56 protein-coding genes, 1 tRNA gene, 1 other RNA gene and 1 pseudogene (2 of these 59 cut by a window edge) are annotated in these 56,633 nt (G+C 57.6%); 30 read left to right on the plus strand and 29 right to left on the minus strand.

Translation table 11 applies throughout. The features are described 5' to 3' along the window. The 3 genes from betI to AC2FH0_RS13790 all read right to left on the minus strand — a co-directional run. Positions 1 to 63, minus strand: the beginning of a protein-coding gene (betI, locus tag AC2FH0_RS13780) for a choline-binding transcriptional repressor BetI (protein WP_496789597.1). The gene continues 510 nt to the left of window position 1, outside the view; 63 of the gene's 573 nt are visible here — the first part of the coding sequence; its start codon is at positions 61 to 63; the stop codon falls past the left edge of the window. 87 nt (positions 64 to 150) lie between these two features. Then, complete coding sequence (locus tag AC2FH0_RS13785) at positions 151 to 1,059, minus strand: DMT family transporter (RefSeq protein WP_496789599.1); 909 nt, start codon at positions 1,057 to 1,059, stop codon at positions 151 to 153. Positions 1,060 to 1,099: 40 nt separating this feature from the next. Next, positions 1,100 to 1,699, minus strand: a complete 600-nt coding sequence (locus AC2FH0_RS13790) for a LysE/ArgO family amino acid transporter (protein WP_496789600.1) — start codon at positions 1,697 to 1,699, stop codon at positions 1,100 to 1,102. Between the two features lie 86 nt (positions 1,700 to 1,785). On the opposite strand from AC2FH0_RS13790, the gene AC2FH0_RS13795 reads away from it, so the two are divergent. Further along, on the plus strand, positions 1,786 to 2,670 hold the full coding sequence (locus AC2FH0_RS13795) for a LysR family transcriptional regulator ArgP (protein ID WP_496789602.1): 885 nt from the start codon (positions 1,786 to 1,788) through the stop codon (positions 2,668 to 2,670). 14 nt (positions 2,671 to 2,684) lie between these two features. Here the strand turns inward: AC2FH0_RS13795 and AC2FH0_RS13800 are convergent, their stop codons facing one another. Continuing rightward, positions 2,685 to 3,956, minus strand: coding sequence for a permease (locus AC2FH0_RS13800; RefSeq protein WP_496789603.1), 1,272 nt, complete (start codon positions 3,954 to 3,956; stop codon positions 2,685 to 2,687). 136 nt (positions 3,957 to 4,092) lie between these two features. Beyond that, positions 4,093 to 4,833, minus strand: a complete 741-nt coding sequence (locus AC2FH0_RS13805) for a YebC/PmpR family DNA-binding transcriptional regulator (protein ID WP_496693835.1) — start codon at positions 4,831 to 4,833, stop codon at positions 4,093 to 4,095. 110 nt (positions 4,834 to 4,943) lie between these two features. Between AC2FH0_RS13805 and AC2FH0_RS13810 the strand changes: the two genes are divergently transcribed. The 4 genes from AC2FH0_RS13810 (at position 4,944) to AC2FH0_RS13825 (ending at position 10,071) form a co-directional block, all read left to right on the plus strand. Beyond that, the gene (locus AC2FH0_RS13810) at positions 4,944 to 6,716 is read left to right on the plus strand and encodes an SLC13 family permease (protein WP_496789605.1); all 1,773 of its coding nucleotides are present in this window, start codon (positions 4,944 to 4,946) and stop codon (positions 6,714 to 6,716) included. Between the two features lie 17 nt (positions 6,717 to 6,733). Then, positions 6,734 to 7,468 carry a glutamine amidotransferase gene (locus AC2FH0_RS13815; RefSeq protein ID WP_496712799.1) on the plus strand — a complete coding sequence of 245 codons (735 nt, stop codon included), beginning with the start codon at positions 6,734 to 6,736 and terminating at the stop codon, positions 7,466 to 7,468. Positions 7,469 to 7,540: 72 nt separating this feature from the next. Further along, positions 7,541 to 8,398, plus strand: a complete 858-nt coding sequence (locus AC2FH0_RS13820) for a bile acid:sodium symporter family protein (protein WP_496789606.1) — start codon at positions 7,541 to 7,543, stop codon at positions 8,396 to 8,398. A gap of 11 nt (positions 8,399 to 8,409) precedes the next feature. Beyond that, complete coding sequence (locus AC2FH0_RS13825) at positions 8,410 to 10,071, plus strand: FAD-binding dehydrogenase (RefSeq protein WP_496789608.1); 1,662 nt, start codon at positions 8,410 to 8,412, stop codon at positions 10,069 to 10,071. On the opposite strand, the gene AC2FH0_RS13830 is transcribed toward AC2FH0_RS13825, so the two are convergent. The 3 genes from AC2FH0_RS13830 to AC2FH0_RS13840 form a co-directional block, all read right to left on the minus strand. After that, positions 10,072 to 10,818, minus strand: coding sequence for a YbaY family lipoprotein (locus tag AC2FH0_RS13830; RefSeq protein WP_496789609.1), 747 nt, complete (start codon positions 10,816 to 10,818; stop codon positions 10,072 to 10,074). Between the two features lie 96 nt (positions 10,819 to 10,914). Continuing rightward, positions 10,915 to 12,693: an SLC13 family permease gene (locus AC2FH0_RS13835; protein WP_496689672.1), complete on the minus strand. Its 1,779-nt coding sequence runs from the start codon at positions 12,691 to 12,693 to the stop codon at positions 10,915 to 10,917. Positions 12,694 to 12,783: 90 nt separating this feature from the next. Beyond that, on the minus strand, positions 12,784 to 13,599 hold the full coding sequence (locus AC2FH0_RS13840; protein ID WP_496708745.1) for a TIGR00282 family metallophosphoesterase: 816 nt from the start codon (positions 13,597 to 13,599) through the stop codon (positions 12,784 to 12,786). An 87-nt stretch (positions 13,600 to 13,686) separates the two neighbouring features. On the opposite strand from AC2FH0_RS13840, the gene AC2FH0_RS13845 reads away from it, so the two are divergent. Next, entirely contained in the window at positions 13,687 to 13,920 is a 234-nt protein-coding gene (locus AC2FH0_RS13845; protein WP_496689671.1) for a putative hemolysin, read from the plus strand. Positions 13,921 to 13,928: 8 nt separating this feature from the next. On the opposite strand, the gene AC2FH0_RS13850 is transcribed toward AC2FH0_RS13845, so the two are convergent. After that, a complete protein-coding gene (locus AC2FH0_RS13850; RefSeq protein WP_496708744.1) occupies positions 13,929 to 14,486 on the minus strand; it encodes a 5-formyltetrahydrofolate cyclo-ligase in 558 nt (185 codons plus the stop codon). Then, positions 14,483 to 15,877, minus strand: a complete 1,395-nt coding sequence (gene mgtE, locus AC2FH0_RS13855; RefSeq protein WP_496789610.1) for a magnesium transporter — start codon at positions 15,875 to 15,877, stop codon at positions 14,483 to 14,485. The genes AC2FH0_RS13850 and mgtE overlap by 4 nt, the downstream gene beginning before the upstream one ends. Positions 15,878 to 16,017: 140 nt before the next feature. Between mgtE and guaD the strand changes: the two genes are divergently transcribed. After that, on the plus strand, positions 16,018 to 17,307 hold the full coding sequence (guaD, locus tag AC2FH0_RS13860; RefSeq protein ID WP_496789674.1) for a guanine deaminase: 1,290 nt from the start codon (positions 16,018 to 16,020) through the stop codon (positions 17,305 to 17,307). Here the strand turns inward: guaD and AC2FH0_RS13865 are convergent. The 3 genes from AC2FH0_RS13865 to AC2FH0_RS13875 all read right to left on the minus strand — a co-directional run bounded on the left by AC2FH0_RS13865 (position 17,304) and on the right by AC2FH0_RS13875 (position 19,960). Continuing rightward, a complete protein-coding gene (locus AC2FH0_RS13865; RefSeq protein WP_496789612.1) occupies positions 17,304 to 18,638 on the minus strand; it encodes an 8-oxoguanine deaminase in 1,335 nt (444 codons plus the stop codon). The genes guaD and AC2FH0_RS13865 overlap by 4 nt on opposite strands. Positions 18,639 to 18,752: 114 nt before the next feature. After that, positions 18,753 to 19,544 (minus strand): histidinol-phosphatase, encoded by a 792-nt coding sequence (gene hisN, locus AC2FH0_RS13870; protein WP_142636751.1) that lies wholly within the window; start codon positions 19,542 to 19,544, stop codon positions 18,753 to 18,755. A gap of 44 nt (positions 19,545 to 19,588) precedes the next feature. After that, positions 19,589 to 19,960: a helix-turn-helix domain-containing protein gene (locus AC2FH0_RS13875; RefSeq protein ID WP_142636749.1), complete on the minus strand. Its 372-nt coding sequence runs from the start codon at positions 19,958 to 19,960 to the stop codon at positions 19,589 to 19,591. 339 nt (positions 19,961 to 20,299) lie between these two features. Between AC2FH0_RS13875 and AC2FH0_RS13880 the strand changes: the two genes are divergently transcribed. After that, positions 20,300 to 21,256 carry an NADPH:quinone oxidoreductase family protein gene (locus AC2FH0_RS13880; protein WP_496708742.1) on the plus strand — a complete coding sequence of 319 codons (957 nt, stop codon included), beginning with the start codon at positions 20,300 to 20,302 and terminating at the stop codon, positions 21,254 to 21,256. 7 nt (positions 21,257 to 21,263) lie between these two features. Here AC2FH0_RS13880 and AC2FH0_RS13885 read toward each other — a convergent pair whose 3' ends face one another. Continuing rightward, the gene (locus AC2FH0_RS13885) at positions 21,264 to 22,145 is read right to left on the minus strand and encodes a LysR family transcriptional regulator (RefSeq protein WP_142636745.1); all 882 of its coding nucleotides are present in this window, start codon (positions 22,143 to 22,145) and stop codon (positions 21,264 to 21,266) included. 125 nt (positions 22,146 to 22,270) lie between these two features. On the opposite strand from AC2FH0_RS13885, the gene AC2FH0_RS13890 reads away from it, so the two are divergent. Together AC2FH0_RS13890 and AC2FH0_RS13895 are read left to right on the plus strand one after the other, a co-directional pair. Beyond that, entirely contained in the window at positions 22,271 to 22,480 is a 210-nt protein-coding gene (locus AC2FH0_RS13890; RefSeq protein ID WP_496789613.1) for a DUF1127 domain-containing protein, read from the plus strand. A 181-nt stretch (positions 22,481 to 22,661) separates the two neighbouring features. Further along, positions 22,662 to 23,438, plus strand: coding sequence for a Bax inhibitor-1/YccA family protein (locus AC2FH0_RS13895; RefSeq protein WP_496690953.1), 777 nt, complete (start codon positions 22,662 to 22,664; stop codon positions 23,436 to 23,438). A gap of 157 nt (positions 23,439 to 23,595) precedes the next feature. Here the strand turns inward: AC2FH0_RS13895 and AC2FH0_RS13900 are convergent, their stop codons facing one another. The 7 genes from AC2FH0_RS13900 to gatC all read right to left on the minus strand — a co-directional run bounded on the left by AC2FH0_RS13900 (position 23,596) and on the right by gatC (position 28,473). Continuing rightward, entirely contained in the window at positions 23,596 to 24,102 is a 507-nt protein-coding gene (locus tag AC2FH0_RS13900; RefSeq protein ID WP_185956682.1) for a hypothetical protein, read from the minus strand. Positions 24,103 to 24,330: 228 nt separating this feature from the next. Continuing rightward, positions 24,331 to 24,498 (minus strand): 50S ribosomal protein L33, encoded by a 168-nt coding sequence (rpmG, locus tag AC2FH0_RS13905; protein ID WP_007799108.1) that lies wholly within the window; start codon positions 24,496 to 24,498, stop codon positions 24,331 to 24,333. Between the two features lie 281 nt (positions 24,499 to 24,779). Beyond that, an RNA gene (gene rnpB, locus AC2FH0_RS13910) (RNase P RNA component class A) lies at positions 24,780 to 25,171 on the minus strand. Between the two features lie 124 nt (positions 25,172 to 25,295). Further along, positions 25,296 to 25,979, minus strand: coding sequence for an N-acetylmuramoyl-L-alanine amidase (locus AC2FH0_RS13915; RefSeq protein WP_496751926.1), 684 nt, complete (start codon positions 25,977 to 25,979; stop codon positions 25,296 to 25,298). Then, entirely contained in the window at positions 25,963 to 26,655 is a 693-nt protein-coding gene (locus tag AC2FH0_RS13920; RefSeq protein ID WP_496789614.1) for a hypothetical protein, read from the minus strand. Before AC2FH0_RS13920 ends, AC2FH0_RS13915 begins: the two co-directional genes overlap by 17 nt. Before the next feature lie 39 nt (positions 26,656 to 26,694). Next, the gene (gene gatA, locus AC2FH0_RS13925; RefSeq protein ID WP_271949391.1) at positions 26,695 to 28,182 is read right to left on the minus strand and encodes an Asp-tRNA(Asn)/Glu-tRNA(Gln) amidotransferase subunit GatA; all 1,488 of its coding nucleotides are present in this window, start codon (positions 28,180 to 28,182) and stop codon (positions 26,695 to 26,697) included. Positions 28,183 to 28,185: 3 nt separating this feature from the next. Continuing rightward, entirely contained in the window at positions 28,186 to 28,473 is a 288-nt protein-coding gene (gatC, locus tag AC2FH0_RS13930) for an Asp-tRNA(Asn)/Glu-tRNA(Gln) amidotransferase subunit GatC (RefSeq protein WP_170562049.1), read from the minus strand. A gap of 227 nt (positions 28,474 to 28,700) precedes the next feature. On the opposite strand from gatC, the gene AC2FH0_RS13935 reads away from it, so the two are divergent. Together AC2FH0_RS13935 and AC2FH0_RS13940 are read left to right on the plus strand one after the other, a co-directional pair. Next, on the plus strand, positions 28,701 to 28,859 hold the full coding sequence (locus AC2FH0_RS13935; RefSeq protein WP_185956681.1) for a hypothetical protein: 159 nt from the start codon (positions 28,701 to 28,703) through the stop codon (positions 28,857 to 28,859). 135 nt (positions 28,860 to 28,994) lie between these two features. Further along, positions 28,995 to 29,558, plus strand: coding sequence for a DUF4202 domain-containing protein (locus tag AC2FH0_RS13940; protein ID WP_496789615.1), 564 nt, complete (start codon positions 28,995 to 28,997; stop codon positions 29,556 to 29,558). On the opposite strand, the gene AC2FH0_RS13945 is transcribed toward AC2FH0_RS13940, so the two are convergent. Beyond that, positions 29,549 to 30,205 (minus strand): ceramidase domain-containing protein, encoded by a 657-nt coding sequence (locus AC2FH0_RS13945; protein ID WP_281972714.1) that lies wholly within the window; start codon positions 30,203 to 30,205, stop codon positions 29,549 to 29,551. The two genes, AC2FH0_RS13940 and AC2FH0_RS13945, sit on opposite strands and share 10 nt — an antisense overlap. Before the next feature lie 58 nt (positions 30,206 to 30,263). On the opposite strand from AC2FH0_RS13945, the gene AC2FH0_RS13950 reads away from it, so the two are divergent. After that, positions 30,264 to 30,956: a metal-dependent hydrolase gene (locus tag AC2FH0_RS13950; protein WP_496789616.1), complete on the plus strand. Its 693-nt coding sequence runs from the start codon at positions 30,264 to 30,266 to the stop codon at positions 30,954 to 30,956. A 7-nt stretch (positions 30,957 to 30,963) separates the two neighbouring features. Then, positions 30,964 to 31,941 (plus strand): nuclear transport factor 2 family protein, encoded by a 978-nt coding sequence (locus AC2FH0_RS13955; RefSeq protein WP_281972712.1) that lies wholly within the window; start codon positions 30,964 to 30,966, stop codon positions 31,939 to 31,941. Positions 31,942 to 31,966: 25 nt separating this feature from the next. On the opposite strand, the gene AC2FH0_RS13960 is transcribed toward AC2FH0_RS13955, so the two are convergent. Continuing rightward, positions 31,967 to 32,422, minus strand: coding sequence for a nucleoside deaminase (locus tag AC2FH0_RS13960; protein WP_142636724.1), 456 nt, complete (start codon positions 32,420 to 32,422; stop codon positions 31,967 to 31,969). Between the two features lie 61 nt (positions 32,423 to 32,483). On the opposite strand from AC2FH0_RS13960, the pseudogene AC2FH0_RS13965 reads away from it, so the two are divergent. The 16 genes and pseudogenes from AC2FH0_RS13965 to AC2FH0_RS14040 form a co-directional block, all read left to right on the plus strand. Next, positions 32,484 to 33,290, plus strand: a pseudogene (locus AC2FH0_RS13965) (pseudouridine synthase); the annotation flags it as partial. 177 nt (positions 33,291 to 33,467) lie between these two features. Further along, a complete protein-coding gene (locus AC2FH0_RS13970) occupies positions 33,468 to 34,382 on the plus strand; it encodes a 5-bromo-4-chloroindolyl phosphate hydrolysis family protein (protein ID WP_281972709.1) in 915 nt (304 codons plus the stop codon). A 31-nt stretch (positions 34,383 to 34,413) separates the two neighbouring features. After that, positions 34,414 to 35,604 carry a toxic anion resistance protein gene (locus AC2FH0_RS13975; RefSeq protein WP_496789618.1) on the plus strand — a complete coding sequence of 397 codons (1,191 nt, stop codon included), beginning with the start codon at positions 34,414 to 34,416 and terminating at the stop codon, positions 35,602 to 35,604. Beyond that, entirely contained in the window at positions 35,573 to 36,577 is a 1,005-nt protein-coding gene (locus AC2FH0_RS13980) for a DUF2927 domain-containing protein (protein ID WP_496789619.1), read from the plus strand. The genes AC2FH0_RS13975 and AC2FH0_RS13980 overlap by 32 nt, the downstream gene beginning before the upstream one ends. Before the next feature lie 22 nt (positions 36,578 to 36,599). Beyond that, on the plus strand, positions 36,600 to 37,748 hold the full coding sequence (locus tag AC2FH0_RS13985) for an SPFH domain-containing protein (RefSeq protein ID WP_496789620.1): 1,149 nt from the start codon (positions 36,600 to 36,602) through the stop codon (positions 37,746 to 37,748). Between the two features lie 65 nt (positions 37,749 to 37,813). After that, a complete protein-coding gene (locus tag AC2FH0_RS13990) occupies positions 37,814 to 38,305 on the plus strand; it encodes a cytochrome b (RefSeq protein ID WP_496789621.1) in 492 nt (163 codons plus the stop codon). A gap of 18 nt (positions 38,306 to 38,323) precedes the next feature. Continuing rightward, a complete protein-coding gene (locus tag AC2FH0_RS13995; protein WP_496789622.1) occupies positions 38,324 to 39,433 on the plus strand; it encodes a TFIIB-type zinc finger domain-containing protein in 1,110 nt (369 codons plus the stop codon). Positions 39,434 to 39,518: 85 nt separating this feature from the next. Further along, positions 39,519 to 40,187: a nitroreductase gene (locus AC2FH0_RS14000; RefSeq protein WP_496789623.1), complete on the plus strand. Its 669-nt coding sequence runs from the start codon at positions 39,519 to 39,521 to the stop codon at positions 40,185 to 40,187. A gap of 20 nt (positions 40,188 to 40,207) precedes the next feature. After that, complete coding sequence (gene dtd, locus AC2FH0_RS14005; protein ID WP_496751910.1) at positions 40,208 to 40,645, plus strand: D-aminoacyl-tRNA deacylase; 438 nt, start codon at positions 40,208 to 40,210, stop codon at positions 40,643 to 40,645. Continuing rightward, on the plus strand, positions 40,645 to 41,748 hold the full coding sequence (locus AC2FH0_RS14010; protein ID WP_496789624.1) for a glycerate kinase type-2 family protein: 1,104 nt from the start codon (positions 40,645 to 40,647) through the stop codon (positions 41,746 to 41,748). Before dtd ends, AC2FH0_RS14010 begins: the two co-directional genes overlap by 1 nt. Before the next feature lie 51 nt (positions 41,749 to 41,799). Beyond that, complete coding sequence (locus tag AC2FH0_RS14015) at positions 41,800 to 43,791, plus strand: CocE/NonD family hydrolase (RefSeq protein ID WP_496708734.1); 1,992 nt, start codon at positions 41,800 to 41,802, stop codon at positions 43,789 to 43,791. 125 nt (positions 43,792 to 43,916) lie between these two features. Continuing rightward, positions 43,917 to 45,500: an ABC transporter substrate-binding protein gene (locus AC2FH0_RS14020; RefSeq protein WP_142636703.1), complete on the plus strand. Its 1,584-nt coding sequence runs from the start codon at positions 43,917 to 43,919 to the stop codon at positions 45,498 to 45,500. Between the two features lie 15 nt (positions 45,501 to 45,515). Continuing rightward, a complete protein-coding gene (locus AC2FH0_RS14025; protein WP_142636701.1) occupies positions 45,516 to 46,472 on the plus strand; it encodes an ABC transporter permease in 957 nt (318 codons plus the stop codon). Continuing rightward, positions 46,472 to 47,287 carry an ABC transporter permease gene (locus AC2FH0_RS14030; protein ID WP_142636698.1) on the plus strand — a complete coding sequence of 272 codons (816 nt, stop codon included), beginning with the start codon at positions 46,472 to 46,474 and terminating at the stop codon, positions 47,285 to 47,287. The genes AC2FH0_RS14025 and AC2FH0_RS14030 overlap by 1 nt, the downstream gene beginning before the upstream one ends. Next, entirely contained in the window at positions 47,284 to 48,921 is a 1,638-nt protein-coding gene (locus AC2FH0_RS14035; protein ID WP_496677699.1) for an ABC transporter ATP-binding protein, read from the plus strand. Before AC2FH0_RS14030 ends, AC2FH0_RS14035 begins: the two co-directional genes overlap by 4 nt. 143 nt (positions 48,922 to 49,064) lie before the next feature. Next, positions 49,065 to 49,901, plus strand: coding sequence for an alkaline phosphatase family protein (locus AC2FH0_RS14040; protein WP_496690969.1), 837 nt, complete (start codon positions 49,065 to 49,067; stop codon positions 49,899 to 49,901). Positions 49,902 to 49,905: 4 nt separating this feature from the next. Here AC2FH0_RS14040 and AC2FH0_RS14045 read toward each other — a convergent pair whose 3' ends face one another. From AC2FH0_RS14045 to AC2FH0_RS14070, 6 genes are all read right to left on the minus strand, one after another. Then, a complete protein-coding gene (locus tag AC2FH0_RS14045; protein WP_496789625.1) occupies positions 49,906 to 50,829 on the minus strand; it encodes an alpha/beta hydrolase in 924 nt (307 codons plus the stop codon). A gap of 13 nt (positions 50,830 to 50,842) precedes the next feature. Then, entirely contained in the window at positions 50,843 to 52,732 is a 1,890-nt protein-coding gene (locus AC2FH0_RS14050; RefSeq protein ID WP_496789627.1) for an acyl-CoA synthetase, read from the minus strand. Between the two features lie 151 nt (positions 52,733 to 52,883). Further along, on the minus strand, positions 52,884 to 54,704 hold the full coding sequence (locus AC2FH0_RS14055) for an ABC transporter transmembrane domain-containing protein (RefSeq protein WP_496789628.1): 1,821 nt from the start codon (positions 54,702 to 54,704) through the stop codon (positions 52,884 to 52,886). 127 nt (positions 54,705 to 54,831) lie between these two features. Beyond that, positions 54,832 to 54,906, minus strand: a tRNA-Gly gene (locus AC2FH0_RS14060). A gap of 138 nt (positions 54,907 to 55,044) precedes the next feature. Continuing rightward, the gene (nagA, locus tag AC2FH0_RS14065) at positions 55,045 to 56,181 is read right to left on the minus strand and encodes an N-acetylglucosamine-6-phosphate deacetylase (RefSeq protein WP_496690972.1); all 1,137 of its coding nucleotides are present in this window, start codon (positions 56,179 to 56,181) and stop codon (positions 55,045 to 55,047) included. Continuing rightward, on the minus strand, positions 56,178 to 56,633 hold the 3' end of the coding sequence (locus AC2FH0_RS14070) for an SIS domain-containing protein (RefSeq protein WP_496690973.1). 573 nt of this gene lie beyond the right edge of the window; the window shows 456 of its 1,029 coding nt (coding positions 574–1,029); its start codon lies beyond the right edge, outside the window; it ends in the stop codon at positions 56,178 to 56,180. Before AC2FH0_RS14070 ends, nagA begins: the two co-directional genes overlap by 4 nt.

Raw genomic sequence — 56,633 nt, forward strand, 5'->3', positions numbered from 1 at the left:
CTCAGCAATCGTTGCCTTTACGATCGCATCACGGCGGATTGGCTCCATTCCGAGTTTCGGCATCCGTACCCCTCAACTGCTTTTGATAGAAAAACGCTAGGAGATTTTTATTGACTCGTCAATTAATAACGTTTTTTCGGCAGAAACCGGCTAAAGTTTAGGTGCAATACTGGGGGTCGTCAGGCTGCTGCGGTTCAACACGGCCTCGCGCCAGGCAATAAAACTGACTGCCAACAGAATCAGCGTGCCCCCCGCGACCACCCACAAATCTACGCTTTCGTGGAAAACCAACGCCCCAACCAGCGTGGCCCAGATCAGCTGTAAGAATGTGACGGGCTGCGTCACTGCAACAGGGGCGGCCTGCAGGGCCAAGGTCATCAGATAGTGTCCAAGTGTGGCAAAACAGGCAACCAGAAACAGCACACCCAAATCATGGAGACTTGGAGGGGACCACACGGCAATGGCGAAAGGTATCAGCGCCATCGTCACCCATATGGACATATGTGCAACCACGACCGAGGGCGGCAGATCTCGCACCAGCATCTTGGCCAGCAGGTAGGATGCACCAAGCGTCAACGAAGTGCCCAACATGGTCACGTGACCAACCGAGATATCCCGAAACCCAGGTCGGAGAATAATTGCTACACCGATCAATGCGACAACAATGGCGGCAATCCGGCGGAAGGCTAGTTTCTCGCCTAGAAACAGCACAGCACCCAATGTGACATAGACCGGCGTCATGTAGTTCATGGCCGTGACTTCGGCCAACGGAATTCGGGTCATGGAAAAAAACCACAGCATCACGGCAATGGCGTGAACCACCCCGCGGATGCCGAACAGTGTCAGATGCCTACGTGTCAGAGGTGTCGTAACGATCAGCCGTAACGCTGGCAGTAGGAACACCAACCCAAAGACAAAGCGCAGAAATGCGGCCTGTATCGGGTCCATGGAGGTGCCCAGAGATTTGACGAGCGCAGTCATGACAACAAAGGACAGACCGGCGGAAAACATCCAGAACATTCCCGCCAATGGCCGATAGGTGTTAGGTTGAGTTGTCATGTTAACGGTTCAACACCGAAACACAGGTGGGAACAAGACCTCAGATCGCCACCAGCTTGGCCGCAATCGCCAGCATGACAAAACCGATAACAACATCCAGCACCTGCCATGCCCTTGGGCGGGCAAAGACCGGCGACAGAATCCTTGCCCCGTAGCCCAACGAGAAAAAGAAGACAAAGCTGGACAGCATCGCTCCAATAGCAAAGGCCAACCGGTCATCATATTGTGCAGATATCGACCCGATCAGAACCACCGTGTCCAGATAGACATGCGGATTCAACCAGGTGAATGCCAGCACGGTCAGCAGGACAGACCTCAGACTTGAACGTGTCCCTTCACTGACATCCATGGAAGACCCGCCATGCCAGGCCGATAGCAGACTGCGCAACCCGTACCAGGTCAGAAACACAGCCCCGCCATAGCGCATGACCGGCTCGAACCAAGGAGCAGTCTGAGAAAGCGTTCCGAACCCGGCAACCCCTGCCGCAATCAGAATGGCATCCGATACGGCGCAGGTCAGGCATAGGGCAAAAACATGTTCGCGGCGCAGCCCTTGACGCAGGACAAAGGCGTTCTGCGCACCAATGGCCAAAATCAGACTAAAGCCCAGAGCGAATCCGGAAATCAGAGATGCGGACATGAAACCTCCTGTGTTCGATTTGATTGACTAGAGCCAGTCAGTCGACTTATCAAATTAAAGAAGTTACACCTGGTTAAGCTCTGCTAATGTTGCTGGATCCCAATCACCTTGCCGCACTTTCGGCCATTCTACGCCACGGAAGCTTTGACGCCGCCGCCACAGAGCTGTCGGTGACGCCTTCGGCGATATCGCAGCGGATCAAGTCATTAGAGGATCGGATAGGCGCCGCTCTGATCACTCGTGGTGCGCCCTGCACAGCGACACCCGCCGGCCTGCGCATTGCCAGATACGCCGAGGATATCGGGCTGCTTGAGGCACAGCTGGCCCGTGAACTTGCGTTGGAGGGAACCTCTGGCCCGACCCAGGTGCGCATTGCAATTCCTGCAGACAGTTTGGCCACATGGTTCATCGCTGCGATGGCCCAAACAGATGAGTTGCTGTTCGATCTGGTAATTGATGACCAGGACCATTCGGCCGATTGGTTGCGCCGCGGTGAGGTCAGCGCGGCTGTTACCACCGGAGGGCAACCGGTCTCTGGCTGCGATGCCCATCCACTTGGGGATTTCAGGTATATTCCAACGGCCAGCCCAGGTTTTATGCAAAATTGGTTCCGGGACGGTGTAACCAAAAGCAGCCTTGCCATAGCACCGTGCCTGACCTTCAATCAAAAGGACGGTCTTCAGAAAGCCTGGTTTGCGAGAGAGTTTGGGCACCACATTTCCCCGCCATCGCATTTTCTGCCATCCTCACACGGGTTTGTGGATGCAGCGATCGCCGGCATCGGGTGGGGAATGAACCCGATTGAGCTGGTACAAAAGCCTTTGGCAGATGGCCTGTTGTGCCCCTTGATACCAGACACGCCCCTTGATGTTCCGCTGACCTGGCAGGTCGGGCGTGTCTTATCCTCGGCCCTTTCGCCGCTGACCGCCGCTGTAAAGCGCGCGGCTGTCGACGCGCTTATTCAACGATAGACAGGATTGGTCGATCAGGATGGCTCGGGCGCTTTAGGAATTGGCGTGACCACCCGGTAACAGGCAAAAGCTGCGATCAGGCTCACCAAGACAACGATCAAAACCGCCGCCGAGACCTCGTGCATATGTGCCAGACCAGCCAGCGCCGCCGACACGATGACCGCAACAATCCGCGAGATGCTTTTCACCGCAGCCGCCCCTTTGACCCGCTGATCAAACGGGGCGATATCCAGAAAATACAACTTTCGGGCACTGCTGATGCCTGTAACCGCCACGGTCACCACAAACAGGGCAACCGCATGAGTGTGCACCTGATGACCGATATGGAGGTAATGGACCGCCAGCAGCCCTGCTCCGGTCAAGGCCACCATCAGAGTCCCGGATACCATGACCGCCCGGTGGGATTTCAGGTTAACAAACTGCCACAAAGGCGCAGAGACCAGATATCCAGAGGCCGACGAAATGATCATTGCGGTAAGACCTTTGGCCGAACTGTGATGTGCCTCGGCCGCCATCAGGGCAAAGAACGGAACCGATAGACTGACAACCACAATCGGAAGGCGCATGACCATATAGCGCCGGAACCAGGTCTGGTTGAACATCGCCAGAATATCGGTGAAATATTCGGACCAATGTCTTTTGCTTTCGTCCTCAGGCGCTGTTGAAATTTTCTGATGCGGAACTTCGGACATCGCCAGGATTGAAAGGCCAGACAACAGAAAAAACACCACTGCGACTCCGATCACAACCGAATGGCGCGCAAACGGAGGGTTGCCCAGCGTGATTTGATGGACCAACAGAACAAGACCGATTGCGCCCAATCCGCCGGCGCCTAACTGCAGATATCGCATGATCATCCGTGACCTGGACTGAACGTGCACGCCCAGCAGGTCAGTAAGCAGCAATGTCTGGATCTCACCCACAAGACCGATCAAAAAAAATGCGGCGATAAAGGCTGTGGCCGTGAACACGAGACTGCCCGTCGCGGCCGCCGCCAGAGCCATGACAAGGCAGGCCCCGATCAATACTTCGGTCATCGCGATGCTGCGTTTCTTCTGTTCGCGCAGCGCAATGACCTGGGCCAGAAACACGTCGGCGATCATGCTGCCGACCATGCGGATTGAAACCAGCGCGCCGGCGATGAACATCGGAAGTTCCAGCGAAACGGCAAGAAACGGCAAGACAATGGACGGGCTGCCAAGGGTCCAGGCGACCTGCGACAGAATACTCTGCCCGGTCAAAACAGGCACATTGCGTTTGGCCAAATCAAATTGAGGTTCGGTCATCTGCTCTTTGACTCGCTGCTTCAGCTATTCGACCCAGCCTATGGGTTCGAACCTGATCGGCCAATAGCCCTATCCTCCAACCAACAAGAAACCCGGCCTGACGGCCGGGTTTCCAAATCTCAAGATGCGGGGCAGATCAAAGCTGCGCCATCACCTCATCCGAGGCTTCGAAATTGGTTGTGACACGCTGAACGTCATCATCATCTTCCAGCGCATCGACCAGCTTCATCAGCTTTTGCATATCCTCAAGCCCCAGCTCGGTCGTGGTGCTTGGCTTCCAAACCAGTTTGGTGGATTCCGTTTCACCCAGCGCGGCCTCGAGCGCGTTCGAGACGTCGTTCAGATCGGTGTCGGCGCACCAGATGATATGACCTTCGTCCGAGCTTTCAACATCTTCCGCGCCTGCCTCAATGGCCGCTTCGAACACGGTGTCGGCATCACCAACCGTATCTGGATAGACCACTTCACCCTTGCGTTCGAACATAAAGCCGACGGAACCTGTCTCGCCAAGATTGCCGCCATTCTTGGAAAAGGTCGAGCGCACAGTCGATGCGGTCCGGTTCCGGTTGTCGGTCATCGTCTCGACGATGACGGCCACGCCGTTGGGGCCATAGCCTTCATACCGGATTTCTTCATAGTCATCGCCGTCGCCTGCTTGCGATTTCTTGATCGCCCGGTCGATCACGTCTTTGGGGACCGAGTTCGACTTGGCCTCTTTCACCGCAAGACGCAGACGCGGGTTCTTGTCGGGATCGGGGTCGCCCATCTTAGCGGCAACGGTGATCTCTTTTGACAGCTTGGAAAACAGTTTGGACCGCGCGGCGTCCTGACGTCCCTTGCGGTGCTGGATATTGGCCCATTTGGAGTGGCCTGCCATGGTGCGTCCTCGTGATAGTGATTGCGTATTTGGCGCCCATATAGACGTTTGCGGGCCATGGGATCAAGAGACCGGCTTGCGACGGCTTCTTCTGCGAGTATGTTGGCGGTATGACGACAGATCAGATCATACTTTTCGCTCTCTTTGCCGCCGTATTCGGAATGCTGCTTTGGGGGCGGTTTCGCTATGATCTTGTTGCGTTTTCCGCGCTTCTGATCGGAGTGGTGTTGGGTGTCGTACCCGTCGATGACGCTTTTGCCGGTTTTGGTCACTCGGCAACCATCATCGTCGCGCTGGTTCTGGTCGTTTCGGCCGGGCTGGTCCGGTCCGGTGCGGTATTCTTGATCACGCGATCCCTGGTTGACGCGTCACGCGGCCTTGGGGCCCATATCGCCTTGATGGGCGGTATCGGGGCTGTTCTGTCCGCCTTCATGAATAACGTCGCTGCCTTGGCCCTATTGATGCCGGTCGACATTCAGACCGCACGAAAAGCCGGACGAGCCGTCGGCCTGACCCTAATGCCGCTCAGCTTTGCAACAATTCTGGGTGGGATGGCGACCCTGATTGGCACGCCACCGAACATCATCATCGCCTCAATCCGCGCAGAAACTCTGGGCGAGCCCTTTCGTATGTTCGATTTCGCCCCTGTGGGTGGCATTGCTGCGATTGCCGGGCTTGCTTTTGTCTCACTGGTGGGCTGGCGATTGATCCCGAACCGGGGACCGCAAACCGAAACCTCTGAGGCGCTGGCCGAATATATCGCAGAACTAACCGTCCCACCGGAATCGCCGTTGATCGGCAAACGGGTCAGCGAGCTTTATGAAGATGCCGAGAAATCTGACGTCGCCATCATCGGCCTGATCCGCGACGGCAAGCGCCGCTATGGCCGGTCGGCCCATGCAACACTGAATCAGGGTGACGCGCTGGTGCTTGAGGCCCGCCCCGAGGCGCTGGATGAATTCCGCGCGGCGCTGAAGCTGGATTTTTCGGACACACGTCGACAGGAGCTTCTGACCGCTGAAGGCGACGGGCTGGAAGTCGTCGAGGTTGTCGTGACCGAAAACGCCCGCATCACCGGGCGTACGGCGCAGGGGTTGGGATTGGCATGGCGGCAGAGCACCGTTTTGATGGGCATTTCGCGCCAGGGCCGCAGCATCACTGAACAGGTCCGCAAAACCGAGGTTGAGGCTGGCGACATCCTGTTGTTGCTGTGCCCGCGTGATCGCAGCGCCGATGTGACCGAATGGCTGGGATGCCTACCGCTGGCCCAACGTGGTTTGAACGTCACCGCCAATGAAAAGGCGTGGCTTGCGATTGGCCTGTTTGCCACCGCGGTGCTGGCGGCCAGTGTTGGGCTGATCTACCTGCCGGTCGCATTGGGGCTTGTTGTGGTTGCCTATGTGCTGACCAAGATCATGCCAATCGCGGATCTCTATACTCACATCGAATGGCCGGTGGTCGTTTTGCTGGGCTCGATGATCCCGCTGGGCAGCGCGCTGGAAACCTCGGGCGGCACCGAACTGATCGCCAATGCGCTGATCCAGTTAACTAACGGCCTGCCTGCATGGGCTATTCTGACCGTTCTGATGGTGGTCACCATGACCCTGTCGGACGTGTTGAACAACACCGCCACGGCAATTGTGGCGGCCCCGGTCGGCATTCAGATGGCCCGCACACTTGAGGTTTCCCCCGACCCGTTTCTGATGACGGTCGCCGTTGCAGCCTCGGCTGCGTTCCTGACGCCTATCGGGCATAAAAACAACACGCTGGTTCTGGGACCGGGTGGCTATCGGTTCGGAGACTACTGGCGCATGGGCCTGCCGCTGGAAATCCTGATCATTGCGGTTTCGATACCCGCCATCCTTGTGTTCTGGCCGTTGTGACGGGTAAGAGCCGTTCCATGAAACAATTTCTGATCCTGCAGTTACGCCCGGAAACCGATGCGTCGGATGCCGAATATGCCTCGATTCTGGACAAGACCGGCCTGAGTCCTGAACAGACCCATCGCATCCGGTTGGACTGTGAAGACCTGCCCGACGGCTTGGACGTGACCGACTATGCCGGAGTGATCGTCGGCGGTGGCCCCGGCTGTGTCAGCGACGATCCGGCGACAAAATCGCCGACGGATGCCCGCACCGAAGCCGCCATCATGGGTCTGATGTCACAGATCACCGGGCGCGATCATCCGTTCATGGGGTGCTGCTATGGGTTGGGTATTCTTACCGCGCATTTGGGTGGCGATGTCAGCAAGGACCAGTTCGGAGAGCCCGTCGGCCCCTCAACCTGCCACGTGACAGAGGACGGTGCCACCGATCCACTGATCTCGGGGCTAGGTCAGAGTTTTGATGCTTTTGTGGGCCATAAAGAGGCTGTGCAATCCCTGCCAGATGGGTGTGTGCATCTGCTGGCCTCGGACCCTTGCCCCTTCCAGATGATCCGCTGGGGCCAGAATGTCTATGCCACACAGTTCCACCCCGAGGCTGATGCCCGCGACTTTGAAGAACGTATCACCATCTACAAACACCACGGCTATTTCCCGCCCGAAGATGCGCAGCGTCTGATCGACATTTGCCACGCCGCCAATGTCACTCTGCCCGGTGAAATCCTGCGCAGGTTCGCCCAACGCTACGGCTGACCCTACGGCGCGGTTGCCTGCGGCTTTGACCCTCGCTTACGCTGGTCCGAACGGCTTTGGGAGGAGTTGTAGTTGGATCTGCTTATTAATGTCGGCCTGCCACTATCGTTGGCCATAATCATGCTGTCCTTGGGTGTCGGGCTTGAGATCGCCGATTTCCGCCGGGTTGTCAGCAGACGATACCCTTTTGCGATAGGGGCGTTCTGCCAGGTGATCTTGCTTCCCATTGCGGCATTTACGACGGTCAAACTCTTTGCACTGCCACCGGAAATAGCAGTCGGTGTTATGCTCCTCAGCTTTTGCCCCGGCGGTGTTACCAGCAATATCCTGACTAAACTGGCCAAGGGTGATGTCGCTCTTTCCGTCAGCCTGACAGCCATCATCAGCTTGTTGTCGATGGTGACGGTACCCGTATTGGCCGCATGGTCGATCAATCACTTCATGGGCGAGGACGCACCCGAGGTTTCGATCACCGGGCTGGCCATAGCGATGTTCCTGATCACCACCCTGCCCGTCGCTATCGGCGTCAGTATACGGCATTTCGCAAAAGGATTCGCAGAGCGGGTCGATGCCCCATTGTCCAAACTGGCTTCGATTCTTTTCGTCCTGATCGTTCTCGCCGCGCTGGCCGGGAACTGGGAAATGTTCGTCGAAAATTTGGGGCTGATGGGGTCGGCGCTGATCACCCTGAACATTGCGCTGCTGCTGATCGGGCTGGGACTGGCCCGCGCTGTGAACCTGTCATGGAACGAGAGCAAGACGATCTCGATCGAAGCTGGCATCCAAAACTCGACTCTTGGCATCACATTGGCAGCGCTGATTACCAGCACGGAAAACGGGCTAAGCCCTCTTGCTCTGCCATCGGCCGTCTATGGTATCTTGATGTATGTCGTCGCCCTGCCATTTATCGCCTGGCTGCGCCGCAGCTGAGAGGAAAAAACATGTCCAATAACACCGCAGATGCCATTGTCGTTGGGGCTGGGCTGGCCGGGCTTGCGGCCGCGGCCGAGCTAGGCGACCGCGGAAAAAAGGTGATCATACTGGATCAGGAACCCGGTCATTTCCTCGGCGGTCAGGCGTTCTGGAGCCTCGGTGGATTATTCATGGTCGACACGCCGGAACAGCGCAGGATGGGCATCAGGGACAACCACGAACTGGCCTTGCGTGACTGGCAGGGCAGCGCGCAGTTTGACCGCGAAGAAGACGCTTGGCCCCGCAAATGGGCCGAAGCTTATGTGGAATTCGCCGCCGGTGAAATGCGGCCCTGGCTGCACGATATGGGGCTGCGATGGTTTCCTGTGGTTGGATGGGCCGAACGTGGCGGTTCTTATGCCGATGGGCATGGCAATTCGGTACCTCGGTTCCACATCACATGGGGCACCGGCCCTGGTGTTCTGGAACATTTCATCCGTCGCGTGCGCGAACATGTCAGCACAGGCCTGATCCAGCTGAAGTTCCGCCACCAAGTCAGCCATATCATTATGCAAAACGGCTGTGCCAAAGGCGTCTCGGGAGAGGTCTTGGCTGAGGACGCAGCCGCGCATGGCGCCAAGACCAACCGGGAAGAGGTTGGGGAATTCGAGGTCTATGCTCCTTCGGTCATCGTCAGTTCGGGCGGTATTGGTGGCAATTTCGAAATGGTGCGCAAGAACTGGCCGCGCGACCGCCTGGGCGAACCACCCAAAGACATGATCGCGGGCGTGCCGTTCCACGTTGACGGCCGCATGATCCCCATCAGCGAAAAGGCCGGTGGACATGTGATCAACGGCGACCGGATGTGGCATTACACCGAGGGCGTCAAAAACTGGAACCCGATCTGGCCATCGCACGGAATTCGTATCCTGCCCGGCCCAAGCTCTATGTGGTTTGACGCGCGCGGCAATCGTCTGTTGCCCCCTTGTTTGCCGGGGTTCGACACGTTGGGCACGCTGAAAGAGATCCTGAAGACCGGTTATGAATACAGCTGGTTTGTACTGACGCAGAAAGTCATCAAAAGGGAATTTGCGCTCTCCGGGTCGGAACAGAACCCGGATTTCACCTCGGGCAGCTGGAAAGAGGTTATCCGTCAGCGCATTTTGTCAGGATCGCAAGCCACCGCGCCGGTCGAGGCCTTCAAACAGCACGGGGAAGATTTCATCGTTGCCAACACTCTGACCGAACTGGTCAGCGGCATGAACCAACTGGGTGGCGATCTGATCAATGAGGCGCATTTGCGCGCCCAGATCGAAGCGCGAGACTCACAGGTCGACAACCCGTTTTCCAAGGACGCGCAGATGGCGGCTATTCTGGCGGCCCGCAACTATCGGGGTGACAGGTTGATCCGCACCGCCAAACCACACAAGTTCCTTGATCCTGCCAATGGGCCGCTAATCGCGGTCAAACTTCACATGCTGACGCGCAAAACGCTGGGCGGTTTGCAGACCAACCTCGACAGTCAGATGATCGGTGCAAACGGTCAGGTCGTTCCCGGGCTGTTCGCCGCAGGAGAGGTCGCCGGTTTCGGCGGCGGCGGCTATCACGGATACAACGCGCTGGAAGGTACATTCCTGGGCGGCTGCATCTTTTCCGGGCGCAACGCAGGACGGTCGCGCGCTGTGGCCTGATTACTGCGTGCGTATGAATTTCAGAACCGGGTCGCCTGCACTGTCCAACAGCGCAAGGCTATCGCCCGCCACCGCATAGGACACCACGTTTTGCAGGGCGGCAAAGAACTGATCCTCCACCTGCTCCATCTCGGGCGGGCAGGCCATCAAAGTGGCCGCAATATTGTCTGGAAACGTAAGCGAATTTCCGGAAATTTCGACCTGCCCTGTGAAACGGTTGCAACCGCCTGAGCCGCTAAAGGCACCGCCTTGCGCAAACTCAAGCTGCGGGGCGCGTTCGCTGTTCAGCACGGCCCCATCCACACCAATCGCCGTCCAGCTTGTGTTTTCCAGCCCCGCCGACGTGGGGCCGCCCGTCTTGACCAACAAAAGGTCGGCTGTATCCGGCGCACCATTGGTCAGGACCGGATACCCCGTGTCGGTCGTAAACAGCAGTTGTGACCCACGATATATTGCCCCCCGCACCGCATAGGTCATCCCGTCACGGATCAGAGCATCATCATAGGTCAATTCAAACTCGGCAGGCACCCCGCTCAGCACGTAGCGCTGCGCAGCCAGCGTTACCGCTGGCGCATCCGCAAGCGATATATCCTGCAGCTCGATATATAGCGTCGCGTCTTCAGGCACGGCAATCCGTTCGCGGTAGGAGGCGGTACCGGTCACCGAACCAGCCGATACATCGCTGCCAATCAGCGCCACCATAATCGCACCCATTACGATCAACTGACCAAATTTTGGAAAAGGCATAATCCTGTCCTTTCGTCCAAGTTCTAGAGGAAAAGATTGTGTCTGGATCAGCCTTTACAAGACCGTCAGCGCAAAACCGGCGGGTTCGCGCCGGTGTCACAACGGCCAGATGATCGGAATAAGCAACGAAGCAAGCAGCCCGACCGTCAGGTTCAAGGGGATGCCAACCTTCATGAAATCGACAAACCGATATCCCCCCGGACCATAGACCATCATGTTGGTCTGATATCCGATTGGTGTCGCAAAGGATGCAGATGCCGCCAACATCACCGCAACTACCAGCGGCCTTGGGTCTACGCCGACGGCCTGCGCCAACCCGATTGCGATTGGCGTGACCACTACCGCAACGGCGTTGTTGGAGACGAGTTCGGTAAGCACCGAGGTCAAAACATAGATGGCCCAAACGATCAGGAACGGTGGCAGCGCACTAAGCCCAGGTGCGATTGCATCGACGATCAGGGAAACCGCCCCGGACTTATCAAGCGCGGCCCCGATGGCCAGCATCGAGAATATCAATGCCAGAAGTCGCCCTTCGATAAAGGAAAACGCCTCATCCGCGTCTATGCAGCGGGTGACCAGAACCAGAGCGACCGCAAGAATGGACAGCAGCAGAATTGGCGCCACACCTAAAGCAGCCAATACGACGATCCCGATAAGTGCGCCAATCGCCACCGGAGCGTGATTGCGGCGGAACGCCCGCGCCGAGGGCTGTGTCACGTCGACCATATCCATATCAGCGGCAAGCTTCTGGATATCGGCAGGCGATCCCTCCAACAGCAGAGTATCCCCGACTCGCACCACGAGGTCGTCTAGTTGACGACCGATATTCTGGTTCCGCCGATGTACCGCCAGAACGTAGACACCATAGCGGCGGCGCAGGCGCATCACGCCCAGCGTTCGCCCAACCATACGGCACCCCGGTGTGATCAGCACTTCGACCGTTTTGGTCTCGACCGCAGAAACCTGATCAACACGCTTTAACTCTTTGTTGCTTTGCAGGCTCAGCAACTCGGTCATCTCGGTCCGCAGAACAACGCGATCCCCAACTTCAAGCGTCACCCCTTTGAGGTTGCGCCGCAAAGACTCGTCCCCGCGGACCACGTCAATCAGGCGTACGCCGGGACGCTTGAACAGTTGCACTCCTGTCACTTCGCGCCCGATCAGGTTGCTGTCAGGCGGGATGACGGCCTCGGTGAAGAATTTCATCTTGGACCGGTCACTCAGAAGCGAGGCCATGCTATCGCGTTCAGGCAGCAGGCGCGGCGCAACAAAGCGCAAATAGATCATGCCGTAGATCACCACTGCGATGCCCAAGGGCGTGACTTCGAAAATCGTGAATGCAGCCAGACCCTGAGATCGCGCGACACCATCCACAAGCAGGTTGGTCGAGGTGCCGATCAGTGTCAGCGTCCCCCCCATGATGGCAGCATAGCTGAGCGGGATCAGCAGTTTCGAGGCCGGCACGTTCAACGTGCGGGCAATCTGTACAAAAACCGGGATCATCACGACGACCACGGGTGTGTTTGACACCACCGCCGAGGCCAGAACCACAAACCCCATCAGCATGGCAATCGCGATACGCGGGTTAACCTGCGCCTGTTTCTGCGCAGTTGCGGTAAAGGAATCCAATGCCCCGGTTCTGACCAGAGCCCCCATGACGATGAACATCGCCGCAATCGTCCATGGCGCAGGATTGGACAGAACTGCCAACGCACTTTGATAGGGCAGGATACCGGTCACCAGCATCAGGGCAACGCCCGCGATGGCGACAACCTCGGTCGGGTAAGCCTCGCGCAGGAACATGACAAACATGCCTGCGACAACCAATAGCGCCACGATCGCGCTGCCCGTTTCTGTCAGTTGAAGAAATTGCATTCGTGGTATTCAGTCCGAACCCTGGCCCAGCTTGCGCGCCCGTCGGGCAGTTTCCCGTATTGCGGGCAGCAGGGCAAGCCCAACGTCGCGCTATTGCGGCCCGGCTTGTTGCAAGCGACCCCCAACGCGCACCATTTGCACGGATTTTGCCTGACCATTGCGATCATCGGTTTTCACGAACACACCGCTTAGCGTTGCTTCGCCATTTGCAGGCGTAAACCGCGCCTTGGGCATGCCGGTGATGAACCGGCGCATCGGTTCCAGCTTTTCCATACCAATGACAGAATCGTAATCCCCGCACATCCCAGCATCAGTCAGATAGGCCGTTCCCCCCGGAAGGATCTGAGCATCTGCGGTCGGCACATGCGTATGCGTCCCGACCACCAGGCTGGCGCGCTTGTCGCAGTAATGCCCCATCGCCATCTTCTCGGATGTGGCTTCGCAATGCATGTCGACGATGATCGCCTGCGCCTGCCCACCGCGCGGGTGCGACTTCAGAATTGGCTCGATCGCCGAAAACGGATCATCGAAGGGCCGCTTCATAAAGACCTGCCCCAGCACCTGTACGACCAGAACCTTGCGCCCGCCAGGGGCGGTATAGAGACGATGCCCGCGCCCCGGAGCACCCTTGGCAAAGTTAACAGGGCGCACAATGCGCGGTTCGCTCTCGATGAATTGCAACATGTCCTTCTGGTCGAAAGCGTGGTCGCCCAGCGTCAGGCAATCCGCCCCTGCATCTAACAGCAGCTTGGCATGATCCCCGGTCAAACCCATTCCGTTCGAGGCGTTCTCACCATTGATCACCACGAAATCCAGCCGCCATTCGTCGCGCAGACGTGGCAGATGTTGCTGAACAGCCGCGCGTCCAGCGCGGCCCATAACGTCACCCAGAAAAAGTATCCTCATAGAAACCGTCTAAGTGTGGCAATTCGCAAGTACAAGCCGTTAAGCTGACCCAATGAACGGCAAAACTCTTTATTTAGGAGATTCTTTATGTTTCGGATCGGTCTGACCTTTGGTGTCTGTGCCACGCTTGCTGCCTGCTCGGAAGGGCAAGCAGTCAACTCAAACCCACAGCTGCCAAACCCCTCGGCCATCTATTGCATCGACAGCGGTGGGAGGTATGAAATTCGGGACGGAGAGAATGGCCAGACCGGCGTGTGCATATTGCCTGATGGCACCGAAAAAAATGCCTGGGAATATTTTCGCGCTAAAAACCAGGGCTGATACCTTCGTTAAAAGGTCAATACACGGCTTTCAGTTACTACCATATCAAGCGGCTGATCCGTCGGTTCCAGCGGCAGCCCGTCTGCTTCTTGCGCATCGAAGGCAAAACCGATGGCCAGAGTCGGGCGTTTCGCGCGCAGCCCTTCCAATGTCCGGTCATAGAACCCACCCCCATAACCCAGACGCCCTCCATTTGCATCGAATGCCACCAGTGGCACGATCAGAATTTCGGGATCGAAATAGTCATCGACCTCGGGCACTTTGGCGCCAAACGGGCCATCCTTCAGCCTGCCTTCGGGCGTCCAACGAGAGAATTTCAGCGGCTGCCCGGCCGCCTGAATAACCGGTACGCCCACCGGGCCATAAGCGGACGCCTCGGCCATGGCGGGCAGCGGGTCACTCTCGGTCCGGATGGGCATATAACCCGACAGGGGTACTCCGCGGTGCCCGGCCAGAATTTCAGACAGTCGCCCGGCGGCACCGGGCGGATTTGCATCAAACGCAGATTTGCGCCGGGCAAAGGCCGCCTTGCGCGCGGCAGCTTTGATTTCGGTCAGATCGGTCACAATAGCACCACGCTGGCAAGCCCAAGAAAGATAAAGAATCCCATGACATCCGTCGTTGTCGTCACAAAGGTCCCTGACGCCAGCGCCGGGTCAACACCCATCCGGTCTAGCACGACCGGTACTACCGTACCTGCAAAGCCTGCGATCACCATGTTCACGACCAGAGCGGAGCCAATCACGACACCCAACAACGGCGAGCCGAACCAATACATTCCCACCACGCCCAGAACGGTGGCAAAACACAGCCCGTTCAACATGCCCACCAGCAGTTCCCGTCGGATCACCCGCATCACGTTCGCACCTGTCAGGTCGCGCGTTGCCAGGGCTCGCACTGCGACGGTCAGCGATTGTGTCCCCGCATTGCCCCCCATCGAGGCCACAATCGGCATCAGAATGGCCAACGCCACCAACTGATCAATCGCCGCCTCGAACTGGGAAATCACCAGCGAGGCGCAGATCGAAGTACACAGGTTTACCGCCAACCACGGCAGGCGTCGCCTGCTGGTCGCGGCCACACTGTCGGACAGCGAGCTTTCGTTGCTGACACCGGCTAGGCGCAACATATCCTCTTCGTATTCCTCATCCAGCACCACCATCGCGTCATCAATGGTGATCACACCAACAAGCCGTCCGTCACCATCCACCACTGGGGCCGAGATCAGGTGGTACTGATTGAACGCATAGGCCACGTCCTCTTCATCCTGATCGACGGGAATGGTATAGAACTCTTCTTCGGCAATTTCGTGCAGAGGCACCTCGCGCCGGGTAGCCATGAGTTTGCCCAGTGTTACCTGTGCTGTTGGCTTCAACCGCGGATCAACAAGAACCAAATGGTAGAATTGTTCTGGCAGTCCGTCATTGGCACGCATAAAGTCAATGGCCTGCCCAACTGTCCAATGCTCGGGCGCCATGACGACTTCGCGTTGCATAAGCCGTCCGGCCGAGTTTTCCGGGTAGGATAACGCCTGTTCGGCCGCGATCCGTTCGGAATCCTCCAGCGCACCCAGGATGGCTTCTTGCTGCGGCTCTTCAAGGTCTTCCAGCAGATCGACGACATCGTCGCTTTCCATGTCGCGTACGGCATCCGCCAGAACATCGGGACGCAGGACTTCAATAACTTCTTCCCTGACACCTTCGTCCAGTTCAGACAGAATATCGCCGTCGAACTCTTTGTCATACAGACGGATCAACCGGGCGCGGTCATAGGGGTTGATCTGTTCCAGAAGGTCGGCGATGTCGGCAGCGTGCAGCGGGTCCATCAATTCGATCAGCTTGTCGCGGTCATCGACATCAACTGCATACAGAATGGATGCTACCGTTCGACGATCCAGCGCATAGGCGTCATCATCAGAAGTCGGTTCACTTACGGGTTCGTTAATACCTGTTGTCATATCTGCCCCCGCTCTGTTCGCCCATTGGCCCCTAAATAGAAGAAGCAGCTACCGGAAAACAATGACAATGCGCCGATTTACCGACAACTTTCCTGCCCCTATGCTGTTTCGCAGTCCCAGACAGGCGGAGATGAATGAGTATGGCGCAAAAAACGCTGCTGAAAGGGCGTGTCCTGAGTTTCACTGGCACCCCGTTCGAGGGCGAACCGACCGAGGCTGTCAAAATCAGCGAAGCGGTTCTGATCGAAAACGGTCGGATTTCCAGCGTATCGGATGCCGACAGTCTGAACAATGCCCACCCCGAGGCAAAAGTCGTGGATCATGGTCAGCACGTGATCCTTGCAGGATTTGTTGATGCGCATGTGCATTATCCGCAGACCGCCATGATCGCCAGTTGGGGCAAACGCCTGATCGACTGGCTGAACACCTATACCTTCCCCGAAGAGATGAAATTCGGGGATGCAGCTTATGCCTCTGAGATTGCCAACCGGTATCTGGACCTGACAGCGGCACACGGCACCACCACGATGTGCAGCTATTGCACCATCCACTCCGAAAGCGTCGATGCCTTCTTTTCGGCGGCGCTGCAGCGCAACCAACGTGTGGTCGCGGGCAAAACCTGCATGGACCGCAACGCGCCTGATGGTCTGAGGGATACGGCGCAAACCGCCTATGACCAATCCCAAGCCTTGCTTGAGAAATGGCACGGTATTGATCGCCTGTCCTATGCCATAACGCCCCGCTTTTCCCCCACCTCGACGCCCGAACAGCTTGAGGCGATGGGCGCGCTTTGGGCCGAACATCCCCATTGCCTGATGCAAACCCACCTCAGCGAACAGACCGACGAAATCGCCTGGGTGCGCGAGCTGTTCCCCGAGGCACGCGATTATCTGGACACTTATGAGAAATTTGGCCTGCTGGGTCCCAACGGCCTCTATGGCCACGTCATCCACCTTGAGGCACGTGAACGCGACCGACTGCGTGAGGTCGACGCTGCTTTGATCCATTGTCCGACCTCTAACACCTTTATCGGGTCAGGCCTGTTCGACATGGCAGGGTTAATGCGCGACGGACACCGAGTTGGTCTGGCAACGGATACTGGTGGCGGTTCAAGTTTCTCGATGCTGCGCACGATGGCGTCGGCCTATGAGATCGGACAACTGCGCGGAACGCCGCTGCACGCCGCGCAACTGCTGTGGCTGGGCACCGTAGGGTCGGCCCGAACGCTGAGGCTGGATGACAGCATCGGCAATATCGCCCCGGGAATGGAGGCCGACCTGATCGTGCTCGATCTCGCCTCCACCCCGGCCATAGCTCAGCGCGAGGCCTGCGCCGATGACCTGTGGGAGGCCCTCTTTCCCACCATCATGATGGGCGATGACAGGGCGATTGCCGAGGTTTGGATCGCAGGTCAACCTGTCAGGACCTAGGATTGCAAGGCAAGGGCCAATCGGTTCTGCCGTTCAATCACCCGGGGCAGATCCAGCGTTGCGATCTGCCCGTCCCGCACGATCTGACGGCCTTCGACAAACAGGTGCTTTACCCTCGTCGGACCGGCAAGCAACAGGGCTGCCGGATCCCAACTGCCCGCGCTTTCAATACCGCGCGTATCCCAAATGGCTATATCGGCACGCTTACCGATAGCCAGACGGCCGCAATCAGGTCGGTTCAAGACATCCGCCCCGCCGCGCGTGGCAATCTCCAGCGCCTCGCGAGAGGACATGGCATCGGCACCGCTGGCGACGCGCTGCAACAACATGGCCTGCCGCGCCTCGAGGATCAGATTGCCGCTGTCATTACTGGCCGACCCATCGACGCCCAGACCCACAGGCACGCCGCGATCTCGCATCGACCGTACAGGGGCAATCCCCGAGCCCAACCGGCAGTTCGAACAGGGACAGTGCGCCACGCCTGTGCGGGACCGTGCAAACAGATCAATCTCTGCCCCGTCCAGTTTCACGCAATGGGCGTGCCAGACATCTGAGCCGGTCCAGCCCAAATCCTCGGCATATTGACCGGGGCGGCAGCCGAATTGTTCCTGCGAATAGGCGATATCCTCGTCATTCTCGGCCAGATGGGTATGCAGCATGACGCCCTTGTCGCGGGCCAGAATGGCCGTGTCCCGCATCAAATCGCGACTGACTGAGAACGGCGAACACGGGGCCAGCCCGACGCGGCACATTGCACCCTCGGAAGGGTCGTGAAACGCGTCAACCACGCGGATCATGTCGTCGAGAATATCTGCTTCGGCCTCGACCAGAGCATCCGGTGGCAGGCCGCCATCGCTTTCGCCAATACTCATCGCGCCGCGTGTTGGGTGGAACCGCAGGCCAACCTCGGCAGCCGCAGCAATAGTGTCATCCAGACGCGCACCGTTCGGATATAGATACAGGTGATCAGAACTGAGCGTACATCCCGACAGAGCCAGCTCGGCCAAACCGATCTGGGCGGATACGAACATCTCTTCGGGGCCAAATCGCGACCAGATCGGATAGAGCGTTTTCAGCCATCCGAACAAAAGCGCATCCTGCCCGCCAGGCACGGCGCGGGTCAGGGTCTGGTACAGATGGTGGTGCGTGTTCACGAGGCCGGGCGTCACCACACATCCGCTTGCATTATGGATCTCTGCGGTTGCCTGCAACCCGTGGCCGATCTGTTCGATCTGCCCGTCTCGGATCAGAATATCCGCGCCAGAAAGTTCACGGCGCTGGTCATCCATGGTCAGGATCGTGTCTGCATTTTTGATGAGGATATCGGTCATCTTGCTCTCCTTGCATCGCCCGTTTCATGCATGGAGTGCAAAAGCTGGCGGAAAACGGGCACAAGAACCAGCCGGATTAAGGCTAATCGGCCCGCCAGTCCGCCGCAACAGTTTTTAGAAGTTGCGCAGGATTTCCAGCGCCGCCGCGTGGATCTGCGGGTTTGCCGCCGCCAGAGCCCGACCGCCATTATGGGCGGGGCCGCCCTGCCAGTCGGTGACGATACCGCCAGCCGCATGAATCACGGCGATTGGCGCCTGAATGTCATAGGCGTTCAGACCTGCTTCGATCACCAAATCCACCTGACCCGCTGCAAGCAGAGCATAAGCATAGCAATCCATTCCATAGCGGGTCAGGCGTACGTGCTGTGACACAGCCTCAAACCCGGCACGATCTTCCGACGCGCCGACCTCGGGGAAGGTCGTGAACAGAATCGCCTGGTCCAGAGAAGGTGTTGAACGGGTCTTCAGGGACATATCGCCCGTAGGACCATGGCTTCGCGCGATATCCGCCGAGCCGATGAAGCGTTCCCCGATATACGGCTGGTCGATGATCCCCATGGTTGGCCCGTCCTGCGTGCTAAGCGCAATCAGAACCCCCCATGTCGGTGTCCCGCTGATAAACCCTCGGGTGCCGTCGATCGGATCCAGAACCCAGGTGCGGCCACTTTGCCCCTCGTGCTGCCCATATTCCTCGCCAAATATTCCATCTTGGGGCCGATGTCGGGCTAAAACCGCGCGCATGGCTTTTTCGGCTGCGCGGTCGGCGACAGTGACCGGATCAAATCCCTGATCCAGCTTATTCGAAGTCTCAAGATTAGACTGCCTGAAAAAAGGAAGAATGGCCGCACGCGCCGCGTCGGCCATTTCTTCAGCCACTTCAAGATCACTCAGCGACATCTTATCCATACGCTACCCGTGCGTTCCGTCAGGATCAGAGTCAACCCGCGAAATCAGGCAACATCACTCAGAACGCGCGCAAGCTCGAACAAGCGGCGACGCTGGTTTTCCGGTATGGCATAGTAAGAGCGGACGAGATCCAGGGCCTCTTTGTCGCCCATAAGGTCTGCAGGTACCGATTTCTTATCCGAGCTTCCTTTCTCGACCTCTTCCAGGCCTTCAAAGAAGAAACTGACGGGAACATCCAATGCCTCGGCAATGTCCCAAAGACGAGACGCGCTGATTCGATTGGCACCGGTTTCATATTTCTGGATTTGCTGAAACTTGATACCAACTTGCTGTGCCAACTGCTGTTGGGTCATGCCAATCAGCCAGCGGCGATGCCTGACGCGTTTGCCCACATGGACATCGACGTGATGGGTCATTGGTACTATCCTCCCTTACACACACAACTGAAACGGGTGCGCAACATGCTTTGTTACCGCAACATTAGCGAGCCCGACTTAACTACTCCCTAATTTGGAACATGCCCCCCAAATCAGCACCATAGCGCACTATTACGTTTTTTGGCGCTTTTTTCAAGAAGGTTGAATCTGATTCCACAAACAATGGTTTATAGTTGTGTTGTGAATACCGCGCACACGTTGATTCCGATCTGGAAACAATCACCTGGTCAACACCGGATTAACGGGGTCTTCAGCAGGGTAACAGATTGACAAGACCACGACAGAACTGACCTATGCCCGAAAAGACGGAGCCAAATCATGCTGGCGTTTCATATCCAGACCAACGGGGCCAAGGCCCAGCTTTGCAATATCGACCCGCCAGAACCCGGCGACAACCAGGTCTGCATTCAAATCAAAGCCTGCGGTTTGAATTTTGCGGATCTCCTTATGCAGAAGGGGACGTATCAGGACACCCCGGTGGCGCCCTTTTCCTTGGGCATGGAAGTCGCAGGGATTGTTCGCGAAATTGGAAACAATGTACGCCACCTGAACCCGGGTGACCGCGTCGCTGTCTATTCCGGCCAGGGCGGCCTTGCTGAATTCGGAGTGTTCGAAGCCGATCGTGCAATCGCAATCCCTGACTCTATGAGCTTTGAAGACGCCGCCGCAATTCAGATCACATATGGCACCAGCCTTATTGCTTTGGATCATCGTGCGCGGCTCAGGCCCGGCGAAACCCTGCTGGTGACCGGTGCGGCAGGTGGCGTCGGCCTGACGGCGGTAGAGATCGGCAAGCTTATGGGCGCCACGGTTATTGCGCAGGCGCGCGGCAGTGAGAAACTCAAGGTGGCACAGAGGGCCGGGGCCGATCATCTGATCGACGCATCCGAAGATCTCCGCGCCCGTGTCCAGGCATTAGGAGGCGCGGATGTCGTATATGACGCGATCGGCGGCGATGTGTTTAAAGCCGCCTTTCGCGCAACCAACCCCGAAGGTCGCATCTTGCCCATTGGCTTTGCGGGCGGTGAGGTGCCGCAAATTCCGGCCAACCACCTACTGGTCAAGAACCTGACAGTCATCGGGCTCTACATCGGAGGCTACTTGAAGTTTCGACCTCAGATTGTGACGGACAGCTTTGAAACGCTGTTTCGCTGGCATAGCGAGGGCCGCATCAAACCGCATATCAGCCATGTTCTGCCCCTGTCCGAAGCCGAACGCGGACTGGCCATGCTGCGCGACAGGACGGCCACCGGGAAAGTCGTCATAACCCCCTAACGGATGATCAACCGACAACGGCTTTAAGCGGCACCCCCCCAAGCAAACGAAAGTTCTGGCGCACCAGCGTCGCCAACGCCTCAACCACGGCTCCGCGGCCAGTTTCGCCGCCATACAGATTTATCATATGCGCAGGAAGCTCGGGCAGGACGCCACCCGAATCGATCTGGGCAAGATGTGCGGCCTCTGTCCCTTCGAGCATGGCATGAACCGCCAAATCGGCGCTGACCGTTGCCTCGATAGTACGGTCATTTTCGGTTTCCACCGAAAGCTCCCAGGGAATTCCAGCCGCATCCAGCGCAGCAATGACCTGCGGCCTGAACAGACACCGACGCCCAAGCGCTAGCGGAATGGGGCGTTTTCGCCAGGCAGACCCGCCCGGCGCACCAATCCAGCGCAAAGGAAGCTCGGCAATCGTCTCGGCCCCCTGCCCCACTGTCGCCTCGGTCGTTAGGATCAAATCGCAGTCTCCGCGCTTAAACATATCCTTCAGTTGCAGCGAATAGGAGGAGATAAGCTGCACACGGACGCGTGGGAAATCCGCGTTGAATCGCTGCAGCACCCGGGGGATAGCCGGATAGACGATATCATGCGGCACACCAAGAACGACCTCGCCCTCATAGGCCTGATCCGTCAGCTTGGACATCACCTCGTCATTCAACGAGATCATGCGTCTGGCATAGGCCAAAAGCTGTTCGCCCGACGCTGTCAGCGCGATGGTTCTGCCACTTCGGTCCAGCAGCTCCAGACCTAAAAGCTCCTCCAACCGCTTTAGCTGCATCGATACGGCAGATTGTGTCAGGTGCAGGAAACCGGCTGCCCGCGTCACGCCACCCTGATCGGCAACTGCCACAAAGGAGCGGAGAGTGGTGATGTCCAAATTTCGCATCTTCACGATTCCTTATGGATGTGTTCAATAATATTCATTTTCAAAATGTGTCACAGCCCTCCATATAAATCAAGGAAGTTGATGCAATAGGCACAACACATCAGCAAAACCGAAAGGACAAGGCTATGACGCAAATCACAGCTTCAACATATTGCAAGCCACGGCAGCGCTTTAAGCTCACTTCTGTTCTGGATGCGCTATCGCTACAGCGCCAACGCTGTCAGCTCGCCAGATTGGACGACCGCGCCCTTCTCGATATCGGCATTACCCGTGAAGAGGCCGAAGCCGAAGCAAAACGCCGCATATGGGATGCTCCGGAATTCTGGCAAAAATGAACCTAATCCACTACTTTTACCACTGAATGGCGGCTGACACCTCGAAGCCGCCATTTTTGTTGCGTGTTTTAGCCTGTTTCCCGCGTTAAACCCTTGAAACACAGCCCGCACTTGACGATATTTGCGAGGAGCGCGGCCTGACATCGGGACGCAAAAAGAATATGTGGAGGGAGACCTTTTAATGGCACAATTTGACACGATCCGGACGGCGACCGGTACGCGCGCTGCCCAGATTGACGAGGGCCTGCGCGCCCATATGAACAAAGTCTACGGCACAATGTCCGTGGGCATGCTGATCACCTTTGCAGCAGCCTGGGCTATTGCTGGCCTGGCAACCACAACCGACCCTTCGGCGGCTGCGGCACAGCTGAGCTCTGACAAATATCTGACGTCGCTTGGGTATTCGCTGTTCGCCTCGCCGTTGCGCTGGGTCATCATGTTTGCCCCGCTGGCCTTTGTCTTTGGCTTCAGCGCCAGCATCAACCGCCTGTCGGCTGCAACGGCACAAACAGTGTTCTACCTGTTTGCCGCAGTCATGGGCGTTTCGATCAGCTGGATATTCCTGGTCTTCACCGGCGAGTCGATCATTCAGGTCTTCCTGATCACCTCAATCGCTTTCGCGGGGCTTTCCCTGTACGGCTACACGACGAAGAAAGACCTGTCCGCAATGGGCACCTTCCTGATCATGGGTGTGATCGGGCTGATCGTTGCCTCGGTCGTGAACATCTTCCTGGCCTCGTCTGCAATGACGTTCGCGATTTCGGTTCTGGGTGTTCTGATCTTCGCCGGTCTGACCGCCTATGACACCCAGAAGATCAAAACCACCTACTTGCAGATGGCACATACCGGCGATCAGGAATGGCTGGGCAAAGCAGCCATCATGGGCGCGCTGAGCCTGTATCTGGACTTTATCAACATGTTCATGTTCCTGCTGCAGTTGTTTGGAAGCCGTGAATAGTCCGGACCACCAACCATTTTGAAAATGTCAAAGGCGGGCCGATTGGTCCGCCTTTGTTCTTTCTGGTTAGCGCACTGGCTTTAGGCTCAAATGCCGCAACAAAAAAGGCCTCTCATCCTGACGATGAGAGGCCCTTCAATTCCACAGTAATATGAATTTAACTGCAGTTCAACTGAACAGCAAATCCGGAACTGCGCTTTTCTGAACCTTTGCGATAAACGTCGCCGACAGGCAAGCAGCCAGTGAATTGTTCAGCGCCAGTACCAAAGTTTGCACCAATCGTATTTGGAACCCTGGTGCGGCTATTTTCGGTACGCACGACGCCGAAAAGCGTTCCGTTCACTTCAACAGTGCTCAGGAACAGGTTTGTATCTGAGCCGGAAACGACTACTGCGCTGGTATCGCTGCGCGCGCCATTTTCTATTGCAACACGTGCAATTTTACCCGGATCGGTCTCGTCCGTTGAAACTCGGACCGGGGGCAGTTCTGCCAACTCTGCCGGAACATTGGTGGACTCTGGAACAAACGCCGCCGCACCCGGCACTTCGCTGATGCTCCGCGGCTCACCATCAATGCCCGTAAAGCCAACACCCTCGCGGTTATAGGGGTCTTCACAGGCTGCGAGAGCCAGAATAGTTGCTGTGGATAACAAGATTTTTTTCATGACGGCCAACATTTTGGAACGGTTAGCTCAAGCGTAGTTGCAATACATTCCAAAAAGCAACCCAGCGGGCAAACGAATGCCTCGGCTGCTGATGCTTCGCTGCAACGGCCTCCAAGCGCGCTCCGGCTGCCTTGACCCGATAGATTCAGGTATGAAACATCGTCGCGCAAACGAAAAAGGCCCTGTCGAAACAGGACCCTTGTCATTCTGTCCAAGCAGGACGGCAGATTACTTGATCTTGCCTTCCTTGTACTCGACATGCTTCCGAACGACCGGATCGTATTTACGAACGGTCATTTTCTCGGTCATGGTGCGCGCGTTCTTTTTGGTCACATAGAAGTGGCCCGTGCCCGCGGTCGAGTTCAGACGGATCTTGATTGTCGTCGGCTTCGCCATGGTTATCTCCTGCGTCCGAAAAGGCAGGGGCCTTTCGGTTGAATTCCTATGAGCGTGCGCTTTTACCCGGTCATGCAGCCGAGTCAACCTGAATTCGGGTAGATCGGCGCAGATTTCATCAAAACACAAGATCGTCCCTGCACCCAGCTTATCGCAGACCTTAACGCGGCCATTTCGGCCACAAGGGATGCCAGCTCAGCAGCCACAGCAAGACCTGTATCAAAGGATGACTCCAGCCGTGACCCACCTGCGGAACAACGCGATTCGTCTTAGCAATATTAACGCGCGGAGGGCCTGTAAGCCGGATCTTGTTCCAGGGTTGCCCCCTTCGATGACCATTCCTCTAGGCCGTGCATTGCTGCATGGCTCAAGCTGCCAACCCGGTCCCTCTCGGCCAAGACGCACTTAGCGGCGGTATCGGCGGACGCCGACCTGCCCGCGTGGGGACCCTATTTGGCATTGCTCCCGGTGGGGCTTGCCGTGCCACCCCTGTTGCCAGGGGCGCGGTGGGCTCTTACCCCACCGTTTCACCCTTACCATGCACGCATGGCGGTCTGATTTCTGTGGCGCTTTCCGTCGGGTTGCCCCGCCCGGGCGTTACCCGGCACCGTTGTCTTGTGGAGTCCGGACTTTCCTCTCGGGCTTACGCCCCAGCAGCCATCCGGCCCTCCGCGCGGAGACGTGGGTATGCGCAGTGTCAGGCCGCGTCAAGGGCCGATAGGGCGTTAAGGGGCAACCCGTTCTTGGCCTGAGGTCAATTCAGCCCCGAGATATTTTTTGGCCAGATGAAAAGCGGATCAGGTCCAGAGCGCCGCATGGCCGAGCGGGGTGAAATCCGCAGGTTCCAACGGGCCTTCGGCCCAAGGGCGGTATCTGAGACGCACGGTGGCAAGCAGCGTGTCGTCGTCCGTTTCGGGCGGAAAGCCCATCTGTTGCGCCAACGCACGGAACAGCGGCATCGAGGGCTCTTGCGGGCCGTCATCCTGGCCACGTTGGCCAGCAAGATTGAGATGTTCGAGCCGTTGCCAGGGAAAGCGCGGGCCGGGGTCGACCTTGCGCCCCGGAGCCATGTCGGAATGGCCGATAACCCCGTCCGGTGCAATCGCCCATCGGGCCATGATACGGGCCAGAAGCCACTCAAGCGTGGTCATCTGAGGTTCGGGAAAAGGATAGGTGCCAAGGTTGTCCAGTTCGATCCCGATGGAACGCGAATTGATATCGGTTCGACCGCGCCACTCCCCTGCTCCGGCGTGCCAGGCCCGGTCCTCTTCGCGCACCATTTGCCAAAGCGTGCCATCGGAACCGATCAGGTAATGCGCAGACACTTCGAAGGCCGGGTCACACAAGCGATCCAGCGCAGCCTGCGCGCTGTCCATTGCTGTGTAGTGGAGAACCACCAAAGACGGCGTCAGCCCATCCCGGCGATCTCCGAAATTGGGGGATGGGTGCCAGATGGGCTGAGGATCAGTTGTTGACGGCACTGCGGAACGGGCTGGGATCCCAGCCGCAAGCATATCCGTCGCCATCAGGGTCAAGCCCCTTGCGGTCCTTCTGGGGACCGCCATTTGACAGGAACTCGATCTGCGCCTGGTCCGCCGATGGGAATTTCGCGCAATTCCGCTGTGCCTTGGCCTGCAGGTTGAACCCCGCACGGCTGTAGAGCTGGGCACCGACCGGATTGGATGTGCTCAGCGCGTATTGGACGATGTTTGGCTGACCATCCGCTCCGCGTTGCGGAACCGCGGTTGGGGCGACAACCTCATAGGTTTGGCTGTTCTGTTCGATTCGAGCAGCATCGGTTTCGATACTGCGACGTTCAGAAACCGCAGCAAAATCCTGTTCGTCAGAGATGCCGCTGTTACTGGCAGTCGGCACGGATACTGAAGTGGCGGTCGCCTGCGTCGAGGTGCTTGCAAGCGCGGCGGCAGTGGCCGTGGCCAGGTCAGCGCCATCCGCGCCCGATGTCGACGACCCCAGAGGTCGTTGCGAGACCTCATAGGGTTCCGGCAGAGGGCTTCCAATGCCGCCCTGCCCTGCCAGCTCAGCTTCTCTTTGCGCCTGATAAGTCGGGGTGTTGAACCCTGTACCCTGAACCGGAGCCACCGTGTTACAGGCGGCCAGCAACCCGATTGCGGGGATCAGAATCGTAAAGCGCATTCAGCTGCTCCGTTCTACGTTGTCTTGTTGATCAGAGGATTACCACCATTTCCCCGGCTTGGCCACAAAGCCCGCTGCGCTTTCCAGCGCATAGGCTGTGTTCAGCAAATCGCCTTCGTCCCATGGACGGCCAATCAGCTGCAGACCAAGCGGCAAACCCTGAGAATCAAGACCTGCAGGAACCGAAATGCCCGGCAAACCAGCAAGGTTGACCGTCACGGTAAAGACGTCGTTCAGATACATCTGAACCGGATCCGCCTCGGTCATTTCACCCAGACCGAACGACGCCGAAGGCGTGGCCGGGGTCAGGATGGCGTCAACACCGGCGGCGAAAACGTCCTCGAAATCTTTCTTGATCAGCGTGCGGACCTTGCGGGCGCGGTTGTAATAGGCGTCATAGAAACCTGCTGACAGAACATATGTCCCAACCATCACACGGCGCTGCACCTCGTGCCCGAAGCCTTCGGCGCGGGTCTTTTCGTACATCTCTGTGATGCCGTCGCCCTGCCCTATCTGCGCGCGGCGGCCATAGCGGACACCATCATAGCGCGCCAGGTTCGAGGACGCCTCGGCAGGCGCAATCACGTAATAGGCGGGCAGCGCGTATTTGGTATGCGGCAGCGAGATGTCGACGATCTCGGCCCCTGCGTCTTTTAGCATCGCGGCGCCATCTGCCCAGAGTTTTTCGATCTCGGCGGGCATGCCGTCCATCCGGTATTCCTTGGGGATACCGATCTTCTTGCCCTTGATGTCGCCGGTCAGCATGGCCTCGAAATTCGGGACGGCCAACTCGGCGCTGGTGGAATCCTTGGGGTCATGACCACACATGGTTTCCAGCATGATCGCTGCATCGCGGACATTCTTGGTCATCGGCCCGGCCTGATCCAGCGAGGATGCAAAGGCCACGATGCCCCAGCGCGAACACCGGCCATAGGTTGGCTTGATGCCGGTAATGCCGACAAAGGCCGCAGGCTGACGGATCGAGCCACCGGTATCGGTCCCGGTTGCGGCCAGACACAGATCAGCCGACACGGCCGAGGCGGACCCGCCGGATGAGCCACCCGGTGTCAGCTGCGCGTCATCATTGCCACGGCGCCACGGGCTGACCGCATTGCCATAGACCGAAGTTTCGTTTGACGAGCCCATGGCGAATTCATCCATGTTCAGCTTGCCCAGCATCACGGCACCGGCGTCGGCCAGTTGCTGCGAAACGGTGGATTCATATTCCGGCTTGAAGCCTTCCAGAATCTTAGAGGCTGCCTGCGAGGGCACGCCCTTGGTGCAGAATAGATCCTTGATGCCGATTGGCAGACCACACATCGACGGCGCATCACCCGCTTTGATGCGCGCGTCCGCTGCCTTGGCACGTTCTATCGCGATCTCGGGGGTTTTATGAACAAAAGCGTTCAGCGCATCGGCTGCATCAATGGCGGTCAAGCAGGCTTCGGTCAGCTCGACCGAGGTGACATCACCGGCACGCAGGGCGTCGCGGGCTTCGGCCAGGCCCAGTTTGTTCAGATCGCTCATGTCTTACTCCACCACTTTGGGGACTGCGAAAAAACCTTCGCGTGCGTCGGGGGCATTGGCCAGAACCTTGTCCTGCTGGCTGCCGTCGGTGACCACATCCTCGCGGCGCTTCAGGCGCATCGGTTCGACCGAAACCATCGGCTCGACACCGTCGACATCCACTTCATTCAACTGTTCGATGAACCCAAGAATGGTGTTGAACTCGGATGCCAGCGCAGGCAGCGCGTCATCCTCGACCTTGATCCGGGCCAGTTTGGCCACCTTTGCGGCGGTGCTTTGGTCAATCGACATCGGAAAACCTCATATGCGTCAGGGGGCATTTACCTGTCTGATGCCTCGGTCGCAAGGGTAGCAGGCGGTTGTTCTGCCCCTTCTATGCAAGGAGGTGGCTTAGCCATACAAAAATGCATAGCGCCTATGCACAAAAGTAAACCAATTAGTTCAGAATTCGCCTTGAAAAAGTGAACTGCGCCGTTCACTTCTTACAGCATGGCACAGCCACTAACTGGAGTAAGATGATGAAAACACTCATGACCGCATTTGTGTTGGCCACTACTGTTCTTGCTACGCAAGCTCAGGCATTCGGACCCACCATGGGTTCGCTAACCCGCGACCTGTCTTTCCCCGATCAGGTTTCCGAACCAGTTACACAGGACAAAACGAAGCTGGGTAACTGACGCCACAACTTCGTCCGGGTCGGATCCCCCTCTCCGACCCGGAATTTCGCATTTGACTGCTGCGTTTGATTTGCCGACTCGCTACGATGCGTCCGAACACACCGCCGGATTTCCGGCAAGCCCACGGAGCATAGTATGAGCGCGCGAAAACAGGCAGTCCTGGACGCAATCGACGCAGCCAACACCCAAGATCCAACCTTAGAGAACGGCCAACCCGCAGCGTTGCTTTACGGACAACGCATGAGCGCTGAACTGGCCAGGCTTTTTCCTGATGCATCGAACTCGCTTGAGATCGCCGCACGCGGGCAACATGTTGAACGCTGGAAGCTGGCCCGAAGTGAATATCCCGAAGGGCGCGCCGGATATCTGGCTTGGCGCAAGGCGCAGGGCGAACACCATGCGCAAACCGTCATGACCTTGATGAAGCAGTGCGGATTTGAAGAAAACGAAATCCAAGACGCCGGACGCATGGTGCGCAAGCAGGGTATCAAACGTGACATCGAGGTGCAGGCACTGGAAGATGTGGCCTGTTTTGTGTTCCTCAAATGGTATCTCGCTCCCTTCGCCGAAAAGCACTCGCAGGAAAAAATCCTCAGCATAGTCGAGAAAACCGCGCGTAAGATGTCATCCGATGCACGCACCAGGGTTCTGGCCGAATTTGACCTGCCGGCAGAACTGGCTGCTGCGTTTCAGGCCTGAGACGCACGGCTTAGGTGCCTGCGGTAGACTTCGATCATCCAGCCCAACATCGTGGCGTTCAGGATGTGCCACAGAAAATGCGTACCAGTCGGGAATTGCGTGCAAATCGGTGCGTCCAAAGCGCGAAAGGTAATCGACACGATCAGGATCACTGCGCCGGTCGCCAGCCCGCGGGCGGTATCAGGCCGGCGTTTCGACAACAGGATTGCGTAAATCAGGATCAATAGCGGCACCGGAGCATAGGCGGCCGATCCGCCCAGACCCGGAATCAGTTGGAACACCGGAATCGTCAAAGCGGCATATGGCACAAACAGGGCCGCGCCGATCCCCGCGTAAAGCGGCCGCAACTGCCAGACGTCGCGATTCATTGCAAAAATATAGGTCAGAATAAAAAGCAGGATGGGTGCAGTATCCGCCAACGCGGACCAGACCTGTGCATGGGTGTGAAACAAATAACTGCCAATTCCGATGCCGACCAGGATAACCACAAGCATTTTTGCCAATGGCATCCCCGGCCCGCGCACCCGCCGCCACATAATGAAAGCCGCAATCAAAAAGGCGGTATTCGTAACCGCATTTATCGGCTCTGCCCAATAGGCAGGCGATAAACGCTCACAATAGCTGTCAATTTCCCGAAACCAATCCATGAAATTTTACATACCCGATGCTAGTCTGCTGCCAACAGTTCATTTGGGAGTGCTTTTCATGAATATCATCTGGCTTGGGCATGGCAGCTTTCGCATTGAAACAGCAGGACAGGTTCTGCTGATCGACCCTTGGCTGACCGGCAACCCCGTTTTGCCTGAAGATCAGCATGACGCTGCTTTGGAAGGCGCGACACATATCCTGCTGACACACACGCATTTCGATCATGTCGTTGACATTGTCTCATTGGCCAAACATCTGAACGTCCCCGTGGTCGGTCAGTATGACCTGATGGGGTACTGGAGCGAAGCTGAAGGTCTGGAAACAGTCGGCTTCAACAAAGGCGGCACGGTCAACCTGAACGGTGTTATGGTCTCGATGGTACCCGCCTCGCACAGCTCGACATTTTCAACCCCAGACGGGCTGCGCACCGGCGGCAGCGAGGTCGGTTTCATGATCTCATTCGAGGGGCACATGCTCTATGTTTCGGGCGACACCGATATCATGGCCGATATGGACTGGATGGGGGATTACTATAAACCCGATATAGGTATCCTGTCCGCAGGGGGCCACTTTACCATGGACATGAAAGGCGCCGCCTATGCTGCAAAGCGCTATTTCAATTTCAAAACCGTGATTCCCTGCCATTACAAGACCTTCCCGATTCTGGAACAATCCGCGCAGGTGCTGGCGGACGGTTTGCCGGGTGTCGAGGTGATCGAACCGCAGCTGATGCAAGCCATCAAGCTGTAGCCGCTTGATGAGTAACGCGGTAACACCCTCTCCAGAACTGGTCGCCGTCATACGGCGCTGGAATGATGCGGTTCGCCTCAAGGATCGCGCCGCGCTGATGAACCTGCTCTCGTCATCTGAACATCTGCGGTATCAGGGGTCGGCAGATGGCGAAAGCTGGTCCGGACAGGTGTTCCGCCGGGGCTTTGCCGACCACACCCGTGAAATTCCGGATTTCAGCTGGGACGAACATTCGCTCGAGGCGTTTGAATGCGGTGACATAGGATGGGCCCATTGCGAAGCAACACTTGCATTCACATCAAACGGCAAAGCCACGCTCCATAGGTTCACCTTTGTATTGCATCTGGAAAACGGTGTCTGGAAGATGATCCAGATGCATGTCTCCAACCCGACTTCGAACATGGAGAAAATCGGGATCGAGCATGAAGCGCTGAACGCATTGATCGCGGCAGCTCGGCAGGAATTCACTCAGGATCAACAAGAGGGCGCGGCTTCGGTCATGTTTACTGATATCGCGGGTTCTTCTGAAATCACGCGTCAGGTCGGAGATCACAAATGGACCGCGCTCATATCCAGCCATTTCGATCTGGCTGAAAATCTAATTCACACCCATGGCGGCCGACTGGTCAAATCACTTGGGGATGGCACGATGTCGATCTTCTCCTCTGTCCACGACGCGATCCAAGCGGCGACCGAATTCCAAAGGGAAAATGCGGCCCTACAGTCGGATATACCCTTGGGTCTTCGGGTTGGCATTCATACCGGCGATGTCATTCAGCGGGACGAGGATTTCTTTGGATCGGTGGTCAATAAGGCCGCACGGGTGACTGGCCTTTGTGGCGCGAATGAAATTCTTGTCACCGACGTTACCCGATTGCTGCTGGGCGCGACCGCCGGGCTACAGTTCAGCGCTCCGATTTCCGCTCAACTAAAGGGGTTCGGTGGGCCACAGACGGTCTATCGCGTGGACTGGGCCAAACCCTAGCACCGCAGGCCGGTCCCAACCCAGATTATTTACTGTCCCTCTTTTTGGTGAAGAATTCGCGCAGCAGGGCTTCGCAATCCTTGGCGGCAATACCGTCAAACACTTCGGGTTTATGGTGCGACTGTGGATGGGAAAACACCCGCGCCCCGTGAGCTACCCCACCCGATTTGGGATCAGAGGCCCCGTAATAGATCCGCCGAACACGAGCGGCGGCCAAAGCCGCGGCGCACATCGCGCAGGGTTCCAGTGTGACATAGATGTCGTGGTCAATCAGGCGTTCCGATCCGGTCGCAACACAGGCGGCGCGCAGGGCCAGTATCTCGGCATGTGCGGTTGGGTCGTTCAACTCGCGTGTCTGATTGCCTGCCACGGCGACAACCCGGTCGCCCAGCACGATAGCAGCCCCTACCGGAACTTCGCCGCGTTCACCGGCTTCGCGCGCCTGCTCAAGCGCGATATCCATGTACGATTTGAACTCCATGCCTCTGACTGCATCAGAAACCTGCCTTTCGCAAGGCGGCGGGATGCGCTATGGGCTGCAAATGACTAATACCCCTCCTCCAGGCGACCGGATCGCCAAAGTCCTTGCCCGCGCTGGCGTCGCCTCGCGCCGGGAAGCGGAACGCATGATCGAAGCAGGTCGTGTGGTTGTGAACGGCAAGACGATCGACAGCCCCGCGCTGAACGTTACCGCCAAAGACAAGATCACCGTCGACGGCAAGCCGGTGTCCGAGCCGGAACCGTCACGTCTTTGGCTGTACCACAAGCCACCCGGTCTGGTTACGACGACGAAGGACGAAAAAGGCCGCGCGACGATCTTCGACAAGTTGCCCGAGGACATGCCCCGCGTCATGAGCGTCGGGCGGCTTGACCTGAACTCGGAAGGGTTGCTGTTGCTGACAAATGATGGCGGCATCAAGCGCAAGCTGGAACTTCCTGCCACCGGATGGCTGCGCAGATACCGCGTCCGTGTAAACGGGCGTCCAAAAGACGAGGATTTCGCGCCGCTCCGAAAGGGGCTGGTGATCGAGGGTGAACGGTTCCAACCGATGGACGTAACACTTGATCGGCAACAGGGCGCAAACGCCTGGCTGACCATTGGCCTGCGCGAAGGTAAAAACCGCGAAATCCGCCGCGCCATCGAGGATATCGGCTTTACCGTGAACCGGTTGCTGCGCGTCTCGTACGGCCCGTTTCAGTTGGGCAAACTGAAACCCGGAGAGGTCGAGGAAATTCGCCGCCGGGTCATGCGTGATCAGCTTGGTCTTGAGGCTGAGCCCGAGGCTCCGGCCAAACGCCCTGCACGACCACAGCGCAAACGGCCTCCAATCGGCAAGAAATCTCGCAAATGATAAGGGTTAGGTAACCTTCCCCCTAGCGCCGGGGCCGCGCATCCCCTAAGTTTTCCGCAAAGAGAAACTCAGGGAGCATCATGTCCGGGTCCGGAGTACAAAAACTGGCCTACGTGGCCTTATTGGTTCTGTTGTTCGGCGTCTGCACCGGGTTACTGGGAGGGCTGTAAGCACATGGCCAAACGCTTTGGCGGCAAATACAGCCCACACGACTCAGATTCGTCGACAGATCAACCGGCGCGCGGTCAGTTTGATGGCGCGCGCGTCGAACCGGCTGGCGCGCGGGCTAATATCCTGTTTATCCCGGCTGTTCCATTGGTGTTTCTGTCGCTGAACGACGGTGCAATCGGGATGACCATTGGACTTGTTGCCGCTGGTTTGCTGACCGGGGCGGCCTTTCTGCTGCGCGAAGGGTTGCGGGCCGAAGCGGCCTATAACGCGCGGCGCACCGCACGGCGCCCGGCAATTCCCCGCAAGATATTTTCCAGCGTTCTGACCGGCCTTGGGGCCGGGTTGGCCTCATACCGATCCGAGTTTCTCGATGCGGCAACCGTGTCTGACGCCAGCCTCATCGCCCCGGTTTTATTCGGCACCGCCGCAGCTGTGTTGCATTCTGTTTCCTTCGGCTTGGACCCAATGTCAGACAAAGGCATGGAAGGCATCGATACCTTTCAGCAGGACCGTGTCGCACGGGTAGTCGAAGACGCTGAGGCGCATCTGACCGAAATGACCGACGCCATCAAACGTGCTGGGGACCGCCGGATCGAAGCGCGGGTCGAGCGATTTCAGGAAACTGCCCGCGATTTGTTTCGCACCGTCGAAGAAGACCCGCGCGATCTGGCCGGAGCAAGAAAATACCTGACCGTCTATCTGCAGGGTGCCCGTGACGCGACGGTCAAGTTCTCGGATGTTTATGCAAGAACACGTGATGCACAGTCGCTGCAGAATTACTCGTCTCTACTGGATGACCTGGAACAGAATTTCTCTGCCAGGACCCGTAAGATGCTATTGGATGACCGCAGCGATCTGACGGTTGAAATTGACGTGCTGCGCGAACGGTTGCAGCGCGAAGGCGTTCGGTTGGACTGACCGGCCCAAAGTATACAGAGAGGATTACCCCATGTCCGAGGAAGTAAAGAACAAGGCAGTCGAAGCCGAAACGCTGGTACAGGAAGTGACCGCCGTAGCCCTGCCCGACCCCACGGCGGAAGTTGTCCTTCTGAAAGAGGCCGACGAGCCTGTAGGTGCTGAAATTCGTAAACGCATGGGCGAGATCGACATGGGGAACACGAATTCCATCGTGTCCTTCGGCTCGGGCGCGCAGGCCGAGTTGCAGGAAATCAGCCAGGCGATGCTGGCGGATGTCCGCAACAAGGATGTCGGTCCGGCAGGTGACAGCCTGCGTAATATCGTGACCACGATCCGTGGTTTCTCGGTCAGCGAACTTGACGTGCGGCGCGAGCGTAGCTGGTGGGAAAAACTGTTGGGCAAGGCCGCCCCGTTCGCCAAGTTCACCGCCCAATACGAACAGGTTCAAGGCCAGATCGACCGGATCACGGATGACTTGCTTTCGCATGAACATACGCTGTTGAAGGATATCAAATCCCTGGACATCCTGTATGAAAAGACGCTGGGCTTTTATGATGAGCTGGCGCTTTACATCGCAGCCGGCGAAGAGAAGCTGACCGAGCTGGACAGTCAGGACATTCCTCAGAAAGAGGCCGAGGTTCAGGCCGCGCCCGAAGAGGATCAGGTGATGAAAGCGCAGGAGTTGCGCGATCTGCGCGCTGCGCGCGATGATCTGGAACGCCGGGTGCATGATCTGAAGCTGACGCGACAGGTCACCATGCAGTCGCTGCCCTCGATCCGTCTGGTTCAGGAAAATGACAAATCCCTGGTGACCAAGATCAACTCGACCCTGGTGAACACCGTGCCGCTCTGGGAAACCCAGCTGGCACAAGCCGTCACCATTCAGCGCAGCGCCGAGGCCGCCGCCGCCGTGCGCGATGCGAATGACCTAACCAACGACCTTCTGACCGCGAATGCCGCCAACCTGCGCGAGTCGAACAAGGTGATCCGTCAGGAAATGGAGCGCGGTGTCTTTGATATCGAGGCCGTAAAACAGGCCAATGCCGATCTGATCGGAACCATCAATGAAAGCCTGGAGATCGCGGATGAAGGCAAGGCCAAACGCGCCGCTGCCGAGCAAGAGCTGCAGAAGATGGAAACCGAACTGCGCGACACTTTGGCCGCAGCCAAAGCGCGCAAGGACGGTATCGGTGACAACGCCGGAACAGCTGTTCCGGGCTGATGGTGGATTGAAGGTGCGGTCACAGGGATATCTGAAGCCCGTATTGGGTCTGGTCGCATTGCTGGCGCTGGCCAACTGCGACGAGGCCCTGACGTCTTCGGTTGCCCCTCAACCGCGCCCCGTAGCCCCCCCAGCGCCTGCCCCTAATGCCTATGTACCTCCATCTGCGGCCAGTCAGGATCTGGCGCGGTTCTATCAGCGGGTAGAACGTGACCTGCTGACGCGTGGTATGCTGCGCAGCGATGGCGGCGGGCCGGACACTCCCTATGATGCCAGCGATCTGGAGCGCAATTTCGAGGCGATTGCCTTTTTCAACGAGTATCCAGATCACGCCGTCACCGCGACCACATACTCGACCGAGGGCCAGCTTAGCCGATGGTCCGCCCCCATCCGTGTTCAAACAGAATTCGCCCCGTCTGTGTCCCTCGAAATGCGGGCAAAGGATGCCGAACAGGTCGAGATCTTTACCGCGCGGCTGTCCAAAGTGACCGGCCATCCGATGTCTGTCGTTACCCGCAAGGCAAATTTCCATGTCTTTTTCGCGGGAAAGGATGACAGTGCATACGTGGTCTCCCGCCTGAAACAGCTTGTGCCCGGTATCGATCAGCCTTTGCTTGACCTGGTTGCAAACCCGCGTTCAAATATTGACTGTTTTGTCATCGCGTCTCCGACCAACCGGTCCCTGCACCGGTTTGTTCGAGCGGTGGTGCTGATCCGTGCTGAATTGCCTGATATGCTGCGGCGCAGTTGCATCCACGAAGAAATGGCGCAGGGGCTGGGACTCTCCAATGACAGCAACGCTGCGCGGCCATCCATCTTTAATGATGACGATGAATTTGCGCTGCTGACCAGCCATGATGAAAAATTACTGACAATGCTCTATGACCCGCGTCTTGAGCCTGGCGTGGCTGTCGAAGACGCGCGTCCTGTGGTGCGGATCATTGCGCGCGAACTGATGGGCCAGCAGCTGTGAGCCCAAGATAAGGAGACCCCAAATGGGTATTTTCGATTTTCTGACCGGCGAGTTCATCGACGTCATCCACTGGGTCGACGACACCCGCGATACGATGGTCTGGCGGTTCGAACGCGAGGGCCATGCGATCAAATACGGTGCCAAACTGACCGTGCGCGAAGGCCAGGCGGCCGTTTTCGTGCATGAGGGGCAGCTGGCGGATGTTTTCACTCCCGGTCTCTATATGCTTGAGACCAACAATATGCCGATCCTGACGACACTGCAGCATTGGGACCATGGCTTTCAGTCTCCGTTCAAATCCGAGATTTATTTCGTCAACACGACTCGCTTCAATGACCTGAAATGGGGCACCAAGAATCCGATCATGCTGCGCGATCCGGAATTCGGACCGACCCGCATTCGCGCTTTCGGTACTTATACAACCCGGGTCAAAGACCCAGCAAAATTCATGATCGAAATCGTCGGCACCGATGGTGAGTTCACGATGGATGAGATCAGCTTTCAGGTGCGCAATATCATCGTTCAGGAATTCAGCCGGGTCATCGCAGGATCAGGCATTCCAGTTCTGGACATGGCCGCCAATACCGCCGATCTGGGCAAGTTGATCGCGGCAGAAGTGACCCCGGTCTTGGACGGGTACGGGCTGGAGATGCCTGAATTTTATATCGAGAACATCTCACTGCCACCCGCAGTTGAAGCGGCGCTGGACAAGCGGACATCGATGGGGCTGGCTGGTGATCTGGGTAAATTCACCCAGTATTCAGCCGCTGAGGCGATGACAGCCGCGGCCAACAATCCCGGTCAGGGCGGTGGCATGGGCGCTGGCCTTGGCATGGGAATGGGCATGGCCATGGCACAGCAGATGTCGAACATGGCAGCGGGTCAGCCGAGCGGTCCGTGGGGCGGTTCCGCCCCCGCTGCCCAGCAACCTGCGGCGCATGCGGCGCCTCCGCCGCCACCGCCAGTGGAACACGTCTGGCATATCGCCGTTGACGGGCAAACCAGCGGGCCATTTTCCAAGGCCAAGATGGGCCGCATGGCGACAGAGGGAGAGATCACCCGTGACACCCATGTCTGGACCGCGGGTCAGGACGGCTGGAAAAAGGCGGGTGAGGTACAGGAACTGGCGCAGTTGTTCACGATCTTGCCGCCGCCCCCGCCCGGAGCCTGAAGTGACGGAAAGCTTAGGCAGCAACGTTTAACGCGTATCCGCAACCTTTCTGGAAGAGCAAACGAATGTCTACTTTGGACCGCTACTCAAAGCCCCAAATCGTATTGCACTGGCTGATCGCTGTGATCATCATCGGCGAATGGATCAGCAGCGATGGCATGGGACGGGCCCTGCACGCCCGGCTCGAGGGCAACACGGTCTGGACAGAATGGGCCACCCCTCATGTCTGGCTTGGCTGCATCGTCTTTGCGCTGATCCTGGTCCGCATCCTTTTTCGGTGGCGACAGGGCGCGCCTGCCCCTGTCGAGGAAAGCTCGGCCCTGTTGGCGACCGCTGCGAAACTGGGACATCTGTTGCTGTATGCGCTGATGGTCGCGGTGCCAATCTTCGGCATGTTGGCCTGGTTCGGGGGAATCCATGTTGCTGGTGAGGTCCACGAAACCGTGGGCAATGCCCTGTTGTTCGTCGCATTAGGTCACGCTGCCTTTGCCATCTGGCATCATTTCATCAAACGGGACGGGGTGCTGAACCGGATGCGCCTGTCCTCTGGCCGATAACGCAAATTCGAGGCTTCAATGGCCCCTACCGACCCTAACATTGTAGACGGACACCGCTTTCCCTGCGATCAATGCGGGGCGGATTATCGGTTCAATCCCGGTGATGGTACGCTCACCTGTGACCATTGCGGTCACTCAGAGGCAATTGGCGCCGGACCGTGGGGCGGTGCCAGCCTGAAAGAGCTGGATTTCAACAGTGCGCTTTCGGATCAGCTGCCTGATGATGAGATCGAGGAAACGCGTGTTCTGATCTGCCCCAACTGCGCGGCTCAGGTTGAATTCGACCCGGCCACGCATGCAGCCGAATGCCCCTTTTGCGCAACCCCGGTGGTCACCGATACCGGCATCAGCCGTCATATCAAACCCCGCGGTGTGCTGCCTTTTGCGCTGGATGAGCGCACGGCGCATAAAGCTATGGGAGACTGGCTGGGACGGTTATGGTTCGCCCCAAACGGCCTGAAGGACTACGCCCGCAAAGGGCGCAAGATGCAGGGTATCTATGTTCCCTACTGGACCTTTGATGCCGACACGAAATCTAACTATCGGGGTGAGCGCGGCATAGTTTACTATGAAACGCGCAGCGTCATGCGCGATGGCAAGCAAGTTCAGCAACGGGTCGCCAAAGTCAGGTGGTCTCCTAAATCGGGCCGGGTCGCACGGTTCTTTGATGACGTTCTTGTTCTGGCCTCTCAGTCTTTGCCCAAGAAATATACCGACGCGCTGGAACCCTGGGATTTACCCGCGTTGGAGCCATACCAGCCTGAATACCTCGCCGGTTTCCGGGCCGAGGCCTATACGGTCGAACTGAATGACGGCTACACCGAAGCGCGCGCACATATGTCCCGCGTGATCGAACGGGATGTACGCTTTGATATTGGTGGCGATCGGCAGCGCGTTCATGCGGTTGAGACCGATGTGCGGGATGTGACCTTCAAGCATGTCCTCCTGCCGATCTGGATGGCCGCCTACAAATATCGGGGGCAGACCTACAGGTTTGTAGTAAACGGCCGCACCGGGCGCGTTCAGGGGGAACGTCCCTGGTCAGCGCTCAAGATCTCTGTCGCCGTGTGCCTTGGCCTTTTGGTAGCTGCCGGTGTTGGTTACATGGTGGCAACCGGTCAGCAATGACGTGACCGGCTAACCGCATCAGCACTTGAACATCCGCCAGTCTGACCTCATCCTGCGCCCTGTCAACGCCGATGGGGAGGCCTGTGTGACACTATCCGCTCTGAACAATCTACTGGATCAACGGCATTCCTGCCGCGCCTTCCTTTCTGACCCGGTGCCAAAGGATCAGATCAATCAGATCCTGACCAGCGCAGCCCGCGTTCCAAGCTGGTGCAATGCGCAGCCCTGGAGCGTGACCATCACCATCGGGCCAGAGACCGATAAGTTTCGGAAGGCACTGCAGGATGAGGTAGCCGCGGACACGCCATCCCCGGACCTGCCCTTTCCTGCCTCCTATTCGGGCATCTACCAGGAACGACGCCGTGAATGCGGCTGGGCCCTTTACGAAGCCGTTGGCGTTGAACGCGGAGATCGCGCCGGGTCCACCCGGCAGATGAAGGAGAATTTCGCCCTTTTCGGAGCGCCCCATTGTGCAATCATATCCAGCCCAACGGAACTCGGCGCTTATGGCGCCATGGATTGTGGTGGCTTTGTTACGGCCTTCACCCTGGCGGCGCAGGCTCTGGGCATAGCGACAATTCCGCAGGCCGCAGTGGCCAGCTATGGCCCTTTTCTGCACCGATATTTCAACATCCCGGATGACCGTCTGATCCTATGTGCGATCTCTTTCGGCTATGCAGACAAAGACCACCCGGCCAACAGGTTTAGAACCAGTCGCGCCGCGCCCGACGCGTTTGTCGAGTGGGTCGACTGACCATCAAATGGAGGAACCAAATGCGTGCGCTGTTGCAGAGGGTCTCGCTGGCAAAAGTCTCGGTCGAGGGTACGGTGATCGGACAAACCGGTCCGGGCCTGCTGATACTGGTTTGCGCGATGCAGGGGGATGACGACCAAAAGGCCAAACAGCTTGCTGCCAAGGTCTCAAAGCTGCGGATATTCAAGGATGAGGCCGGCAAGATGAACAGGTCGGTTCTGGATATGGGCGGCTCGGCCCTAGTAATCAGCCAGTTCACACTTGCCGCTGATACCTCGCGCGGGAACCGCCCGGGGTTTTCTGAAGCGGCACCGCCAGAGGTTGGAAAGCGCTTGTATGAGGTTTTCGCGCATCGGCTAAGTGGTCTTGGCGTCCCTGTCGAAACCGGTCAATTCGGGGCGGATATGGCCGTCGAACTGGTCAATGACGGCCCGGTCACGATCTGGGTCGAAAGCTGATGGAGCAAAGGCAAAAGGCAACCCGAATATGGCAGGCCGGGGTTGACGCGGTTGGTGGATATGCGGCGACGTTATCCGCCTTGAACGATGTAGAGCAGCCCAACCAAATTCTGGCTGTCGGCAAAGCTGCGGCGGCGATGACCCGCGCAGTGCTGGACCATTTCGGCCCCCTCTCCGCTTTGGTTGTCACCAAGGATGGCCACGGGGACGCCCTGCCTGACCATGTCAGGGTGATCGAGGCCTCTCATCCCGTTCCTGATATCCGCAGTCTGCAAGCGGGCCGCGCACTGCGTGAGATGGTCCAGTCGATGGGATCATCTTCGCATTTGCTACTGCTGGCTTCGGGTGGGGCCTCGTCTTTGGCCGAGGACCTTGTACCCGGCAAAACGCTGGCGAATCTGGAGCAGTTGAACCGAAAACTGCTGTCGGAAGGGATGAATATCTCTGAAATGAACGCCGAACGGCGCAAACTGTCCCAGATCAAAGGGTCTGGCCTGTTGGCTCAGTTCAAAGGAGCGAAGGCGACTGTACTGGCGATTTCCGATGTGCCCGGCGATGACCTGAACGTTATCGGATCGGGCATTGGCGCACTTCCTGAGCCGCGCGATTTTCAGGGAGTTGCGCGCATCGTTGCATCGAACAAGCATGCCCGTGCTGCCGCCGTCCGACAGGCCATGGCCGAGGGCGCACCCGTTCTAGCGAATGAGGAATGCCTGCACGATGACCTGAAAAGCATAACAGCCCGTTTGGGGCCACAGCTGCGCAATATGCCCGAAGGCGTCATGGTTTTCGGTGGAGAGCCAACTGTCGTGCTGCCCAGAAATCCAGGCAAGGGTGGGCGCAATCAGGCCCTCGCTTTAGCGTTGGCCAGAGAAATCGCGGGTATTGCTGGGCTGACGCTGCTTGTCGGGGGCACCGACGGCACCGACGGGCCGACCCAGGCCGCGGGGGCGATTGTTGACGGGACCACCTGGGGCGATGGTGCGGAAAAGGCGCTGCGGGATGCTGACAGCGGCAGCTATCTGGAACGCGTAAATGCTCTTTTCGTCACCGGACCGACCGGTACCAACGTAATGGACCTTATTGTCGCAATCCGAAGCTGATTTGACGATTTTCACCTGCACCAAAACCCTTTTGGCCCCGAGACTGACCGAATGAATCCAGCCGACAATTCGCTACTCGACATCGAAGACCTGCCAGATGTCGGCATTCACATGCCGGATGGGTGCCGGCTTTCAGCCCGGATATGGAAGCCGTCGCATGCAGAAAGCCACCCTGTACCTGCCATTCTGGAGTTCCTGCCCTATCGCAAGCGCGACGGCACTGCGACACGAGACGCCCTGACCCATCCTTGGTTTGCCAAGCGCGGCTATGCCTGCATCCGCGTGGACATGCGCGGCAATGGTGACAGCGAAGGGCTGATGGAGGATGAGTATACCCAGCGGGAACTGGACGATGCAGTTGCAACTATCGAATGGCTGGCGCAGCAACCGTGGTGCTCTGGTTCTGTAGGAATGATGGGGATCAGTTGGGGCGGTTTCAATGCTTTGCAGGTGGCGGCACTACAGCCAGAGGCGCTGAAGGCGATTATCACGCTGTGCTCGACCGCCGACCGGTATGCGGACGACATCCACTACAAGGGTGGCTGCCTGCTGAACGAAAATCTCGGCTGGGGCGCGACCATGTGGTCTTATTCATCGCGCGCTCCCGATCCGGCCCTGCGTCCGAACTGGCGCGAGCTGTGGCTGGACCGCCTTGAGAACGAGCCCTTTCTGCCCTCTGTCTGGTTGCGCCATCAGACGCGAGATGACTATTGGCGTCACGGGTCAGTCTGCGAGGATTTCAGCGCTATCCGGGCGGCGACTTTGGCTGTTGGCGGCTGGGGTGACGCCTATAAGAATACGGTGCCTTTATTGGTTGAACAGCTTGATTCTCCGGTCAAGGGGATCGTCGGGCCTTGGGTTCACAAGTATCCGCATTTTGCTGTTCCCGAGCCCCGAATCGGATTTCTGCAAGAGGCCCTGCGTTGGTGGGACCATTGGTTGAAAAGCCAGGATACTGGCGTCGACCAGGAACCCGACTATCGCGCCTATCTTATGGATGGGGTACGCCCCCAGCGCTGGTACAAGGAACGGCCCGGTTGCTGGGTAACCGAGGATAAAGGCGCGACCTCGCATCTTCCTATTCAAACTCTGAATATTTCTAATGCTGGGCTGGACCAACCCGGACCCCTGGACACGTGCATCCGATCCCCCCAGACCTGCGGGATGGAAGGCGGAGAATACTGCGCCATCTGGTTGGGGCCGGATATGCCGGGCGATCAGCGTGTGGATGATGCATTTTCGGCCTGTTTCGACAGCGCCCCACTGGCCAATGATTTGAACATCGTGGGCGCGCCGCAAATATGCCTGCACATCAGTGCCGACCGTCCCTATGCCCAGATGGCCGTGCGCTTGAATCACGTCCATCCCGATGGGGCAACAACACGCATAACATACGGTGTCCTTAACCTGTGCCATCGCGATACCCATTCGCAACCGACCGAATTGGTCCCTGGCAAGGTTTACGAGGTCACGCTGGATCTGGACCATATCGCTTATCGGGTGCCAAAGGGACACCACTTGCGGATTGCGGTATCCAGCGCCTATTGGCCGCTGATCTGGCCTTCGCCCGAGTCTGCAGAACTGCATCTGACCGAGGGCCAAATCAAGCTGCCCATCCGTCACGCGGCTAGCGAGGCATATGTATTCCCTCCCCCGGATGCCGAGGCCGCACACGACATCACGACTGTCCGAGACAGCCGGAACTCTCGACAGGTCGAAACTGACATGAACTCGGGGGAAACTCATCTGATTATAGAAGATGACTTTGGCCTTGTTACAGAAAACCACCACGGCCTGACACATGGCGGAACAGCCTTTGAACGTTGGTCGATTCGCCCTGATGATCCGTTATCTGCACGCGGATATTGCCATTGGACACAAGAGATAATCCGTGACGGCACAGAGCTGCGTACAGAAACATCTTGCGAAATGTGGTCAGACGCCGGAAACTTCTACCTCTGTGCTGAACTCAAGGCATTTGAAAACGGCAGTTTGGTATTTTCAAAGACTAAGGAGGATACCGTACCGCGTAATCATATGTGAAATTCAAGCAGGTCTGAGCCGGACTTTTTTCTTGCTCGACCAACCGAATTGCGCCTAACTTGACTGGCGCGTCAATAAAAAAACCCGTCAGGGGCTGACGAGATAAATCACTGGGAGATATCTGAATGAACGAACAAATCACTCACATGGCCAAGCAGGTTACAGCTGGCAAGCTGACCCGCCGCGAATTTATGGGGAAAGCTGCAGCACTTGGTGTGTCTGCTGCGATGGCCAGCACAATGTTTGCCGATGCTGCACGCGCGGCTGGCCCGAAAAAGGGCGGTGATCTGAAATTTGGCCTGCAGGGCGGGGAATCCACCAACTCGCTTGACCCGGCCACCTATGCCAGCTCGGTTCCGTTCCAGAACGGCAAGCAGTTCGGCGACCAACTGGTCGAGGTTGCGCCCGATGGATCGATCGAACCGCGCCTTGCAGAAAGCGTCGAAGGCAGCGCGGATGCCAGGGTCTGGACCTTCAAACTGCGTCAGGGCGTGGAATTCCACAACGGCAAGACCATGACCAGCGAAGACGTGCTGAAAACCATGGAGCGTCACTCGAACGAGGATTCCCAATCCGGTGCTCTGGGAATCATGCGCGGCATCGAATCGATGAAGGCTGATGGCGACAATTTCCAGGTTACGCTGAATGAACCAAATGCCGACCTGCCCTATCTGATGGCAGACTATCATCTGATCATCCAGCCGGATGGCGGCATGGAAGATCCTGGCGCAGGGGTTGGCACCGGCCCTTACCAAGTGGAAGTCAACGAACCCGGCGTCCGCCACGTGTTCAAAAAGTTCGCCAACCACTGGAGCGATTACGGCAATTTCGACAGCGTCGAAGTGGTTGTTATCAATGACGCTACCGCCCGGACCGCCGCGCTGCAATCCGGTCAGGTCCACGCGATCAACCGGGTTGAGCCCAAGATTGCTGATCTGCTAGGTCGCGCACCGAACCTGACTGTGCATTCAACCGCAGGCCGTGGCCACTATGTGTTTATCATGCATTGCGACACGGCACCGTTTGATAACAATGAACTGCGTTTGGCCCTGAAACACGCGATTAACCGTCAGGATCTGGTCGACAAGGTTCTGCGTGGCTATGGCTCGATTGGGAATGACATGCCGATCAACGCGGCCTACCCGCTGTTTGACGGTTCGATCCCGCAGCGTGAATTCAGCATCGAAAAAGCAGCTGAGCATTACAAGAAGTCGGGTCATGACGGCTCGCCAATCATTCTGCAGGTCGCTGATGGCGCCTTCCCTGGTGCAGTGGACGCGGCCGCCCTGTTCCAGCAGACCGCGGCTCAGGCTGGTATCCCGCTGGAAATCAAGCGTGAACCCAACGATGGTTACTGGTCCGAGGTTTGGAACGTACAGCCGTTCTGCGCCTCGTACTGGGGTGGCCGTCCGGTGCAGGACCAGATGTATTCGACCGCGTATCTGTCGACCGCAGACTGGAACGACACGCGGTTCAAGGTTCCGGCCTTTGACGAGATGCTGTTTGCAGCCCGCGCCGAGCTGGACAATGACAAGCGCAAAGACATCTACAAACAGATGGGCATGATGGTCCGCGACGAAGGCGGCGTAATCTGCCCGATGTTCAATGATTTCGTCGAAGGTGTCAGCAATCAGCTGGAAGGTTGGGAAAGCGACCCGACCCAAGAGATGATGAACGGCAACATGTCCCGCAAGATGTGGTTCTCCTGATAAGGACCACGGATCATGCATCCTATCATCAAATTGGTTTCCCAGCGCCTTGCGCTGGGACTCCTATTGCTGTTTGGCGCTTCGGCCCTGATTTTTGGCCTGACCGAAGCCCTGCCCGGAGACGCCGCGCAAGCCGTCCTGGGACAGTCCGCAACTCCTGAGGCTCTTGCTAACTTACGTGAGGAAATGGGGCTGAACCGCCCTGCCCTGACCCGATACGCCGAATGGCTGGGCGGGATCGTTCAAGGCGATCTGGGCCAATCGATGACCAACAAACTGGATATCGCTGAAAGCATCGGCAAGCGCCTGGGCAACACGCTGTTCCTGGCTTGTGCCGCCGCCGTCGTCTCCGTACCACTCGCTATCTTCCTTGGCTTGTTGGCCGTCCGCTATCGCAACCGCATGCCGGACAAATTGATCTCGGCTGTGACCTTGACCACGGTTTCGATCCCCGAATTCCTGATCGGCTACGTGATTATCTATTTCGTTTCCGTAAAACTGGGCTGGTTTTCCTCGCTTGCGATGATCAACGATTCGATGTCCTTCGGTGAAAAGCTCTATGCAATCGCCTTGCCGGCCTTTGTGCTGACGCTGGTGGTATTGGCACAGATGATGCGGATGACCCGCGCCGCAATCCTAAACCTGATGCAGTCGGCCTATATCGAAACGGCTGAGCTGAAAGGTTTGTCCAGTTTTCAGGTCATCGCGCGACATGCCTTCCCCAACGCGATTTCGCCCATTGTCAACGTTGTGATGCTGAACCTGGCCTATCTGGTCGTGGGCGTCGTCGTGGTCGAAGTGGTGTTCGTTTACCCTGGCATGGGGCAATATCTTGTGGACTCGGTGACCAAGCGTGACGTGCCTGTGGTTCTGGCCTGCGGAGTTGTCTTCGCTGCGGTCTATATCGGGCTGAACATGGTTGCCGATATCGTGTCCATCCTTGCCAATCCAAGACTGAGGCACCCGAAATGATGAAGAATCTTCCTATTTCGGCCATGATCGGTCTGTTTTTCACCGGGCTGTACTTTTTCGTGGCGCTCGCGGCACCCCTGATCGCTCCTTACGGCATGGCTGAGGTGGTCGGTGATGTCTGGGAACCGTCCAGTGCCAAACACCTGTTGGGTACGGACAATATCGGGCGCGATCTGCTAACTCGCATGATCTATGGCGGGCGCACGACCATCTTTATCGCTGCTGCTGCCACAATCCTCAGCTTTGCCACCGGCACCACGCTGGGCTTGCTGGCCGCTGTTCTTGGTGGCTGGGCCGATCAGGTCCTCAGCCGAGCGGTTGACCTGGTCATGTCAATCCCGACACTGATCCTGGCGCTGGTCATTCTGGCGATTGTCCCGGTGACTGTCCCGATCCTGATCCTGGTGATGGGCCTGCTGGATGCCACACGCCCCTATCGCCTGTCGCGATCAGTCGCTGTGGATATCAATGTGATGGACTATGTTGAGGCTGCCAAGCTGCGCGGTGAGGGTCGTATCTGGATCATCTTCCGGGAAATCCTGCCCAATGCTCTGTCGCCTCTGGTGGCCGAGTTCGGATTGCGGTTCATCTTTATGGTTCTGTTTATCTCGACCCTCTCGTTCCTGGGTCTGGGCGTCCAACCGCCGCTGGCGGATTGGGGTGGAATCGTGAAGGAAAACAAAGACGGTATCGTCTATGGCATCGGCGCGGCGCTATATCCGGCTGTTGCCATCGCGACCCTCGCCATCTCGGTCAACCTTGTTGCTGACTGGGTCCTGAACCGTACCACATCGCTGAAAGGAGGCCGGGGATGAGTGATACCCTTCTCAAGGTCCGCGACCTCAAAATCGGCGCGACCGTCTATCCACCGGGTGAAAAACCCCATGATATCGAAATCGTGCACGGGGTCAGCTTTGACCTTGAACGCGGCAAGGTGTTGGGGCTGATCGGTGAATCCGGGGCCGGTAAATCCACCATTGGTCTGGCCTCAATGGCCTATGGCCGTGGTGGTGTTGAACTCACCGGCGGAGAGGTTTGGGTTAACGGGCGCGATATCCTGAAAACCCCGCATAGCGATATCCGCAATCTGCGCGGAGGCGAAGTAGCATATGTTTCGCAATCCGCCGCAGCATCGTTCAACCCAGCCAAGAAGATCATGGATCAGGTGATCGAAGCCGCGGTGGAGCACAAGAAGTTTTCGCGTAAAGAGGCCGAAGCCCGCGCGCGGGAACTGTTCGCCAAGCTGGGGCTTCCCGATCCGGACAATATTGGTGATCGCTATCCGCACCAAGTTTCGGGCGGTCAGCTACAGCGGTGTATGACAGCGCTGGCGCTTTGTCCTGAGCCTGATCTGGTGGTGTTCGACGAACCGACAACTGCGCTGGATGTGACCACCCAGATCGATGTTCTGATGGCCATTAAGGAAGCCATTCGTGATACCGGCGTTGCCGCGCTCTATATCACCCACGATCTGGCAGTCGTTGCGCAAGTCAGCGACGACATCATGGTTCTGCGCATGGGTAACACGGTCGAGTACGGCAACACCGATCAGATCATCAACAACCCGCAGGAAGAGTATACCAAGGCGCTGGTCTCGGTCCGCTCCATCGAACATGAAGAAAAGAAGCCAACATCCGAACCAGTGCTGACAGTTGACGGGATCACTGCGCGCTATAAGGGGCTGAATTTCGACGTGCTGCACAACGTCAATGTCGAGCTCCATCCGGGCCAAACATTAGCGGTTGTGGGCGAATCCGGTTCTGGCAAGTCCACGCTGGCACGGGTGATCACCGGGCTGCTTCCACCGCGCGATGGCGAGATCAATTTCGCCGGACGCAAGCTCAGTGGCGATCTGAAGGGCCGCAGCCGTGAAGACCTGCGTGAGTTGCAGATGATTTATCAGATGGCAGACGTGGCGATGAACCCGCGTCAGACCGTCGGCACTATCATCGGGCGCCCGCTGGAGTTCTACTTCGGTATGCGCGGCGCGGAAAAACGCAAGCGGATCGTGGAACTGCTGGATGAGATCGAGCTGGGCGAAAAATACATGGACCGCTATCCGGCGGAACTGTCTGGCGGCCAGAAACAGCGTGTTTGCATTGCGCGTTCATTGGCGGCCAAGCCCAAGATGATCATCTGTGACGAGGTCACCTCGGCGCTGGATCCGCTAGTCGCGGATGGTATCCTCAAACTGCTGCTGGACCTGCAAAAGATCGAGGATGTGGCCTATCTGTTCATCACCCACGATCTGGCAACAGTGCGCGCGATCAGCGACAGTATTGCGGTGATGTATCAGGGCCGAGTCGTCCGCTACGGCCCCAAGTCGCAGGTGCTGAGCCCACCGTTTGACGACTATACCGACCTACTGCTCAGCTCTGTCCCCGAAATGCATCTGGGCTGGCTGGAAGAGGTCGTCGCCCACCGCAAAATGGAAAGCGCCGGGAACTGATCCCGGCCCTTCCTGTAAGTTTATGAAATCCCGGCGCCATTCGATCAAGGTGTCGGGATTTTGCCATTTGGGGCGGGATCAGGCAGCCAGACCGCACCGAATCTTTTAGGGTCGGCTGAAGCAATCTGAAAAAGGGTCAGAGCATGGACCGCAAACTTCTCCTCATCATTCTGGACGGTGTTCCATGGCGCAATTTCCGTCGTTTGTTCGGCAATCTGGAAGGCTGGGTCGACACCGGCGAGGCGCGCGTTTGGAAGAAGCGCGCTGTGCTGCCCTCAATCTCGGCAAGCTGCTATGCCTCGATCCATACCGGTGTTACACCGCAGGAGCATGGCTGTACCGGCAATGGCAACGTGTTCCGCCTGAGTCAGAAGGACATCTTCAGCCAAGTGCGCGAAGCCGGCGGCGTGACTGGGGCTGTGGCCCACAGCTTCTGGTCGCAATTTTTTAATCGCCATCCATTCGACTATGTCCGCGATGTTGAATACGACGAGCCCAACAGCAAAACGATCAATCATGGTCGGTTCCACACGATGACAGGCTATGGCAAAGCCAACCAGATGACGCCCTGTGACGTCGATCTGTTCGCGACGCTGACAAATCTCTGCCTACGCCATGGCTTGGACTATGGATTGCTGCATACCAGCACTTTGGACAGCATGGGTCACAGATTCTTTCATGAATGTGAAGAGATGGACCATGCCTGTTTCGTGATGGACGAAATGCTGGCCCCGTTTATCCCGCGCTGGCGGCAGTTGGGTTACGACGTCATCGTCACCGCAGATCACGGCCAGGACGATCGTGGCCATCACGGTGGGCGTGGCGCATTGCAGCAGGAAACCGCGCTGTATTACTTCGGTGACGCCGAAGGCCCCGATGCGGACGCTGTGATCGACCAGCTACAACTGGCGCCCACGATTCTGGGCCGTTTGGGTGCCCCGGTTGCCGAAACCATGAAGGGTCAGCCCTTCTTGAAGTAGGGGATCAGTCGTAGGGCCAGATCTGCTGGCCCAACGCCTCTATCGCCACCGAGATCCTCTCGAAGCTGTCCGCCGCACGTTTGACCATGGTGCGCGCCCGCAGATAGCCGTGCACAAGGCCGGGTTCATTGATGCAATGAGCCTGCCCACCTGCAGCCCTGATCTGCTCGCAATAGATCGCACCATCATCACGTAAGGGATCACAATCTGCAGTTACCACCACGGTTGGGGGCAGCCCCGAGAAATCCGTGTCATGCAATGGAGCGAATGTCGGGTCGTTTTCCGGCACATCTCCACCACAGCGCATCTTCTCGTAAATACTTACTTCCTCCAGCGTCAGCAAAGGCGCATGGGCATGTTCCTTATAGGAACCACGGGATGAATCTCCGCCCAAGCCTGGATAGATGAGGACCTGACCAAGAAGATTGTCGAACTGCGTCCGTCCGTGCTGTGAAACTGCGGCGGCCAGATTTCCACCCGCGCTGTCGCCCGCCAGAACGAAAGGGTCCTGGAACTCTTGCACCGCCCAGTTGGTTGCAGCCCAGCTATCGTGAAACTGGGCAGGATGAATATGTTCGGGGCTCAGGCGGTAATCCACGGCAATCACCCGATACCCAGTTTGTGCACAAAGTTCGGCACAGACATCGTCGTGACTGTCCAGTCCGCCGACGACAAACCCGCCTCCGTGGAAATAGATCACCGTCCGGCTTGGATTGCCTGCGGTGTAAATGCGAACAGGCACGCCATCGGCGCGCCTGTCTTCTGTTTCAACACCCATTGGGCGAGGTTGGCGAAAATCCTTGCACATTACGTCATAGACGCCGCGCTGATCTTCGATCGACAATTCGACCGCGTCATCAGGATAGCTTTCAGCCGTTCGTCTTATGAACGCCCAGGTTTCTTCATCGATCAGACGTTCATAGTCCATAGCCCCTCCGCGATCAGGCAGCCCACTCCCATGGCCGGGTGAACGATCCCAGCACTTTGCTGACATCGTCGTCCGAGGAACCGTTGGCGTCAAGCTGCGCGACAAGTCCGCGCTTTTTATCATCCAGAACCGAAACCACACGCGCAGCAACGCCTGCGTCTTCAAGCGCACCATTGTAGATGCGTGTGATTGCCTGCTTGCGCAGTTCGGGCTTAAAGACTTTGCCCACTGCCGTCTTGGGCAGTTCGTCCAGAATGGTCATGTGCTTAGGTTGCGCGGCGCGCTCGTGAACGTGGACTCTGCAGTATTCCATCAGCTCCTGCTCTGTCACACTGGCCCCAGAGACCAGTTCGACAAAGGCACAGGGCACTTCGCCCGCATGGGCGTCTGGTTGACCGATCGCACCGGCAAATGCCACGGCTTCATGCCCCAACAGCGCCTCTTCGATCTCGGCCGGGTCGATATTGTGCCCGCCGCGAATGATCAAATCCTTGGCACGACCGGTGATCCACAAATATCCATCATCGTCAAACCGGCCCAAATCACCGGTGCGCAGATATTTGTCATAGTGGAACAGGCCCACGTTCTTTTCGACCTCTGTATACGTGTTGCCCGCAAATACGCCGGGGTTCGAGATACAGATCTCACCAATCTGATCAGTGCCACATTCGGTCGGACCGTCGGGCCCATCCTGCAGGATTTTCACATCCGTATAAGGGAACGGAACGCCAATCGAACCGATCTTCTTTTCGCCATCCACCGGGTTGCACGACACAAGGCAGGTGGCTTCGGTCAGGCCATAGCCTTCGACTATTGTGACGCCGGTGGCCTCTTCAAAGCGACGGAACAGTTCAACCGGCAAAGGAGCCGAGCCTGAGAAGGCCGTTTTCACTGACGAGATATCAGCGTCGACAGGGCGCTGCATTTTGGCAGAGATCGCTGTCGGAACCGTGATGATAAAGCTGACTTTCCAACGCTCGATCAATTTCCAGAAATTGTCGAAAACGCCATCCCCGCGATATCCTTGAGGCGTCGGGAAGACCACATGCGCACCCGAACTCACCGCAGCCATGACGATCACATGCACAGCAAAGACGTGGAACATGGGCAGTGGGCACATGACCACATCGTTTTCGTCGAACAACAAGGTGCCACCACACCAGCCATTATAGATCAGGCCGGAATATTTGTGTTGTGCAACCTTGGGCATGCCGGTTGTACCACCAGTATGGAAATAGCACGCAACACGGTCTGATTTACTGTCTTCGAATGTCAGTGTCTTGGACTGTTTCGCCAGCTCTTTACTGAAATTCAAATAGTCCGCATGAGCCAATTTAGCCTTGTCGCCCATTTTGGGACGCACAAGGGGGACGATCCACGATTTCGGAGGCGTCAGATAGCGATTCAGGTCGATTTCCAGAATTGTGTTCACACCGGGCGCGTGGCGTACGGCCTCTTCCACCTTCTGTGCAACATCGGCTTTGGGAAATGACTTTAGCGTCACAACAACCTTGGCTTTCGTCTCGCGCAAAATTGCTGCGATTTGCTCGGGCTCCAACAACGGGTTGATCGGGTTCACGATCCCTGCGACGGCCCCTCCCATAAGGGTCACCAGAGTTTCGTTGCAGTTGGGCAGAACATAGGCCACCACATCGTTTTCACCGATACCCAGAGATCTGAAAAGATTGGCGGCCTGATTGACCTTACCCAGCAGATCAGACCACGTCAGTGTCTCGGCCTTATCGGCTGGGCCGGAAAACAGCTGAAAGCTAATGGCCTTGTGGTCGGGGAACTTGGCCGCCGTTCGAGAAAGTAACTGATGAAAGGTTACCGGTACGTCTCGATCCTCCCACGGCATTTCATTTTCTATTCTTGCCTTATCGTCTAATCCCGCGAATGCCATTAGTTCCTCCCTGTACTTTTACTGCGTCACGCGCAGGCTCTCATCTAGGATGAAAGTAAAACCCGCTCATGTGCAAGTAAGGGCTTAACGGCAGAACAACCCAGAATGTAGAATGACGCTGGGGCGCAAAACAAAATATCTCGCCATCAGGTTACTCTGCTGCAACACCATCGGTAAATTGCAACCGTGCCAAACGCGCGTACAGCCCATCCTGCGATACCAGATCGTCATGCGTTCCCTGCGCAACGATCTGCCCGTTCTCCAGGACGATGATGCGGTCGGCTTTTTTCACGGTTGCCAATCTGTGCGCAACAATCAGCGTCGTCCGCCCTGCACGCAACCTGTCGACAGCCCCTTGCACAGCGCGCTCACTTTCGGCGTCCAGCGCGGATGTCGCCTCATCCAACAACAGGATCGGTGCGTCGCGCAAGATGGCGCGGGCGATGGCGATACGCTGTTTTTGTCCGCCTGACAGCATGACGCCCCGCTCGCCGACAAAGCTGTCATAGCCTTCGGGCAGAGCCGAGATGAACTCATGCGCCGCAGCTGCGCGGGCGGCGTCTTCAACTTCGGCATCCGTCGCGTCGAGCCGTCCAAATCGGATATTTTCGCGCGCCGATGCTGCAAATATCGTGGGATCCTGAGGTACAAGTGCCATATGACGGCGGAAATTGGAACGATCCAAATCTCGCAGGTCAATACCATCCAAACAAACGCGTCCCGAGTCAGGATCATAGAATCGCTGAATCATCTGGATCACAGTTGTTTTTCCGGCCCCCGAGGGGCCGACAAATGCGACGGTTTCCCCGGGGTTGACTGTCAGCGACAGTTCATTCAACGCCACGACATCCGGACGCGCCGGGTAGCGGAAAGTCACATCGTCGAACTGAATCTCGCCGCGCACGGGCGCGGGGAAAACTTGCGCCTGGCCGGGATCGTTCACGGTGTCCTGAGCATTCAACAACTCGACCAACCGCTCGGTCGCACCGGCCGCACGCTGCAATTCGCTCCAGATTTCGGACAGGGCCGCAACCGAACCGGCCATGATGATCGAATAGATCACGAACTGGATCAGAACGCCCTCGGTCATGACACCGTTGCGGACATCATTCGCCCCCATCCACAACACGCCGACGATTCCGGAAAACACCAGGAATATAACGATAACGGTCAGCACGGCCCGGGTCTGAATTCGGCGCAGCGAGACAGTATAGGACGTTTCGGTCATCTCACCGAATTGATTTCGGCTGGCCTGCTCATGGGTAAAGGCCTGAACGGTTTGAACCGCGCTCAGCGCTTCACCGGCGTTGCCCGATGAGGCTGCGATCCAGTCTTGGTTTTCCCGGCTAATAACCCGCAGGCGCCGCCCCAATACCAGTATCGGAACCACAACCAGCGGAATCAGCAGCAAGACCATCCCGGTCAGCTTGGCCGAGGTCAGCAGCATCAGCACAAGCCCGCCCAGAAACATCAACATATTGCGTAGAGCGATCGAGACTGACGAGCCCAGCACGGATTGAATCAGCGTGGTGTCGGTCGTGATCCGGCTCAGCACCTCACCCGTCATGATACGTTCATAGAATTCGGGGCTCATCCCGATGACGCGATCAAAAACGGCTTTGCGGATATCGGCGACAACGCGTTCACCCAGGCGCGTAACAAGCGCGTAGCGGATACCTGTTCCGACGGCGAGAATCGCGGCGATGCCCAGCGCCGCCAGAAAGTACCAATCCAGTAGCTCTCCGTCTTCGATCCGAAAGTTGTCGACCACACGGCGGACGGCCAAAGGCAATGTCAGCGTCATGCTGGCGGTCAGAACCAAGGCCAAAGAGGCTCCAATCATTTGCAACCGATAAGGCTTCATGAATGGCCAGAGCGAAGCCAGAACACCGATCTTCCTGGACCTGGCCCGTTCCTCAGCCGCACCGGGTGCGGGTTTTGCTGCTGGACTGGCTGAGACGGGTTTTGCCATGTCAGGCCCTTACTTCGTGTTCGAATTCCGGTATCCCGCTTCTTGGCGTCTACAACCCGCCGGGTCAAGCGGTGCAGCCGAATGGCCCAAACGAAAGGCTATTTGACGCAGATTTTTGGGGCTGATTTGGAGCGGGCGGCGGGAATCGAACCCGCTTCATCAGCTTGGAAGGCTGAGGTAATAGCCAGTATACGACGCCCGCTCAGCGGTGGCTGGTTTATGCCATGCCCAAGGTGTCGTCAAGCACAGTTCGCACGTGAAATACAAAATCATATGACACCCGGGGACGGACCCCGGTGCATCGGTATTCCCGGGGTCGTTTCGGCAGCGCGCGGCTTATTCAGCGCGCGGTATTCGCCCAATCGCAAGATTCAAGATCCGCCGAAATACGGATCATGGATGCCAGATTCATACTGGAAGATTCGGCCAAGCCAATCAGCTTCGCAGGATAGGTCGTTGCGGCGCTCAGCGCATCCTTCAGCGGGACACCGACAATTTTGACAAGGATGCGAACAGCCGTCGTCAAATCCAGATCAGCCCCTGCCAGCGTTCCATTTTCAAGCGTCAGGCGGCCATCCGTTCTGGTAATACGGCGCCCTTCAAGGTTGAATTCGGCATCCTCTGTTCCGGCAACAGCCATGGCATCGCTGACCAGAAATATCCGGGCCGGCCCGGTCTTTGCCGCCCATGCCGCCCTCATGACCTCAGGGTGTACGTGTATACTGTCGGCAATCAGACCCGCAGACAAACCCGCATTGGCCAGCGCCGCCCCTACAAGTCCAGGCTCGCGGTTTCCAAGCTGGCTCATGGCGTTGAACAGATGTGTGACACAGCGCGCGCCCGCCGCAGCATAACGTTGACAGGTCGCAAAATCCGCATTGCTATGACCCAGAGACACCAGAATTCCGGCCTCAGCCAAAGAGGTAACCTGTCGCTCAGACACAGCTTCTGGCGCCAGGGTTACTTTGAGGCAAGGCAATCGGCTGGCCGCGGCTATCAGGGTGGTCAGATCATCTTCATCCATCGGGCGGATCAGCGCCGCGTCATGCGCCCCTTTTCGCGCCAACGAAAGATGCGGTCCCTCCAGATGCAGTCCAGCGACACCGGGAACACCGACATCCACAGCCTTGATCGCGGCCTCTATTGCCTGCTGGGTCTTGGCCGCAGTGTCGGTAATCAGGGTGGGCAAAAAGGATGCGACGCCAAGCTTTCTATGCGCTTGAGAAACGCGCTGGATAGTCTCGACAGAAGGGTCATCGTTGAACATGACACTTCCGCCGCCATTGACCTGTAGGTCCACAAATCCGGGGCAGAGAATATCACCGTTCAGATCGACCTGCTGCCCGGCGATTTTGGTTCCGTCTGCCGGGGTGACCTCGGACAATTTACCTTGGCAAAACACAACCGCCTGCCCCTCCAGCAGGTGTGTGCCGTCGAAATAGGCGCCGTTTCTGAATACAACCGTCTCAGAGGTCATACAGTTTCCGTAACTTTCTTAAGGTGACGCGGGGCATCAGGGTCAATTCCGCGATTGCAGGCGACCGATTCAACCATGCTGTAGAACGATGTGATGGTGCTGATGGGATCGGTCAGCCAATGGTCCGTTCTGACGACCGGCAGAGGCTGCGCCTGTTTCACCGCCGAGGTTGCGGCAAAAACGGTAGCCCCTTTTGCCGCCAACGCATCAGCCGCTTCTGCCGTTGTTTGTTCAGCGGCATCACCGGCGGCGAACACAATGGTTGGAAACCCTTCTTCAACGATTGAGACCGGCCCGTGCAGAACTTCGGCAGTCGAATAGCTCTCGGCGTGAATCTGGCAGGTCTCTTTGATCTTCAGCGCCGCTTCATTCGAGATCGCCAGCGACGGACCGCGACCCAAGGTAAACAGGGACCGGCCGGAAATCGCATTGGCGGCCGGGGTCCAGTCGCA

It is taken from the genome of Ruegeria sp. CDSC051 (assembly GCF_059610665.1).

Coding starts and splice junctions, on each gene's coding strand:
- AC2FH0_RS13785 (WP_496789599.1), bottom strand. CDS start 1,059: ATGACAACTCAACCTAACACCTATCGGCCATTGGCGGGAATGTTCTGG.
- AC2FH0_RS13790 (WP_496789600.1), bottom strand. CDS start 1,699: ATGTCCGCATCTCTGATTTCCGGATTCGCTCTGGGCTTTAGTCTGATT.
- AC2FH0_RS13795 (WP_496789602.1), top strand. CDS start 1,786: ATGTTGCTGGATCCCAATCACCTTGCCGCACTTTCGGCCATTCTACGC.
- AC2FH0_RS13800 (WP_496789603.1), bottom strand. CDS start 3,956: ATGACCGAACCTCAATTTGATTTGGCCAAACGCAATGTGCCTGTTTTG.
- AC2FH0_RS13805 (WP_496693835.1), bottom strand. CDS start 4,833: ATGGCAGGCCACTCCAAATGGGCCAATATCCAGCACCGCAAGGGACGT.
- AC2FH0_RS13810 (WP_496789605.1), top strand. CDS start 4,944: ATGACGACAGATCAGATCATACTTTTCGCTCTCTTTGCCGCCGTATTC.
- AC2FH0_RS13815 (WP_496712799.1), top strand. CDS start 6,734: ATGAAACAATTTCTGATCCTGCAGTTACGCCCGGAAACCGATGCGTCG.
- AC2FH0_RS13825 (WP_496789608.1), top strand. CDS start 8,410: ATGTCCAATAACACCGCAGATGCCATTGTCGTTGGGGCTGGGCTGGCC.
- AC2FH0_RS13830 (WP_496789609.1), bottom strand. CDS start 10,818: ATGCCTTTTCCAAAATTTGGTCAGTTGATCGTAATGGGTGCGATTATG.
- AC2FH0_RS13835 (WP_496689672.1), bottom strand. CDS start 12,693: ATGCAATTTCTTCAACTGACAGAAACGGGCAGCGCGATCGTGGCGCTA.
- AC2FH0_RS13840 (WP_496708745.1), bottom strand. CDS start 13,599: ATGAGGATACTTTTTCTGGGTGACGTTATGGGCCGCGCTGGACGCGCG.
- AC2FH0_RS13845 (WP_496689671.1), top strand. CDS start 13,687: ATGTTTCGGATCGGTCTGACCTTTGGTGTCTGTGCCACGCTTGCTGCC.
- mgtE (WP_496789610.1), bottom strand. CDS start 15,877: ATGACAACAGGTATTAACGAACCCGTAAGTGAACCGACTTCTGATGAT.
- guaD (WP_496789674.1), top strand. CDS start 16,018: ATGGCGCAAAAAACGCTGCTGAAAGGGCGTGTCCTGAGTTTCACTGGC.
- AC2FH0_RS13865 (WP_496789612.1), bottom strand. CDS start 18,638: ATGACCGATATCCTCATCAAAAATGCAGACACGATCCTGACCATGGAT.
- hisN (WP_142636751.1), bottom strand. CDS start 19,544: ATGGATAAGATGTCGCTGAGTGATCTTGAAGTGGCTGAAGAAATGGCC.
- AC2FH0_RS13875 (WP_142636749.1), bottom strand. CDS start 19,960: ATGACCCATCACGTCGATGTCCATGTGGGCAAACGCGTCAGGCATCGC.
- AC2FH0_RS13880 (WP_496708742.1), top strand. CDS start 20,300: ATGCTGGCGTTTCATATCCAGACCAACGGGGCCAAGGCCCAGCTTTGC.
- AC2FH0_RS13885 (WP_142636745.1), bottom strand. CDS start 22,145: ATGCGAAATTTGGACATCACCACTCTCCGCTCCTTTGTGGCAGTTGCC.
- AC2FH0_RS13890 (WP_496789613.1), top strand. CDS start 22,271: ATGACGCAAATCACAGCTTCAACATATTGCAAGCCACGGCAGCGCTTT.
- AC2FH0_RS13895 (WP_496690953.1), top strand. CDS start 22,662: ATGGCACAATTTGACACGATCCGGACGGCGACCGGTACGCGCGCTGCC.
- AC2FH0_RS13900 (WP_185956682.1), bottom strand. CDS start 24,102: ATGAAAAAAATCTTGTTATCCACAGCAACTATTCTGGCTCTCGCAGCC.
- rpmG (WP_007799108.1), bottom strand. CDS start 24,498: ATGGCGAAGCCGACGACAATCAAGATCCGTCTGAACTCGACCGCGGGC.
- AC2FH0_RS13920 (WP_496789614.1), bottom strand. CDS start 26,655: ATGCGCTTTACGATTCTGATCCCCGCAATCGGGTTGCTGGCCGCCTGT.
- gatA (WP_271949391.1), bottom strand. CDS start 28,182: ATGAGCGATCTGAACAAACTGGGCCTGGCCGAAGCCCGCGACGCCCTG.
- gatC (WP_170562049.1), bottom strand. CDS start 28,473: ATGTCGATTGACCAAAGCACCGCCGCAAAGGTGGCCAAACTGGCCCGG.
- AC2FH0_RS13935 (WP_185956681.1), top strand. CDS start 28,701: ATGAAAACACTCATGACCGCATTTGTGTTGGCCACTACTGTTCTTGCT.
- AC2FH0_RS13940 (WP_496789615.1), top strand. CDS start 28,995: ATGAGCGCGCGAAAACAGGCAGTCCTGGACGCAATCGACGCAGCCAAC.
- AC2FH0_RS13945 (WP_281972714.1), bottom strand. CDS start 30,205: ATGGATTGGTTTCGGGAAATTGACAGCTATTGTGAGCGTTTATCGCCT.
- AC2FH0_RS13950 (WP_496789616.1), top strand. CDS start 30,264: ATGAATATCATCTGGCTTGGGCATGGCAGCTTTCGCATTGAAACAGCA.
- AC2FH0_RS13955 (WP_281972712.1), top strand. CDS start 30,964: ATGAGTAACGCGGTAACACCCTCTCCAGAACTGGTCGCCGTCATACGG.
- AC2FH0_RS13960 (WP_142636724.1), bottom strand. CDS start 32,422: ATGGAGTTCAAATCGTACATGGATATCGCGCTTGAGCAGGCGCGCGAA.
- AC2FH0_RS13970 (WP_281972709.1), top strand. CDS start 33,468: ATGGCCAAACGCTTTGGCGGCAAATACAGCCCACACGACTCAGATTCG.
- AC2FH0_RS13975 (WP_496789618.1), top strand. CDS start 34,414: ATGTCCGAGGAAGTAAAGAACAAGGCAGTCGAAGCCGAAACGCTGGTA.
- AC2FH0_RS13985 (WP_496789620.1), top strand. CDS start 36,600: ATGGGTATTTTCGATTTTCTGACCGGCGAGTTCATCGACGTCATCCAC.
- AC2FH0_RS13990 (WP_496789621.1), top strand. CDS start 37,814: ATGTCTACTTTGGACCGCTACTCAAAGCCCCAAATCGTATTGCACTGG.
- AC2FH0_RS13995 (WP_496789622.1), top strand. CDS start 38,324: ATGGCCCCTACCGACCCTAACATTGTAGACGGACACCGCTTTCCCTGC.
- dtd (WP_496751910.1), top strand. CDS start 40,208: ATGCGTGCGCTGTTGCAGAGGGTCTCGCTGGCAAAAGTCTCGGTCGAG.
- AC2FH0_RS14010 (WP_496789624.1), top strand. CDS start 40,645: ATGGAGCAAAGGCAAAAGGCAACCCGAATATGGCAGGCCGGGGTTGAC.
- AC2FH0_RS14015 (WP_496708734.1), top strand. CDS start 41,800: ATGAATCCAGCCGACAATTCGCTACTCGACATCGAAGACCTGCCAGAT.
- AC2FH0_RS14020 (WP_142636703.1), top strand. CDS start 43,917: ATGAACGAACAAATCACTCACATGGCCAAGCAGGTTACAGCTGGCAAG.
- AC2FH0_RS14025 (WP_142636701.1), top strand. CDS start 45,516: ATGCATCCTATCATCAAATTGGTTTCCCAGCGCCTTGCGCTGGGACTC.
- AC2FH0_RS14030 (WP_142636698.1), top strand. CDS start 46,472: ATGAAGAATCTTCCTATTTCGGCCATGATCGGTCTGTTTTTCACCGGG.
- AC2FH0_RS14035 (WP_496677699.1), top strand. CDS start 47,284: ATGAGTGATACCCTTCTCAAGGTCCGCGACCTCAAAATCGGCGCGACC.
- AC2FH0_RS14040 (WP_496690969.1), top strand. CDS start 49,065: ATGGACCGCAAACTTCTCCTCATCATTCTGGACGGTGTTCCATGGCGC.
- AC2FH0_RS14045 (WP_496789625.1), bottom strand. CDS start 50,829: ATGGACTATGAACGTCTGATCGATGAAGAAACCTGGGCGTTCATAAGA.
- AC2FH0_RS14050 (WP_496789627.1), bottom strand. CDS start 52,732: ATGGCATTCGCGGGATTAGACGATAAGGCAAGAATAGAAAATGAAATG.
- AC2FH0_RS14055 (WP_496789628.1), bottom strand. CDS start 54,704: ATGGCAAAACCCGTCTCAGCCAGTCCAGCAGCAAAACCCGCACCCGGT.
- nagA (WP_496690972.1), bottom strand. CDS start 56,181: ATGACCTCTGAGACGGTTGTATTCAGAAACGGCGCCTATTTCGACGGC.